Annotated in this window: 40 protein-coding genes, 1 tRNA gene, 1 other RNA gene and 1 pseudogene (1 of these 43 running past the window's edge); 14 read left to right on the forward strand and 29 right to left on the reverse strand. The window is 60.9% G+C overall.

Features of this window, described 5'->3' with window-relative positions:
- The 4 genes from OIL88_01255 to OIL88_01270 form a co-directional block, all read right to left on the reverse strand.
- Positions 1-535, reverse strand: the beginning of a protein-coding gene (locus OIL88_01255; protein HJI71014.1) for an ATP-binding protein. Its footprint begins 659 nt before the window's first position; only the first 535 of its 1,194 coding nucleotides appear in the window; its start codon is at positions 533-535; the stop codon falls past the left edge of the window.
- A 547-nt stretch (positions 536-1,082) separates the two neighbouring features.
- Positions 1,083-2,375 (reverse strand): IS30 family transposase, encoded by a 1,293-nt coding sequence (locus OIL88_01260; protein ID HJI71015.1) that lies wholly within the window; start codon positions 2,373-2,375, stop codon positions 1,083-1,085.
- A 303-nt stretch (positions 2,376-2,678) separates the two neighbouring features.
- The gene (locus OIL88_01265) at positions 2,679-4,538 is read right to left on the reverse strand and encodes an ABC transporter ATP-binding protein/permease (protein ID HJI71016.1); all 1,860 of its coding nucleotides are present in this window, start codon (positions 4,536-4,538) and stop codon (positions 2,679-2,681) included.
- The gene (locus OIL88_01270; protein HJI71017.1) at positions 4,539-6,410 is read right to left on the reverse strand and encodes an ABC transporter ATP-binding protein/permease; all 1,872 of its coding nucleotides are present in this window, start codon (positions 6,408-6,410) and stop codon (positions 4,539-4,541) included. It abuts the gene before it with no gap.
- A 176-nt stretch (positions 6,411-6,586) separates the two neighbouring features.
- Between OIL88_01270 and OIL88_01275 the strand changes: the two genes are divergently transcribed.
- On the forward strand, positions 6,587-7,576 hold the full coding sequence (locus OIL88_01275) for an LPXTG cell wall anchor domain-containing protein (GenBank protein HJI71018.1): 990 nt from the start codon (positions 6,587-6,589) through the stop codon (positions 7,574-7,576).
- 137 nt (positions 7,577-7,713) lie between these two features.
- On the opposite strand, the pseudogene OIL88_01280 reads toward OIL88_01275, so the two are convergent.
- Positions 7,714-7,998, reverse strand: a pseudogene (locus tag OIL88_01280) (ATP-binding protein).
- A gap of 59 nt (positions 7,999-8,057) precedes the next feature.
- Between OIL88_01280 and OIL88_01285 the strand changes: the two are divergent.
- From OIL88_01285 to OIL88_01295, 3 genes are all read left to right on the forward strand, one after another.
- Positions 8,058-8,312: a hypothetical protein gene (locus tag OIL88_01285; protein ID HJI71019.1), complete on the forward strand. Its 255-nt coding sequence runs from the start codon at positions 8,058-8,060 to the stop codon at positions 8,310-8,312.
- 41 nt (positions 8,313-8,353) lie between these two features.
- A complete protein-coding gene (locus tag OIL88_01290; protein ID HJI71020.1) occupies positions 8,354-8,476 on the forward strand; it encodes a helix-turn-helix transcriptional regulator in 123 nt (40 codons plus the stop codon).
- A gap of 144 nt (positions 8,477-8,620) precedes the next feature.
- Complete coding sequence (locus tag OIL88_01295; GenBank protein HJI71021.1) at positions 8,621-9,886, forward strand: DUF4143 domain-containing protein; 1,266 nt, start codon at positions 8,621-8,623, stop codon at positions 9,884-9,886.
- Positions 9,887-10,289: 403 nt separating this feature from the next.
- Here OIL88_01295 and ffs read toward each other — a convergent pair.
- Positions 10,290-10,385: signal recognition particle sRNA small type (gene ffs, locus OIL88_01300), an RNA gene on the reverse strand.
- Positions 10,386-10,479: 94 nt separating this feature from the next.
- On the reverse strand, positions 10,480-15,915 hold the full coding sequence (locus OIL88_01305) for a DUF5979 domain-containing protein (protein HJI71022.1): 5,436 nt from the start codon (positions 15,913-15,915) through the stop codon (positions 10,480-10,482).
- A 99-nt stretch (positions 15,916-16,014) separates the two neighbouring features.
- Here OIL88_01305 and OIL88_01310 point away from each other — a divergent pair, with 99 nt between their 5' ends.
- Positions 16,015-17,307 (forward strand): IS30 family transposase, encoded by a 1,293-nt coding sequence (locus OIL88_01310; GenBank protein ID HJI71023.1) that lies wholly within the window; start codon positions 16,015-16,017, stop codon positions 17,305-17,307.
- 186 nt (positions 17,308-17,493) lie between these two features.
- Here OIL88_01310 and OIL88_01315 read toward each other — a convergent pair whose 3' ends face one another.
- The gene (locus OIL88_01315) at positions 17,494-24,111 is read right to left on the reverse strand and encodes a SpaA isopeptide-forming pilin-related protein (GenBank protein ID HJI71024.1); all 6,618 of its coding nucleotides are present in this window, start codon (positions 24,109-24,111) and stop codon (positions 17,494-17,496) included.
- 777 nt (positions 24,112-24,888) lie between these two features.
- Here OIL88_01315 and OIL88_01320 point away from each other — a divergent pair.
- Positions 24,889-26,127 carry an IS110 family transposase gene (locus OIL88_01320; GenBank protein HJI71025.1) on the forward strand — a complete coding sequence of 413 codons (1,239 nt, stop codon included), beginning with the start codon at positions 24,889-24,891 and terminating at the stop codon, positions 26,125-26,127.
- 226 nt (positions 26,128-26,353) lie between these two features.
- Here OIL88_01320 and tadA read toward each other — a convergent pair whose 3' ends face one another.
- Positions 26,354-28,135, reverse strand: a complete 1,782-nt coding sequence (gene tadA / locus OIL88_01325; protein ID HJI71026.1) for a tRNA adenosine(34) deaminase TadA — start codon at positions 28,133-28,135, stop codon at positions 26,354-26,356.
- Positions 28,136-28,186: 51 nt separating this feature from the next.
- Here tadA and OIL88_01330 point away from each other — a divergent pair.
- Positions 28,187-28,276: transfer RNA gene (locus tag OIL88_01330), tRNA-Ser, on the forward strand.
- A 3-nt stretch (positions 28,277-28,279) separates the two neighbouring features.
- Here the strand turns inward: OIL88_01330 and OIL88_01335 are convergent.
- Entirely contained in the window at positions 28,280-28,864 is a 585-nt protein-coding gene (locus OIL88_01335) for a TetR/AcrR family transcriptional regulator (protein ID HJI71027.1), read from the reverse strand.
- Positions 28,865-29,071: 207 nt separating this feature from the next.
- On the opposite strand from OIL88_01335, the gene OIL88_01340 reads away from it, so the two are divergent.
- Complete coding sequence (locus tag OIL88_01340) at positions 29,072-29,623, forward strand: LemA family protein (protein ID HJI71028.1); 552 nt, start codon at positions 29,072-29,074, stop codon at positions 29,621-29,623.
- Between the two features lie 292 nt (positions 29,624-29,915).
- Here OIL88_01340 and OIL88_01345 read toward each other — a convergent pair whose 3' ends face one another.
- The gene (locus OIL88_01345) at positions 29,916-30,968 is read right to left on the reverse strand and encodes a branched-chain amino acid aminotransferase (GenBank protein HJI71029.1); all 1,053 of its coding nucleotides are present in this window, start codon (positions 30,966-30,968) and stop codon (positions 29,916-29,918) included.
- Between the two features lie 288 nt (positions 30,969-31,256).
- On the reverse strand, positions 31,257-31,904 hold the full coding sequence (locus OIL88_01350; GenBank protein ID HJI71030.1) for a VTT domain-containing protein: 648 nt from the start codon (positions 31,902-31,904) through the stop codon (positions 31,257-31,259).
- Positions 31,905-32,128: 224 nt separating this feature from the next.
- Between OIL88_01350 and cysE the strand changes: the two genes are divergently transcribed.
- Complete coding sequence (cysE, locus tag OIL88_01355) at positions 32,129-32,833, forward strand: serine O-acetyltransferase (GenBank protein ID HJI71031.1); 705 nt, start codon at positions 32,129-32,131, stop codon at positions 32,831-32,833.
- Between the two features lie 112 nt (positions 32,834-32,945).
- Here the strand turns inward: cysE and OIL88_01360 are convergent, their stop codons facing one another.
- The 4 genes from OIL88_01360 to OIL88_01375 all read right to left on the reverse strand — a co-directional run bounded on the left by OIL88_01360 (position 32,946) and on the right by OIL88_01375 (position 37,650).
- Positions 32,946-34,952, reverse strand: a complete 2,007-nt coding sequence (locus tag OIL88_01360; protein HJI71032.1) for an ABC transporter ATP-binding protein/permease — start codon at positions 34,950-34,952, stop codon at positions 32,946-32,948.
- A 1-nt stretch (position 34,953) separates the two neighbouring features.
- The gene (locus OIL88_01365; protein HJI71033.1) at positions 34,954-36,678 is read right to left on the reverse strand and encodes an ABC transporter ATP-binding protein/permease; all 1,725 of its coding nucleotides are present in this window, start codon (positions 36,676-36,678) and stop codon (positions 34,954-34,956) included.
- Positions 36,678-37,178: a MarR family winged helix-turn-helix transcriptional regulator gene (locus OIL88_01370; GenBank protein HJI71034.1), complete on the reverse strand. Its 501-nt coding sequence runs from the start codon at positions 37,176-37,178 to the stop codon at positions 36,678-36,680. The genes OIL88_01365 and OIL88_01370 overlap by 1 nt, the downstream gene beginning before the upstream one ends.
- Before the next feature lie 181 nt (positions 37,179-37,359).
- Positions 37,360-37,650, reverse strand: coding sequence for a CDP-alcohol phosphatidyltransferase (locus OIL88_01375; protein ID HJI71035.1), 291 nt, complete (start codon positions 37,648-37,650; stop codon positions 37,360-37,362).
- A gap of 294 nt (positions 37,651-37,944) precedes the next feature.
- On the opposite strand from OIL88_01375, the gene OIL88_01380 reads away from it, so the two are divergent.
- Positions 37,945-38,466: a nitroreductase family protein gene (locus tag OIL88_01380; protein ID HJI71036.1), complete on the forward strand. Its 522-nt coding sequence runs from the start codon at positions 37,945-37,947 to the stop codon at positions 38,464-38,466.
- Positions 38,467-38,605: 139 nt separating this feature from the next.
- Here OIL88_01380 and tnpA (OIL88_01385) read toward each other — a convergent pair whose 3' ends face one another.
- The 5 genes from tnpA (OIL88_01385) to OIL88_01405 form a co-directional block, all read right to left on the reverse strand.
- Complete coding sequence (tnpA, locus tag OIL88_01385; protein HJI71037.1) at positions 38,606-39,064, reverse strand: IS200/IS605 family transposase; 459 nt, start codon at positions 39,062-39,064, stop codon at positions 38,606-38,608.
- A gap of 288 nt (positions 39,065-39,352) precedes the next feature.
- Positions 39,353-39,811: an IS200/IS605 family transposase gene (tnpA, locus tag OIL88_01390; protein HJI71038.1), complete on the reverse strand. Its 459-nt coding sequence runs from the start codon at positions 39,809-39,811 to the stop codon at positions 39,353-39,355.
- 222 nt (positions 39,812-40,033) lie between these two features.
- Positions 40,034-40,609: a hypothetical protein gene (locus OIL88_01395; protein HJI71039.1), complete on the reverse strand. Its 576-nt coding sequence runs from the start codon at positions 40,607-40,609 to the stop codon at positions 40,034-40,036.
- Between the two features lie 84 nt (positions 40,610-40,693).
- Positions 40,694-41,911 carry a hypothetical protein gene (locus OIL88_01400; protein ID HJI71040.1) on the reverse strand — a complete coding sequence of 406 codons (1,218 nt, stop codon included), beginning with the start codon at positions 41,909-41,911 and terminating at the stop codon, positions 40,694-40,696.
- Positions 41,912-42,177: 266 nt separating this feature from the next.
- On the reverse strand, positions 42,178-43,212 hold the full coding sequence (locus tag OIL88_01405; protein HJI71041.1) for a YeiH family protein: 1,035 nt from the start codon (positions 43,210-43,212) through the stop codon (positions 42,178-42,180).
- Between the two features lie 193 nt (positions 43,213-43,405).
- Between OIL88_01405 and OIL88_01410 the strand changes: the two genes are divergently transcribed.
- The gene (locus OIL88_01410; protein HJI71042.1) at positions 43,406-44,107 is read left to right on the forward strand and encodes a GntR family transcriptional regulator; all 702 of its coding nucleotides are present in this window, start codon (positions 43,406-43,408) and stop codon (positions 44,105-44,107) included.
- Positions 44,108-44,220: 113 nt separating this feature from the next.
- On the opposite strand, the gene glmS is transcribed toward OIL88_01410, so the two are convergent.
- Positions 44,221-46,068 carry a glutamine--fructose-6-phosphate transaminase (isomerizing) gene (gene glmS / locus OIL88_01415; protein HJI71043.1) on the reverse strand — a complete coding sequence of 616 codons (1,848 nt, stop codon included), beginning with the start codon at positions 46,066-46,068 and terminating at the stop codon, positions 44,221-44,223.
- Between the two features lie 312 nt (positions 46,069-46,380).
- Here glmS and OIL88_01420 point away from each other — a divergent pair, with 312 nt between their 5' ends.
- Entirely contained in the window at positions 46,381-47,490 is a 1,110-nt protein-coding gene (locus tag OIL88_01420; protein ID HJI71044.1) for a LacI family transcriptional regulator, read from the forward strand.
- 113 nt (positions 47,491-47,603) lie between these two features.
- On the opposite strand, the gene OIL88_01425 is transcribed toward OIL88_01420, so the two are convergent.
- Entirely contained in the window at positions 47,604-48,254 is a 651-nt protein-coding gene (locus OIL88_01425; protein ID HJI71045.1) for an HAD family phosphatase, read from the reverse strand.
- A gap of 173 nt (positions 48,255-48,427) precedes the next feature.
- Between OIL88_01425 and OIL88_01430 the strand changes: the two genes are divergently transcribed.
- Entirely contained in the window at positions 48,428-49,306 is an 879-nt protein-coding gene (locus tag OIL88_01430) for an ATP-dependent sacrificial sulfur transferase LarE (GenBank protein ID HJI71046.1), read from the forward strand.
- Between the two features lie 782 nt (positions 49,307-50,088).
- Here OIL88_01430 and OIL88_01435 read toward each other — a convergent pair.
- The 6 genes from OIL88_01435 to OIL88_01460 form a co-directional block, all read right to left on the reverse strand.
- Entirely contained in the window at positions 50,089-50,541 is a 453-nt protein-coding gene (locus tag OIL88_01435; protein HJI71047.1) for a PTS sugar transporter subunit IIA, read from the reverse strand.
- Positions 50,542-50,552: 11 nt separating this feature from the next.
- Complete coding sequence (locus OIL88_01440) at positions 50,553-51,491, reverse strand: transketolase family protein (GenBank protein HJI71048.1); 939 nt, start codon at positions 51,489-51,491, stop codon at positions 50,553-50,555.
- Positions 51,491-52,321 (reverse strand): transketolase, encoded by an 831-nt coding sequence (locus OIL88_01445; protein HJI71049.1) that lies wholly within the window; start codon positions 52,319-52,321, stop codon positions 51,491-51,493. Before OIL88_01445 ends, OIL88_01440 begins: the two co-directional genes overlap by 1 nt.
- Before the next feature lie 63 nt (positions 52,322-52,384).
- Positions 52,385-53,068 (reverse strand): fructose-6-phosphate aldolase, encoded by a 684-nt coding sequence (gene fsa / locus OIL88_01450; GenBank protein HJI71050.1) that lies wholly within the window; start codon positions 53,066-53,068, stop codon positions 52,385-52,387.
- Between the two features lie 125 nt (positions 53,069-53,193).
- A complete protein-coding gene (locus tag OIL88_01455) occupies positions 53,194-54,468 on the reverse strand; it encodes a class II D-tagatose-bisphosphate aldolase, non-catalytic subunit (GenBank protein HJI71051.1) in 1,275 nt (424 codons plus the stop codon).
- Between the two features lie 144 nt (positions 54,469-54,612).
- Entirely contained in the window at positions 54,613-56,085 is a 1,473-nt protein-coding gene (locus tag OIL88_01460; protein HJI71052.1) for a fructose-specific PTS transporter subunit EIIC, read from the reverse strand.
- A 411-nt stretch (positions 56,086-56,496) separates the two neighbouring features.
- Between OIL88_01460 and OIL88_01465 the strand changes: the two genes are divergently transcribed.
- Entirely contained in the window at positions 56,497-57,507 is a 1,011-nt protein-coding gene (locus OIL88_01465) for a LacI family DNA-binding transcriptional regulator (protein ID HJI71053.1), read from the forward strand.
- Positions 57,508-57,671: the final 164 nt, after the last annotated feature.

Genomic DNA, 57,671 nt, shown 5'->3' on the forward strand with positions numbered 1-57,671 from the left:
GGGCGTCATCGGAAACCAGCGGCGCCGCACCCGGATATCCACCGTGATAGAGATAGTCTTCAAAAGAAAAGCCAAAGGCCTCGCTGCACTCGCGATAGGACCAATGCGGCGACCGAATGAGCTCGTAACGGCCCATAAGGGATTCTTCCAAGCCCTTATGCAGCAGCAGCGACGACGATCCGGTCAAAATGACCTTGAGCGGCGTCCCCTCCCGGCGATCCCGGTCGTACAATCCTTTGACGACCGTGGACCAACTCTGCACCTTTTGAATCTCATCAACAACGAAAACGGCCGGGACCTTACCTCCAGACGTGAGGTTTCTTGCCTGTTGCCACTCGATTTGCAGCCAGCTGGCATCGGGATTCACAACATCGTCCGCATTGGCCACGTGACAGGGCATGTCTGCATGGTGCAACGCCTGCACGAACATGGTCGACTTTCCCGTTTGGCGGGGCCCGATTATAAATTGCATCAACGGATTATTCGTTTCCCGCATCCTCTGGGCTATCACGGCAACTTGATGGCGCTCAAACATGTCAATCTACCTCCTTGTTTCTTAAATACTCAGTATACTGAGTAAAATCACTCAGTATACTGAGTATTTTTAGAACCGGGAGGTCGAACCCGCCAACTTAACTCCCTTCACCAGCGGGTTGCCGCCGCCCCCTCCGCGAGTCGAGTTTCTGGCCCTTCGTGCTCACTCGATATATAAAAACTGCCATAGCCATATCGAAAAACCGGTATAGCCGGTCCCATCATCGAACCATCGCGAATGGGCCACAGGATTTCGCGATGGTTCGCAAGCTTTCGCGGAGATTCGCGACAAATCGAGAACTGATACGCATCTTTTTGTTCAGGTTGATTTCCGATCTCAGCCGAACACATTAGGCGGACAGGCCGTTCCCGCAGCTAGCCGAACGCCCCCGAGGCCCCATCCGGGCCCCGGGGGCGCCGTTTTCCCAGTTGAAGGAACGGTGGAGATGTGTTTCGATGGGTCCGGTGGCCATGCTCCGCCCTCCGCCCGGCACCTCTTCCCAGACTCAGCCGGACGGTCGGTCAGTCTATTCCGTTTTGCCTTCAGGCTAGGCCAGCGGGGCATCGCCCCTCTCTGCGCGCGCCCTCTCGATGAGTCCCGGCGTCAGGTCGAGCTCGGCCAGAGGCACATCCTCCACGCCGTAGGCGTCAAGCAGCGCCGCCGCATCGTCCCCGAGCATCGCCCTGAAGGCGCGCGCGGGCGTCGAGAAGCCGAGCGCGCCGCGGGGCTCGGAGTTCACGTGCGACATGGCGAGCGCCATGTCGGCCGGGGATAGCCGGTCGAACCTGAGCCCGGCGCCCTTGGGCAGCAGCTTCCTGATCTCGACGTGGTTGCGCTCGCAGGCGCCCTTCTGGTCGCTGCGGCGCGGGTCGCAGTAGAACAGCCTCGTCTCGCCGGGCCCCTCGCCGAGGAGCGCGGCGATCGCGCCCTCGTCGGAGAACTCGGCGCCGTTGTCGGTGAGCACGGCGCGGAACACGCGGCGCGTCCCGCCTGCGCCGAGGACCGCCCGGACGCCCTCCAGGGCGGCCGCGACGCACCCGGAGGTCTTCTCCCCGAGCAGGAGCGCCAGCTGGAGCCTGCTGGGGCGGTGGAGCAGCGTGAGCAGGCAGGCCGAGTCCTCCCTGGCGCCCTCGACGGTGTCCATCTCCCAGGCCGCGGCGCACGCGTCCTCCCCGAGGGCGAGGAACGCGGCGTGCGACCTGCGGGCGGAGTGGCGCGTGGCCGCCCGGCCGGCGGCGCGCCTCCTCGGCCTGTAGCCGACCTTGCGCCTGAGCTCCATGTTGGTCATGCCGTCGTAGCCCGCCGCGACCCAGCGGTAGATGGTCGACGGCGACAGGTCCACCGGCCCGCCGTTGCACGCCGCCATCTGCTCGGGGGACAGCCCCCGGCGCAGGCAGCCCCTTATGGCCTCCAGCCTGGCCGCCGCGGCCGGCTCGTCGGCATCGATCCCGCGCCTGGACGAGACGAGCACCGAGTCGGCGCACAGCTGCGCGGCGCGGGCCTCGTAGAAGACGTGCGGGCGGCGCTTGCAGCCCATCGCGCGGTAGCGGCCGCACCCGTTGCAGCAGCGCGGCCACGCCGCCAGGCGCGGGCAGGCCGACGACAGGTCGGTGTCGGCGCCCACGCGCTCGCCGCGCCTGGGCTTCGGCGCCGTCACGAACCTGTGCGACGCCACCTCGGCGCTCACCGTCGAGGGCGACCTGCCCAGCTCCCTCGCGATCTCCCTGCACGAGGCCCTGCGCTCCAGCATCCTCTGGACCGTGTCCCGCTCGTGCCTCGTGAGCCTTCCGTAGGCCCTCGGGGCCGCTTTCGCGGAACCCTTCTTCCTCTTTCTGGACATGCCGTCCTCCGATCTCCCGGGGCCGGCCGGTCCGGCCCTCAGGGTATCGGGTTCCCACATTCATCCGTACATGTACGGATGAATGTGGGAGGTGTTCGGATGAAGTCGATAATCAAGGATCTTTTTGTTCATATTCAAGGCCACGACGTCTCAAAAGGTATACGCTTTGAAACAGTTAAGTTTCCCAGCTCCCCCAATCGAGATCAATCGTCACCACATTATTTCGTCAATCGTCACCACGCCGCAGATAGAATGCATAATCTTGGGACAAACACTTCTGATTAATTTGTCCCATGACCGTGCTTATTGGGCAAACTGGCTGCGGTAGAGTTCGGCGTAGAAGCCGCCTGCCGCCAGCAGTTCGTCGTGCGTGCCGCGCTCGATAATCTCGCCGTCTCGCATGACCAGGATGCAGTCGGCGTTTCGGATCGTCGACAGGCGATGCGCCACGACAAAGCTCGTGCGGCCGGCCATGAGCTCGTCGAATGCCGCCTGCACCTGCAGCTCGGTGCGGGTATCAATGCTCGAGGTGGCCTCGTCCAGCAGCAGGATCGCCGGGTCGGTGAGCATAACGCGCGCAATGCACAGCAGCTGCTTTTGACCCTGGCTGAACGTGCCGCCGTCCTCGCCGATCACCGTGTCGTAGCCCTGCGGCAGCTGCACGATAAACTTGTGCGCATGCGCGCGCTTGGCCGCCTCGATGACTTGCTCGCGTGTGGCATCTGGGCAGCCATAAGCAATGTTCTGGGCCACCGTGCCCTCGAACAGCCAGGTGTCCTGCAGCACCATGCCAAAGGCGCGGCGCAGGCTCGCACGCGTGTAGTCACGCGAGGAGCGACCATCGACCGCGATGCGCCCAGCATCGATATCGTAAAAGCGCAGCAGCAGGTTGATGAGCGTCGTCTTGCCACAGCCCGTGGGGCCGACGAGGGCATAGCGCATACCGGGCTTGGCATCGATGCAGATATCCTGCAGCAGCTTGCGTTCGGGCACATAGCTAAAGTCCACATGCTCAAACGAAACCTCGCCCTTCGGGGCGGCGAGTTCAATGGCATCCACGGCATCGGGCTCTTGCTCGCGCGCATCGAGCAGCGCGAACATGCGGCGCGCCGAGGCGTACGCGGTCTGGATCTGCGTGATGACGTTCGTGACCTCGTTGAACGGTTTAGTGTACTGGTTGGCGTAGGACAGGAAAATCTGCACGCCGCCCACCGTGAGCGCCGCAGGCACGCCCGTGATCACGCCCGCGCAGCCGATTACGGCGACCATGGCATAGATGATGTTATTGATGAAGCGCGTACCGGGGTTAGAAAGCGAACCCATAAACTGCGCGCGCTCGCCCGCCGTATAGAGATCGGCGTTGAGAACATCAAAGCGCTGTTGAGCGTGCGGGCCGTAGGCGAAGGCGTCCACGAGCTTTTGCTCACCCACATACTCCTCGATATGAGCGCCGAGTTGGCCCTGGATGCGTTGTTGAGCAGTGAAGCTCTTATTGGAAAGCTTGGCGATGGCACCGGCTGCAAAAATGGAAAGCGGCGTGACGAGCACCACCACGAGCGTCATGGTCAGGTTGATGGAGAGCATAAACGCGAGCGTGCCCACGATGGTGATGACGCCGGTAAAGAGCTGCGTAAAGCCCTGCAGCAGGCCGTCGCCCACCTGGTCGACGTCGTTGACCACGCGGCTCATGAGGTCGCCGTGGGCATGGCCGTCGATAAAGCTGAGCGGCATGCGACTGAGCTTGTCGCTCGCCTCCACGCGCATGTCGCGCACCGTCTCGTAGGACAGACGGTTAACGCAGTAGCCCTGCAGCCACTGGAAGGCCGCAGCACCTACGACGACAATCGCGAGCTTGGTGACAAGCGGCAGCAGCGCATCGAAGTCCACATGCCCGGCGGCAACGATGAGGTCGATGCCCTCGCCGATGAGAATAGGTGTGTAGAGCTGCAAGATCACCGAGATGGCGGCGCTCACAAACGATGCCGTAAATGAAATGCGATGCGGACGGACGTAGCCCAGCAGGCGGCGAGTTGCCGCGCCCACGGGGTAGCGCTCGGGGTCGCCGGGCTGACGCGGGCCGTCACCCAAGTCGCTGAGGTTATCGTTGCCGGACACGTTGGCCGTCATCGTGGCGACCGAACCGGAAGAAGTATACGGATTCATTTAGCAGCCCTCCTTTGCGCAGACGGATGCCGGGGCAGCCGGGGCAGACGCGGGACTTGGGACGGACGCGGGCGTCGCGCTCCCCTGCTGACCCTCGAGCTCCTCGCGACGAAGCTGCGACTGGCAAATCTCGCGATAGAGTTGGCAGCTTGCGTACAGCTCATCGTGCGTGCCCAGGCCCGCGACCGAGCCGTGGTCGAGCACACAGATCATGTCGGCATCGCGCACGGTCGAGACGCGCTGGCTCACGATCACCGTGGTCAGCGGCAGCCCACCCTCGGCGGCACCGCGCACGCTGCGCTCGCGGATGGCGTGGCGCAGCGCCGCGTCGGTCTTAAAGTCGAGCGCCGAGGCGGAGTCATCCATGATCAATATCTGAGGTGAACCCACCAAGGCACGCGCAATGGTCAGGCGCTGGCGCTGACCGCCGCTGAAGTTCTTGCCGCCCGCCTCGACCGGGGCGTCGAGCCCCTGCGGCTTGTTGCGCACGAACTCGCTCGCCTGCGCTATATCGAGCGCCGCCCACAGTTCCTCATCGGTTGCCGACTCGTCGCGCCAGGTCAGGTTGCTGCGGATTGTGCCGCTCACGAGCGACGCGCGTTGCGGTACGGTCGCGACCACATGGCGCAGCTGATCGAGCGGCCAGGCGCGCACGTCGGTACCCATTATGTTCACGCTGCCGACGCCCGTGTCGTACAGGCGCGGGATAAGCGAGACGAGCGTCGACTTACCGCTGCCCGTGCCGCCGATAATGCCGAGGGTTTTGCCCACCGGCAGCTCCAAGGTCACATCGCTCACGGCATTTGCCGCGCCCGCGCCAAAGGAGAAGCTCGCATGGCTCAAACCCAGCGCGGGGACCGGAACAGCGCTGCCCATCGCGCTCGGCTCGGGCAGCGCAACCGTCTGGTTGCCCTCGTCGGTAATGCTCGGCACGCAATTGAGTACCTCGTTGAGACGCGACGCACTGGCGCTCGCCTTGGTAAAGACCACGACCAGGTTGGCGACATACACGATGGAGGTCAGGGTCTGCGTCATGTAGTTGACGAACGCCATGACCTGGCCCTGCGTGAGCTCGCCCACGTTGACCTGGATGCCGCCCACCCACAGGATGGCGCACACGCCCAGGTTCATCACCAAAAACGTGACGGGGTTGAGAATCGACGAGAGCTTACCCACGGCGATGGCGACATGCGCCTGGTCATCGGCCGCCTGGGCAAAACGCTCACGCTCGTGATCTTCGCGCACAAACGCACGGACCACGCGGGCGCCCGAAAGGCCCTCGCGGCAGATAAGCGCGATGCGGTCGAGCTTTGCCTGCAGCTGTTTGTAGTACGGGATGCAGCGCGCCATGACAAACCAAAACACCAGGCCGATGGCGGGTGTGCAGATCAAAAAGATGATGCCAAGCTTAAGGTCGATAGCGAGAGCCGCGACCATGGAGCCCACCGCCAGGAAGGGCCAGCGGATAAGCATGCGCACGCCCAGCGCCACGGCGAGCTGCACCTGATTGACATCGTTGGTGATGCGCGTGATGAGCGACGGCGTGCCAAAACGGTCGAGCTCGGCATAGCTCAGTTTGTTGATGTGTTCGTAGAGTGCGCCGCGAATGTCGGTACCCATACCCTGCGAGGTGAGCGCCGCCATCTTTTGACAAACGAGCGTAAACGAAATGCCAATCACGGCCATGGCGCCAAGCAGCATACCGTAGTGGACGACGGCGTTGACGTCGTGCGCGCCGATGCCCTTGTCGATCATCTGCGCAATCACCAGTGGCGTCAGCAGGTCAAAGATCACTTCGATCAACTTGCACGCAGGGCCGATCACCATATACCGGCGAAACTTACCACCAAAACGCCTGAGCAACTCAATCATAAAAAGGCGCTCCCTATCATCATTCACACTCAATTCGAATCATGATAGTACTGCCGCCCCAAAAGACGAGTAAACAGCTCGTTATTTCTGGCGAGATTCAAGAGCAGGTCAATCGCTTGGTATACTTACATTAGTGCTACCAAGTAAGTCGCCAACCCTTGAAATGAGGTGCCGAGATGAACGACATTCTCGCAAGAAGAGCAAGACGAGCAACTGTGGGCATCGCCCTTTCCGCGGCACTTGCCGCGGGAATCGCCCCCGTAACGGCGATCGCGGCAGAAACCAGCTCCCCCATCGGTGCAGTCGCCTTGCAGACGGAAGACGCGGCCACCGAAAAAGAAAAAGCGCATGCAGCCATGCAGGAAGCGCTCAAAAACCTCGAAGCCGCAAAAGAGGCCGCGAGTCCCGAGAAAATCGCGGTAATCGATGCTGACATTGCCGCTTCTCAAGAGCTCCGCGACATGATGTTGGCGGAAGCCGCCAAACGGAGGGAACCCCTTCCCGCCATGCAGGCGGACGTCGAGGCAGCCCAAGCCAAATACGATGAGGCCCACAACCGGGTAATCGAGCTTCAGGCAAAATTAAAAGAGGCATACGACAGCGGAGATTACGCAACTGCTCAACAGTTGCGTTCGGAGATCATGATGGCAGATTCGCGAGAACGTTCTTGCGAATATGAGCTTGCCCACTACCGAAGCCGCCTCGAAAGTCAGAAAGGACACGTTCAGTATTTCGAGAGTGCGGCGGAGGAAGCCAAAGCCAGCGTCGACGAAAGCATAGCCAAGCGAAATGCGCTCACCGACGATTTGGAAAAGGCACGGGCGACCTATGACGACGCCCGCAAGGCATACGAAGAGGCAAAAGCCACGGCAGACAAGGCCACCTCGCCCGAGATAACGAAACCCACCGAGACGACGCCTCCCTCCGGCTCGGCGCAACCGGCCGAGACGGCACGGCCCGCCAGCTCACCCGCGACCGGCAAAGACACCCCGCCGAGCTCCGCCAAGCAGGCGAACTCGAGCAACGTCAAGCAAGCGAATGCGACCGCCAGCAAGCTCGCAAACACAGGCGACACAACGCCAAGCGCAATCGCGCTAGCAGGAATCGCCGCCATGGGGCTCGGAATAACCGCCACAGCCACCCGCCGCATCAAGAACTCAAAATAGCCGCCGACGAACGTCACCTTCGTCAATCCACAAACCCAAACCCAAAAGAGGCCCGTTTCCCCAACCGAAACCAGGGAAACGGGCCTCTTTAACTGCAAAATCCAAGCAGCAGCAACGTCTCTTGAACTACGTAGCCATCAATGCCCAGGCAACGCCAGCAAGCAGCACAAAACACGGGATTCAATTCTGCAGCTTGCGCCGCTGAACTCCACGAGCCTGCCCGTGTAGACGAGCCTGTCCACGACAGCCGCCGCCATCTTGTCGTCGCCGAACACGGTCACCCACTTGCTGAACTCTATGTTGGCCGTGACGATCATGCTCTGCCTGCCCTCCGGCACCGACATCACCTGGAACAGCAGCCTCGCGCCCTCGATGTCCAGCGGCACGTAGCCCAGCTCGTCCAAGATGAGGAGTTCGCGGCGGGGGCGACGCTCTCCGGGCTGCTGCCGCGTATCTCGCGGCGTAGAAAGGAGTGAGTACCATGACCAGCGCGAAGAAGATTTACCTCGCCGTGGCGGGCGGGCTTATTGCCGCGGGCATCGTTCTCGCGGGCATCGGCTTTATCGCCTCGGGCCGCGATCAGGCCGTGTTCACGACCCAAATCGACATGCGTGACAACACCATCGTGCTCGGCGGCGTCGAGGTGGACGCACCCGAGGGCATCCCGTTCATCAGCCGGCTCGCCATTCTTGGCGAGATCGACACCTCCGACGTCGCCGACCCCGCCGCGCCCTAGGCGCAACGAGCCCGGGCACTCCGTCCGCTAATTTGATTGAGATGGATCGCTCCTACTACGCGAGCATTGAGGTCGGGCAGCGCAATGTCAGCCTTTCAAATCTCAAGAAGATTGCCGACGGCTTTCACATCACCATTTCGGAGCTCATGCGCGGTGTCGAGTAGATGATTCTCATCTGACTTGGCTCGTTCATGTTTAATCTGTCTCGTTAACCGAAATATGCAAATCTGGTTAATCAAATAATTGAAATCTGGTTAAATGAAAACTGTAAATTTGGTTAAACGCGCTGGTAAGCAATGGTGAAAACTATGCCAAAAAAGTACTACGCTAGAATTATCGAAAATGAGCTCGACCAGATGCTTGGGATATTCGGTGCCGTTCTCATCGAAGGACCTAAATGGTGCGGGAAGACAACCACGGCCGGGACCCGTGCGGCGTCCAGGCTCCTCCTCATGGACCCGTCGCGCAACTTCGAGAATCGCTTCCGTGCCGAGACGGACCCGGCGCTTGCCGTTTCCGGCGAGGTGCCGCGGCTGATCGACGAATGGCAGGAGGTTCCGAAACTTTGGGACGCGGCACGGTTTGAGTGCGACAACCGCGGCGGCGAGCCTGGCCAGTTCATATTTACGGGGTCGGCGACACCGCGAGACAATGAGCGGCCGATGCACAGTGGCGCTGGAAGGTTCGCTAAATTGCGCATGGACACCATGACGCTTTTCGAACTTGGGAAATCTAGCGGTGCGGTTAAGCTGTCGGGCATCATTTCTGGCGAAAAGTTCAGGGGCGCCTTCGGATCGATGGGTTCTGCCGAGATCGCCGAGCGCATCGTTTGCGGTGGATGGCCGGCGTCGATTGGGCGTGACGCGCGAATTGCGTCCGCGACGGCAAAACGATATATCGAGATAGTCGCTGAGGAAGACATCCCCCGCGTCGATGGCTCTCGACGAGATCCTGAGAAAGTGAAAGCCGTCATCGCGTCGTTGGCGCGCAACGAATCCACTCTTGCGACGCTCAAGACGCTTGTGGCCGATTTGGGTGGCGACGTATCGAGACAAACAGCGGCATCATACATATCCCTTCTTAGCAGATTGAGTTTCGTCTGCGATATCCCCGCATGGAATCCCGCGATGAGATCTCCGGTGCATCTGAGGGAGGCGCGTAAGCATCATCTTGCCGACCCGTCGCTTGCAGCGGCTGCGCTCGGGGCGACTGTGGAGACGTTGTTGTCAGACTTCAAGACACTTGGGCTGCTTTTCGAATCGTTGGCGCTCCATGATCTATGGGTCTATGCGAGGGCAAACGGAATGGGCCTTTATCACTATCACGATTCCCGCGATCTTGAGGTCGACGCTGTCATAGCGGCTCCAGGTGGGATGTGGATTCCCGTTGAGGTCAAGCTCAGTTCCGCTCAAATCGAAGAGGCATCTGACAATCTTGTTGCCGTCGAAGAGCGGATGGTTGCTGCCGGAAACACCCCGCCGGTTTCTAAAGTAGCGATTATTGGATTTGGTTCACAAGCCTATGTTACCGACCGCGGCGTCCAAGTTGTTCCATTGGACGTTCTCGCGCCGTAACGCTGCGGGCGAAGTGAAATCGACGCATCTTTTAGATTTCTTCAATTTGTGCGTAAACCAACAATGCCGTAATTACGCTATGTCGTTAGTGCGAACATCGCATTTTCAGTAGTCGAAGCTCGTTCGCAAACGGACCTCTTTACTTGCAAAAAAGGAGACAGCACCGCCGTCTCATGAACCACGTGGCCACCGCGCTTCCGGCAACGCCAGCAAGCAGCACAAAGCACGGGATTAAATTATTCAGATAAATGCGCCTTTACGGGTGATTTTTGGACGATTTGGCCCGGCCGGCGGCACGATATTTGGTAGTCGAGCGATCCCGCAGGCGCAGCCGAGGACCAGCGAGACACCAAATGCCTCGCCGCCGGCCGGGCCATGTCGCGGTAACAAAAAAGCGCCCGTGCGTTCGATGGATTCGGATGCCCGACAGAGGCTCCTTATGGCTGCTTCCTTCCGGACCTGACCAGATTCGGAACATGTCGTCATCCGAACCCATCGAACGCGCTAGGCGCTCGGTATATCTTACCTGCTCACGCCCGCCACGGCAAGTGGGGCGAACCCATCGGATGGATTCGCCCCACTCGTGCACATCGCTAGCGGCGCTTGCGGTACAGGACCGCGCCGCCCGCTGCGGTCAGCGCGCCGATGCCGGCCATGACCGCGAGCACGTCCGCCGGCAGGCTGCGGTCGCCGGTGTCGGGCATACCGCCCTTGGAGCCGTCACCGGAGCTGCCGCTGGAACCGCTATCGGAACCGCCGCCCGAGCCGCCACCCGGCGTGCCGGGGTTCTCGGGGGTGCCGGGGGTGCCAGGCTCCTCGGCGTAGCTGTTGGTGAAGACCGGCGGCAGGTTGGCGTCGCCCTCGTAGGAGATCCTCGCCGACAGATAGCCCGTCTTGGTGCCGTCTGCCGCCTCGTCGCTCACCGTGACGACGATCTTGTGCACCGCCTTGTCGTAGGTCACGTGCACCTGGCCGTCGTCGACCTCGCTCACCGTGAAGGTGTAGGTGCCGGCCTGCTTGAAGGTCAGCGCATCGAACGTGACGCTGCCATCGGCGGCATTCTTGGCGGTCGACATGACCTTGCCGTCCCGGCTCTTGAGCTCAAAGCTAAACTGGCCCGCCTTGAGCTCGGCGCCCTTGAGCACCTTGGCGGCGCCCAGCTTGAGGGTGACGGGCGCGGCCTCGTAGCCGTTGGTAAAGGTCACCGAGGTGTCGCCCGTGGGATTGCCCTCGGCATCCGCCAGCTCGTGCTTGACGGTGAGCGTGCCGTTACCGGCATCGGTGACCGTCGTGCGCACGCGGTACGTCGCCTTGTCGTACGTCACGCCGCCCGCCGTGCCGGCGACCTCGCGCAGCTCGTAGCTGTGCATGCCGGGCGCGGTGTAGGCGACGGGGCTGAGCGCGACCGTGCCGTCTGTGGCGTTCTTGCCCGTCGCCGCGACGCTCTCGCTGCCGTCGGCGGCGATCTCGACCAGCTGGAACTCGAACTCGCCCTCGACCAGGTCACGGCCCTTGAGCTTCTTGCTCACTTTGATCTGGTCGGTGACGGAGCTCGGCGTCGGGTTCACGCCGTAGGTGTTGGTGAACTCGAACGCGCCCTTGCCCTCGGGCGTGCCCTCTGCAGGCAGGACCCCCGCGACGAGCGTGCCCGCGTTGGTGTCCTCGACCACCTTGACCGTGAAGGTCCTGGACGCCACCGCGTCATTGACCACGCCGTCGACCGAGCCGGACTCGCTCACCCGGTAGGCGAACGTCTTGGTGCGCATGCCATCGCCGTCGATCGCGACGTCGTCGAGGTCGCTCGGCTGCTTGAACGTGACGCTGCCCAGCTCGACGTTGCCGGCGGCGTCGTTGGTCGCCTCGGTCACCGTCTTGCCGGAGGCGTCGACCGGCGCGGGCGCGCCATCCAGCGGCTCAATCTTAAAGGTGTACTTGCCCGCGATGTCGGCCTGCGTCAGGCCGAGTCCGGCCTGGCTGAGCGCCAGCGTCTTGGTGCCCGCGAGGTCGACCGTCGCCTCGTTGGTGCCGTAGCCGTTCACGAACGACAGCTTACCGTCGGAGCCGTCGGGGTAGGCCACGGCCACGTCCAGCCCGCCCTTGCCGTTATCGGTCACCTTGACGGTGATGTCGAAGTTCGAGGCGGTCGCCGTCACGCCGGCGGGCAGCGCCGCCGTGTCCTCGGACACGGTATAGGGGATGGTCCAGGAGCCATCGTCGGCCCTGGTGGCGGTACCGTCCGCCACCATCTGCTCGAGCGAGCCGGTGGTGTAGGCGATGGGCGAGAATGTGAGCTCCGCGGCCTCACCGTCGCCGGAGGCCCGGTTGGACGCGGTCGCGACCACGTTGCCATGCGCATCGCGGACGGAGAACGAGAACTCGCCCGCCGCCGCGGCGCGACCCGTCAGCGTCTTGGTGGCGTTGATTGCCGCGCCGCCCTCGCCGCCGAGCGTGCCGGTGGCCTCGTAGGAGTTCTGGAACGCGACCGTCACGGGCGCGGGCAGCGCCGTGGCGTCATCGGCCGTCGAGACCTCGCTGCGGGCGACCTCGACACCGTCCTTGACGACCGTGGTCGTGACCGTGAGCTTGCCCGTCGCGGCGTCGTAGGCGGGCGCGACGGTAACCGTGCGCGGCGCGGCGTCGTTGGCGTAGCCGTCGCCGCCGAGCTTGGTCTCGGTGACGGTGAAGCTGTAGGTCTTGCCCGCGTCGGCATCGGTGAACTTCACATCGCCCGTTGCGGCGGCGCCGATGAGGTCAATGAAGTCGGCCGCACCGTCACCTGCCGCGGCAACGGCATAGGCGTCCTTGCCGGTCTTGAGGCCGAGCTTAGCGGCCGTCTCGTCGTCGGCGGTCACGGTGAAGGCGAACTGCCCCGCCTCCATGGCGCGGCCGGAGAGCGTCTTGGACAGGCGCACGCCCGCGCGGGCAGAGTAGTCGAGCCCGGTCGTGTAGGTGTTGACGAAGTCGCCGCCGCTCGCCTGCGCGATCGCGGGCGTCGAGGCCGTGAGGTTGCCGGAGCCGTCGTCGGTCACGGTCACCGTCATCGTGGCGTCATGGCCGTCGTAGGTCACGCCGGCGATGGCAGAGCCGTCATCGGGCCTGGCCTCGCTCACCGTGTAGGTGAAGGTCTTGGCGCGCACGCGCTTGCCGCCGACCTCCGCGAACCCGGCATCCTTGAGGTCGTCGAGCGTGTAGCGGATGGAGCCAAAGTCGAAGGCGACCCTATCGCCCGCCTTGGTCCCGGCGGCGGCCGTCACGCTGACGGTCTTGGAGCCGTCAGAGGAGCCCTCGGGCATGGGCGCGTCGTCCTCGCCCGTGAGCGTGAACTGGAAGCTGTCGCCCTCCGCCCAGTCGCGGCCCTTGAGCGTCTTGGTGAAGAGCCCCGCGGTGGAGACGTCCCTGCCCTCGGTGGCCGTTCCGTACGTGTTGGTGAACGCGACGGTCGCGCCGTCCTCGGTCACGGCGCCTTCGGCCTTGGAGCCGTCAGCCCCGTTAACAGCAGTCGTGTAGCCGTCGGCCGCATCCTCGGTCACGGTGTAGCTTGCGCCCACGGGCAGGCCGGTGATGGTCTTCTCCTCGCCGTGCTTGAGCGTGAAGGTCGCCCTGCCGTCCGTGAACGTCACGGCGTGCTCGCCCTCGCCGAAGGTGCCAGAGACGGGCTCGCCGTCCCCGTCGGTCAGCGTGACCGTGAAGCCGAACTCGCGCTGGCTGTCGCCGCCGACGACCGTCTTCTTGACAGTGAGGGCGCCGGTCTTAGCGGTGTTGGTAAAGACTGCCGCCTCGGCCGCGCGTTCAACAGCGCTGCCGGCATCGTCGGTCAGCTGCGCAATCTTAGTCTTGGCAGACAGTTTACCGGCACCGTCGTCAGCCACCGTGACGGTGGCACGATAGGTTGCCTTTGAGAAGGTGAGCGCCGTCTCGTCACCCGCCTGCTCGGCAATCACATAGGTATAGGTGCCGGGCTTGGTGTACTCGATAGTGCCGAAGTTGCCGACCTGAACGTCTTTGCTCAGCGCAATCGTCGACACACCGTCCTTGGCATTCTTGGGCATGGGCGCCTCGCCCTCGGCAGACAGCGTCATGGTAAAGGCATCCGACGTCGTCCAATTGCGTCCGGAGATCTTCTTTTGCACCTTAAAGGCGTTCTCCACCTTCGTGGACTCCACGCTATAGACATTGGTAAAGCCCACCTGCGTTGCCTGTCCGACGGTGCCCTTCTGGGTGTTCGCCTTATCGGCAACTGCAAAGCCGTCCTCGCTCGTCATGAGGTTACCCTTGGAGTCGAGCTCCTGCACCTCGTAGTGCGCGCCCACGGGCACGGTAACCGTCACGGAGCCACCGGCCTTAAGCGCGATGGTGTCACCGCTCTTGATCTGTCCGCTTACATAGGTGCCGTTGGTACCGCTGGGACGGCCGGCATACGCAAAGCTACCGGTCAGAGGCGTTGCACCATCGGCCTGGTAGAGCAGCACCTTAAAGGTGAATGCCTTGTTGGGCGCGGTAATGCCCTCGGCGGCCGTGACCGTCTTGCTCAGCGTCAGGCGGCCGTCAGAGACCTCATCGCTGGTGGTGTTGGTCTTAACGGCGGGGTTGTTGCCGACCGTCACCGACGCCTGGTTGGAGATGTCGCCCGAAGCGCCGCCGCTCTTAAACGCGTCCTCGGTCACGCGGACCTTAAACTGAACCGTGCCCTCCTTGCCGGCGGGAACGTCCGTCAGCGTCCAGGTGAGGTTGCCGTCGCTGTCCTTGGAGCCGACATCCTTATGGTCACCCGCGAACTCCACGAACTCGGTCCCCGCGGGAACAGTATCGGAGATCGTCACCGTGGCCGGCTTGTTCTCGGTGTTCTTGTAGCCGATGGTATAGGTGAGCTCATCGCCCAACTTGACGCCCGATCCCTTCGAATCCTGAGCGTCGCTCTCGGACTTCTTGGGCACGTAGTTGGTCGTGGTGCCGGTATAGCTCTTGTTGCCAACCGTAATAGTGGCGGCGTTTTTGACGGTGCCGACAGCGCCCTGGGCATCCTCCACGGCGTCCTCGGTAATCTTGACGCGCACGCGCACCGAACCGTGGCTGCCCGCGGGTTGCTTACCCAGGTCCCAAGTAAGCGACTGTCCGCTCGCGGCGCCCTTATCGGCACACTCGCCCTCAAAGGCCTCGAACACAACGCCGGCAGGAAGCTTGTCGGTCACGGTCACGTTGGCCGGAACCAAGTTGCCATTGGCATCGGCCTCGGTGTTGACCCAGTTAATGGTGTAGACGTAGGAGTCGCCCACGGAGAGCAACTGCCCGTCGATGTCCACATCGGGCTTCGCAACCGTGCCGATCGTCTTGACCTTATCGCGTGTGTTGTGGAAGACGATCTTGCCGTTCTCGGTACCATTGCGATAGGTCACCTTGGACGTAAGCTTGCCGTTGTTGTTATCGGTCACCTCGAGCAGCACGCGGCACGTCGCGGACGTGTCCACGGGACGCACGCCCTCGGGCAGGTTGGCCAAGCGCTCTTTTGCCACCAGGTTAAAGCTGTAGGTAGTGGTGTGGTCGGCATTGTGTTGCTTGGTGGCAACACCATCCTTCACAGCGCCAGCAAGGTCAATCGTCAGCTCATGGGATCCGCCGAGAGCGCCGCCAAGCTTAAAGTTAACCTTGCCGAAGTCGACCGTGGCGATACCGTTATCGCTCGCCTGGGTCTTACCCTCATCCATCTTTTCGAGCGAGCCATCGGTCTTCTCGGCATACAGGTCAAACGTATACTGACCCGCCTCAATCTTGTCGCCGGAGTCCATTACCTTCTCGGCAGCAAGACCGTCGAATGTTCCGGTCGCGATGTAGCTGTTGGTAAAGGACACCTGGGCCTTGGCGGTACCGCTCTCGGAGCTAAAGGTATTCGCATCGCGGGGCTCTTCAACGTCGTTGGCGTCATAGTGCTTGACCGTGGTCACGGTATAGAGCGAACCGTTATCGCGCTTCTTAACCGCAATCTCTACCTTCCAATAGGTGGAGTCGTATGTATCCTTGATTATCAACTTCATCCGAACACCTCCCATATTCATCCGTACATGTACGGATGAATATGGGAATCCGATACCCTGAGGGCCGGGCCGGCCGGCCCCGGGAGATCGGAGGACGGCATGTCCGGAAAGAGGAAGAAGGGTCCCGAGAAGGCGGCCCCGAGGGCCTACGGCAGGCTCACCAGGCACGAGCGGGACACGGTCCAGAGGATGCTGGAACGCGGGGCCTCGTGCAGGGAGATCGCGAGGGAGCTGGGCAGGTCGCCCTCGACGGTGAGCGCCGAGGTGGCGTCGCACAGGTTCGTGACGGCGCCGAAGGCCAGGCGCGGCGAGCGCGTGGACGGCTCGGCCGACCTGTCGGCGGCCTGCCCGCGCCTGGCCGCGTGGCCGCGCTGCTGCAACGGCTGCGGCCGCTACCGCGCGGTGGGCTGCAAGCGCCGCCCGCACGTCTTCTACGAGGCCCGCGCCGCGCAGCTGTGCGCCGACTCGGTGCTCGTCTCGTCCAGGCGCGGGATCGATGCCGACGAGCCGGCCGCGGCGGCCAGGCTGGAGGCCATAAGGGGCTGCCTGCGCCGGGGGCTGTCCCCCGAGCAGATGGCGGCGTGCAACGGCGGGCCGGTGGACCTGTCGCCGTCGACCATCTACCGCTGGGTCGCGGCGGGCTACGACGGCATGACCAACATGGAGCTCAGGCGCAAGGTCGGCTACAGGCCGCGCAAGCGCGCCGCCGGCCGGGCGGCCACGCGCCACTCCGCCCGCAGGTCGCACGCCGCGTTCCTCGCCCTCGGGGAGGACGCGTGCGCCGCGGCCTGGGAGATGGACACCGTCGAGGGCGCCAGGGAGGACTCGGCCTGCCTGCTCACGCTGCTCCACCGCCCCAGCAGGCTCCAGCTGGCGCTCCTGCTCGAGGCGAAGGACTCGGCGAGCGTGGAGGCGGCGCTGGAGGGCGTGCGCTCGGTGCTGGGCGCCGACGGCATGGGGAGGGTCTTCCGCGCCGTGCTCACCGACAACGGCGCGGAGTTCTCCGACGAGGGCGCGATCGCGGCGCTCCTCGGCGAGGGGCCGGGCGAGACGAGGCTGTTCTACTGCGACCCCAGGCGCAGCGACCAGAAGGGCGCCTGCGAGCGAAACCACGTCGAGATAAGGAAGCTGCTTCCCAAGGGCGCGTGCCTCAGGTTCGACCGGCTCGCCCCGGCGGACCTGGCGCTGGCCATGTCGCACGTGAACTCCGAGCCCCGCGGCGCGCTCGGCTTCTCGACGCCCGCCCGCGCCTTCAGGGCGATGCTCGGCGGCGACGCGGCGGCGCTGCTGGACGCCTACGGCGTGGAGGAGGTGCCCATCGGCGAACTCGACCTGACGCCGGGCCTCATCGAGAGGGCGCGCGCCGAGAGGGGCGATGCCCCGCTGGCCTAGTCTGAAGGCAAAACGGAATAGACGGACCGACCGTCCGGCTGAGTCTGGGAAGAGGTGCCGGGCGGAGGGCGGAGCATGGCCACCGGACCCATCGAAACACATCTCCACCGTTCCTTCAACTGGGAAAACGGCGCCCCCGGGGCCCGTGAGGGGCCTCGGGGGCGTTCGGCTAGCTGCGGGAACGGCCTATCCGCTCAATGTGTTCGGCTGAGATCGGAAATCAACCGAGTCGTATGTATAGCCGCCCCTACCGCCGCCATTCTCGACAATCTTGTAGGCAAACGTCTTGTCCGCATCGCCCGTCGCGAAGGTCAGGCCGCCCAAAATACCGGTGTGGGACGTGCCATCGGCCTGCGGTTCATCGTTCGTAACGGTGAGCTTACCCTCATCCGCGCGCAGCAGCTTGTTGAGCTTTTCGATTGAAGCATCGTCTTCGCCCGTCACCGTAAAGCCAAACATGCCGGCATGCAGATCGTGCCCGTTAAGCGTCTTGACGATCTCCAAACCGCCCTGGAGCTCGTAGCTCGTTGAAGTTTGGTAACTATTGGTAAAGATGAAGCCTTCCGAGCCGGTCGTGCCATCGGCACGCGCTACAAGTTTGCCGCCCTCATCGGTTACGGTGACCGTCACGGTATAGACGTGCTGGTCATACTTCCACTCGCCAAGACCGCTGTTCGCAGCCACCTCGTTAATAGCGAACTTATACGTGCCCGGCTTGTTGAAGGTGAGCTTCGAGAAGTCAAGCTGGTAGTGCTCCCCGTCCTTGAGGCCCTCCTTCGTTTGCTTCTTCTCAGCGTAGCCGTTCTCCGCACTCATCGAAGAGCCGGTGATGAGCTTGCCGTCGATAGCAGCCTTGGTGACATCATCGGCCGCGGTCATGGCAAAGGTAAACTTGTCCGGAGCATTGGCACCGGCAACCACCTTGGTCACGGACGGAGTATAGGTTGCTGCCTCGGCGACCGTATAGGTGTTCTTGAATTTGACCGTCGCGACACCGGTAGACGTCGCATCCGACGGGTAGATCCACTGGCCCTCGAGCTCGTCCTTGCCATCGACCTGCTTGCTTACCGATGTCGTGACCCTAAGCGTGCCGTCGCCGTTATCCGCTACGACGGCCCTAACCGTATGGACCGTCTCGTCGTACGTATAGCCCGTCGCTTTGTCGTCAATCTCGCTCACCGTATAGGTGAACGTCTTGCCGGCATCATCCTGAGTGAAGGTCAGCCCGCCCGCAGGTACCAAACTTACGGTCTTGGGAGCGTTGGCCTCGACATTTGCGGTCTCAAAGACCTTGTCATTCGTGGAAATGCCAACCTTGCTGGCAGACGTCTCGTCAGCAGGCTTGACGATATAACGGAACGTGCTCTTAGGCGAGCCAAAAATGGTCGCGTCCTTGGGATACGTCAACGTCTTCTCGATCTGCAAACCGCCATTGGCGCCATAGTCGAGACTTGCCGTGTAACGGTTCACAAACGAGACAGCAGGCGTCGTGGCGCCGGTCTCACTTGCATCGTACTGCTGCACGTAAGTATGCGAATCTTGCTTGAGCTCGACGATCTTTTCGTCCGTCAGCGCGCTCGCGTCGGCGCCGTCGCCCAGCAGCTCCGTCACACCCGCACCCTTGAGCACGGTCGTCACGGTGTAGAGCTTAGCGGGGTCGTCCTTGCGTGCTAGAACCTTAACGAGCACGATGGCATCGCCGGTGTAGCCGGTGTCATAGGTGTAGCCGGCAGCAGTAGCAGGCTGGTTCTCGTGGATGCGATAGGCAAACGTATGGCCCAGATCCTGCTCCGTGAGTTTACGGGCAAAGAGCTTCTCCGCCCCACTCGCGCCCACCACGGCGCCGGACACGCCGGCCTTCGCCGCCTTGTTGGACAGGTTGGCCTCGGCGCCATCGACCGACGTCTGGACGCCGTTGTACCAAAGGCCCGTCACGGCAAAGGTAAACTGGCCCGCGGTAGAGGCGCGGCCCTCAAGGGTCTTGCTCACCGTCACGCCGCCAAAAGTGCCCGACGCATGGTATGCGTTGGTAAAGGCGGCCTTGTCGGTTATGTCCTTATCCGTATCGGAGGCACCGGTGTTGGCGTAGCTCACGCTCGACACGTGCAGCTTGCCCGTGTGGTTGCCCGACTCGTTCAGATCGGTCACCACAACGGTCGCGCGTGCGGTGTGCTTGTCCATGGACATGCCCGCCTGGCCATCCTGCGCGGCATTCTCGGTGATATTGAAGCTAAAGGTGCCTGCGCGGTTGAACGTCACGGTCGGGGCGGCTTCGGTGCCAAAGGAGAACGATGCCACGCGTCCCGACTCGGGCGCGCCGGCGACAGCCTGGTTGACGTTAACGGCAACGGCCCCGTCCTTTACCGCTTGCGCGGTGGTCTTGCTCAAACCGGTCGCGCCGGCATCGTCCGTAGCGGCAGCGAGGTTAAAGGTATAGCTCTCGCCCTGGTTCCAGTCGCGACCGCTCACAGTCTTTTGGCCCTGCAGGGTCGCGCTCGTGGGCTCCACGCTATATATATTGGTAAAGGACGGTGTGGCGTTGTTGTCCAGTTTCTCTACCGAGCCGTCCTCTGCGGCCTTGTAGTACTCAACCGAAGTCTGGATGCCGGCACCCTTCTCGGCGTTGCGTACTACGGCGTAATAAACCGATCCGTCGTAGGTCATACCCGCGACGCTGCCGGGATTCTCAGCGAACTTGTAAACGTAAGCGCGTCCCGCATCCGGCTTGGCGGTATAGGAGATCGCCGGCCAGGTCACCGCGCCATCATCGGCGTTGTTGCCCACGGTCGCAGTGTTGCCCTCGGTACCCTGAGGCATGGGGGCCTTGATGCTCGGTACGACCGTCTTGGGGTCGAACGCTGCGTCGTCGTCCGCATAGCCGCCCATACCCTCAAGCGTAAAGCTAAAGGTATTCTGGGCAAGCAGGAAGGTCCCGGCGTTGTCGGTTAGGCTCTTTTGAGCATGGATGGTGATGTTCCTCTCATGCTCGTCGTAGCGGTTGGTGAAGATCGCGTCGGCAACCTCTGTCTTGGTGTCGTCGCCCGCGTCGTTGCGCTCCTGCGTCATCTTCACGCTCTTAACGACAAGAGCACCAGCTTGGTTGTCCTCCACCACGACCTCCGCTTTATAGCGGGCGGCGGAGTAGCTTATGCCGTCTGCCCCGGCATCGGAACCGGGGATAACCTCCGAGATGGTATAGGTGTACGTGCCGGGCTTGACATAGGTGATGTCGCCAAACGTTGCCGTCTTATAGGTGATGTCGCCAACCGTTTGCGTCTGGGCATTCTTGGTAAGCTCGACCGTCGACACCTTGCTCTTGGCGCCCTTGGGCATGGGGACGCCGTCCTCGGCCGCAAGCTGCACGATAAAGGTATCGCCATCGGCCCAATTGCGGCCCTCGAGCACCTTCTTGGCGCTTAGGCCATTCTTTACGAGGTTGACACTGTAGTTGTTGGTGAACTCTAGCTTGTTGCTCGCGGGAATCTTTCCGTCCTCGAGCGCGACGATCTTGCCCGTGATAGTGTTACCGGTTCCGGACTGCTCCTCGCCGCCGGCCTTGCGGCTCACGAGGCTAAAGCCAGCCGGAAGCACCGACTCGCCGGCAGAGCCGGTCACAGTGTTAACGATGCTCGCCAGCACATTGCCACTGGACTCCTCGCCCTTGGTGGTGAGCTCGCTCACGCTGTAGCTGTCGTCCTTCTTAAGGTCGTAAACGCGAATGGTCTCGCCGGCCTTGATGGAATGGGTGTCGCCGTTCTTAAGCGTAAAGGAGTTGCCCATGGACTTGCCATTCGCATCGAATACGCGTGCCTCATAGCCCTCCTCGGAATCCGGCAGGGTGAACTTAAACGTAAACGTCAGATCGTTGCCGTTCGCATCCTTGGTGGGCGCGGTAAGGCCATTGTCCGCCGTCACGGTCTTAGTCACTTGCAGGCGTGCCACGCGACGATCGGTATACTGCACGGCCGTTGCCGTGGTAAAGAGATGATTGAGCTGAAGCGTGCCCAGATCGGTACGCGTCTTGGAAGCATCTCCTATATATGTTGAGTCATCTTCTTGGTACAGGGCCATGCGGTTGATGCCCGTATCGGCATAGATAATTGCCAACTGTCCGTTGCGCGGGCCGCCGTCCTCGACATAGCGCAAGACCGACTTGGTTCTCTGCGTCGTCTTGTCGTAGCGCATGTGCATCATTTTATCTGCAAGTGAGGGCGTCACGCCCTCGGCGGTGTTCTCTTGACCCCACGTCAGATTTCCGCTTGCGTCAACGGTCGCGCTCTGCAATTTGCCCTTGATATGCGTAAGGGTGTTATCGATAGCGTCGGGGGAGCCGAACTGTGCCAAGGATGCAATCAGCGAGCCCGGGCCGCTCATGCTGCGCACACCGTCGTCCGTATCGCCGGCGTCCACGTACACGCCCGAATCATCCACGATCACCTTGGTAATCGTGTTGTTAATCTCATAGCCATCCGGGCCTACAGACTCTCGCAGGTAGTAGACCCCCTTGATAAGGGGCGCGTGATTTGCCGAATCGATCGGGAAGCATGCGGCGCCCTTGATCTCATACGGGTAGCTCATGCCGTTCGCCTGCACGGTGTCATACGGCGTGGCACCGGACTTGATGGCATACGTGCTGGGACTATCGCCGGCAACGTCCTTGGCCTGGTACAGCTCAAACGTCGCGCCGTTCACGGGCTTGCCCAGGTCGTCAACCTTCTGCACAAACAGACGGTTCTGAACATTGGTGAGGTGGATCACCGTAGAAAACTGACTGTTTATCGTTTGATATTGGACCATAGAGGTGTTGTCGATGGTTGCCCCCGCCAGAGACGATGCCGTGGTGTGATACACCGCCACGGTATATTCCGCCTTCGACTTGTCCGTCATCATGGCGGCGTACTTCTCGATATCTCCGGGCAGCGACCTGACCGTCACCACGTAGTCGCCCTTGGTATCAACATCAAAGACACTCGTGTCCGCCGATTTGGCAGCCTCGACCGCACCGGCAATGCCGTGCGCGGAGCACAGCTTATAGCCATTGAGCGGGTTGCCCGTGACCGCCGTCCACGCGTCTTCGCTTGTGTGGTCCTCGCTCGCACCGGTGAGCTTGAGTACGACGGCAAACGTCGTACCCGAACTAATGGCGTTGCCTTTATTGTCTTGCGTATCTTTATCTAGGGAAATAGTCTCCTTAGCGGCCAGATAGCCGCCGTTCAGCCACATGCGGCTACCCGTCCATGACTTGCCGTCGGCCGTGGTGACCGTCGTCTGCGGTGCAACCACCACACCACCCGAGCCACTCGCCGCAGCTTGCTTATACTGCAGGTGCAGCTCACCTGGCGTTGCAGTGGTCGACGAGGTCAGGCTCGAGCGGTATCCCTCGGGCAGGCCTGTCTCTTTGAGTACAAAGTAGTCGCAATGATTGGTGTTGTGCTCTTCGTCAAACGAGAGGACGGAGCCGTTCGACTTTTGAAGTATCAGCTGACCCCCGTCTTTCGTCGTGCCCTGAGCGACGAGCTCACCCTTATTCCAGTCGGCATCTGGTCCATCGGACCGGTACAGCTTGAAGGTTGCGCCATTGACTGCCTCGCCGTTTTGGTCGACCTTCGCGACCTCGGACGACGGCAGGGTGGTGAGGTTGAACTTAAGCGACATGTTCGATGCGCCCGCGCCACGCTCCAGGTAGAAGAAGCTCAGCGTGTGCTTGGTGCTGTCGCAGAAGGTGTTGTCGCGGAAGTTGGTGGTATCTGCGCCGGCGGCTTTGAACATTGCTTTGATGGTAGTATCCGGAAAATACTTTGGTGAACCATTTGCGCCATCAATATGTCCAACGCGCACCACACCAGTAGCGAAGTTAATATCAAGCGTCGCCTTCTCGTGGATGCCACCCAGATCGCCCACGAGCACGCCGTCGATATAGACCCAGACGTCATCGTCACCCGAGAACTTAAAGATCATGTCATTGTTATCGGTGGTCTTGCCACCCGCAGGCTGGACGAACTCCGTGGTCATGGACATGCCAAAGTGGTGGTTGAGCTTATCGTTCGTTCCGTCCGTTATTCCTATAGGAGAGAGCCGGCCGTTCCTCTCTTCAAAAACCTTGTCAGCCGAGTCAAAGGGGAAGAACTGACCCCGATTCGCATCCGACACGCTGTCCTTATATACGCCCGCCTTATCGTAGACGTCAAAGGAGTTAGTCGTGAAGTTATACACAGCATAGTTGCCGTCAGAGCCGTACGAATCGTAAACGTAATAGCCATCCTTGAGCTGGAAAAGGCCTTGTACGTTGTTGTGAACGGCCTTGCCGTCCTGCTTGCCATTTGCCTGGCTGTCGTTATTAAAGAGATAATCGAGCGACTCGTCTTTGTACGTACCGTGCGTGTTATACGAGGTGTAGGTGCCAGCATTGATCGACGGATAGCCCTTTATCAGTGTGTTCTTCACAAACGAAAGACGTCCAAAGCCGCCAATAACACTTTTTCCCGTCCATTTATTAATGCCCGATCCGGCACCGCCATTGAACTTGAGCTGATGGTCTTTATTGATGCCGGTGTTGTCATTCTTGTTGTCGTTGTTTATGTTCTTCGAGCTGTCGTTGTCGCCGTTCACGACCCAGTAGTCGAACAGATTGACCGTAGTGCCGGTGGGATTCACCGTCTGCACGGTATGGTTGCTAAAAGGAACCGCTTGATCGGCCGACGCACTCGTCGCACCAAACATGAGCGCACACGCCGCCAGCGGGACGGCCAAAACCCTCAGGGCACGCTTGGCGGTATTGGTTTTCTTGCCAAAAGGCTTTAGCATTTCTCGAGCTCTCGCACACACGCGATTCATGAAGGCCCTCCCCAAATCCATGAGGACGGCAAGCAGCGGCTCGCTATATATGTGTGTCGTCCCCATCGATGCAAATATACGCCCCCCCCCGCGCAGAAACGCAAGGCAGGACATCGCAATATACTTAAAATTGTAGCAATTTAAACGACCCACTATTCCGCGTCAGGTTGCCACTCGGTCGTCAAATCGAACCATTCGCGCCATCAAAGGGGCTCGGCAGGATAAAACCGTCGGCAATCTTTATCCCCACAGCCCCACAAGGCAGCTAATTTGGGACGGGGCTTTTTTGACTACTTGGGCAATCAGATCGGCATGTAGTCAAAATAGCCGTCCCAAATAGACTGGTCTGACGCTGCGCCACGAAAAGGGTCTATCTACTACGTTTAGACCGCAGGGGTCGACCATAGCCGACTTTTTCGGAAATCGGCAAGCTCTCTACCTGCACTGATAATTGTTCTCGGGGGAAGCGGGCACTGCGGGGCGCGGCAACGGCGCGCGATTTCCGCGTCGCAGCGCTACCCTGATGCTGAATGCCGGGACGATGACCCACTGACCTGCTGACGCCTCTTCGGCCGTCCTCAAATCCGACCTGTCTCGCCCCGGCTTCCGCGACCCGGAGTCCTGCCATGACCTAATAGGAGCATGAGCGCGGACAATCGGACAAGCCAACTGAATTGTAGCGCTCCCGTCAGTGCAATGTCTGGGAGACCCGGGCGCGGAGCAGGCGGCAGACCGAGGGGAGCGAAAATGGAAGGCGAAACGGTCATCGCGGGCGTCGACACGCACAAGGACGTGCATGTCCTGTGCCTGCTCGACGGCCTCGGGAGGAAGATCCGGAGCGGGAGCTTCGGGGCCGACCCCGAGGGCTACGACAGGCTGGCGGGGGCGATAGGCGACCCGGGGAGCTGCCTGGTCGTCGGCGTCGAGGGCACGGCATCGTACGGGGCCGGGCTGACGAGGAGGCTCGTGGAGCTCGGGTGCAACGTCGTCGAGGTGCTCAGGCCCAAGAGGGACAAGGCGAGGCCCGGCGAGGGGAAGAGCGACCCGCTGGACGCCGAGCGCGCGGCGCGCAAGGCGGCGTCCGGGAGGGGCTGCTCCGTGCCGAAGTCGCAGGACGGCTGGGTCGAGGCGGTGCGCCAGCTCTACGTCGCGCGCAGGCTGGCCGTCGCGACGTCCACGTCCTGCGTGGCCTGCGCGAAGTCGATGCTCACGACGGCCCCGGGCGCCCTGAGGGAGCGGTTCGGGGGCCGCGAGCGGCCGAAGGACCTCATGCCGCTGCTCGCGCGCGGGAGGAAGGCGGCCAGCGCGCTCGAGGAGAGCGTGCTGGCCTCGCTGCGGTCCGTCGCGGCGGTCTGGAAGGAGGCCCGCAGCCAGGTCGAGTCCCTCGACGCGCGCATCCGCGCGCTGCTGGAGGCGAACGCGCCCGCGCTGCTCGGCGTCGAGGGCTGCGGCACGACGACCGCCGCCGCCCTGGTCGTGGCCGCCGGCGACAACCCCGGCAGGCTGAAGGGCGAGGCGGCGTTCTCGATGCTGTGCGGCGTCTCCCCGATCCCCGCGTCGAGCGGGAAGACGGAACGGCACAGGCTCAACCGCGGCGGCAACCGGCAGGCGAACTGGGCGCTCTACGAGATCGCGATCAAGCGCATGGCGTACGACGAGAGGACGAGGAGGTACGTGGCGAGGCGAACCTCCGAGGGGAAGTCCCGGCGGGAGGCGGTCCGCTGCCTGAAGCGCTACATAGCGCGGGAGGTGTACCGCGTGCTCATGGACCCGAACCCCGACGGCGCCGCGCCGGAGGGCCCCGAGCTCGCGAAGATGCGCAAGGCGATGCGGGTGACTCAGAAGAAAGCCGCCGCGGAGCTCGGCCTGTCCGCAGCCACACTCGGGCACTTGGAACGGGGGAAACGGCGGTCGACGAAACTGGAGAGGAGGTATTACGAGCTCCTGTGCGAATTGGAGAGAGCGCTCCCGCAAACTGCCTCTTGACAACTTATAGGAGCGTCGGTTTTAATTTCACAAAATCCGGGATGGTCGAGGTAGCTCGGTCAAACGTAGTAGATGGCCGCATTTCGTGGCAAACGGTCCGACTCGAGACCCATGTCGACCAGCCTCGGATGGCAATTCACGAAGTTGCGGTAGAATACGGACTGAATTGGCACCTTAAAGGCAAAAACACTCCGTATTTCACCGCAAGTTATTGGGGGGATGGGTTTTAGAGGCGAGCGAGGTCATAGGCTTGGGCGGCGGCTTCGCCGGCGCAGATGAGGTTGGTTGTGGCTTCCTGCGGATCGAGCGCTTGGTCGAGGGACATGGGCTTGCGACAAATCGGCAGCACCAGGTCGACGCCTTGCTCGTATACCGCATCCAGGTTGCCGGCGCGACCGCCCACGACGGCGACCACCGGCTTGCCATGGCGCTTGGCGCGACGTGCCACGCCCACTGGCGCCTTACCGGCGGCGGACTGCTCGTCCATGTTGCCCTCACCCGTTATGACCAGGTCCACATCGTGCACGCGCTCATCAAACCCCACAAGGTCGAGCACCGTCTCCACGCCCGAGCGCAGCTCGGCGCCAAGTGCCAACAAGGCAGCCCCCAGCCCACCGGCAGCGCCCGCGCCGGGCACGCCGAGCACCGAACCAAACGTCCGCGCGCCCTCGGACACGCGCAGTAACCCCTGAGCTCGAGCCTCGGCGATCGCCGTATCGAGCAGGCGGCCGTAGTCGACCATCCAGCTGTCGTACTTGTACAGCGTCTCGGCATCATCCGTCGGCAGACCCTTCTGTCCGCCGAACACCGCCAGCGCGCCACGACGTCCCACAAGCGGATTCTCGACATCGGAAAGCACGACGATACGCACGCCATCCAGTGCCCGTACCGCCGGCACCAGATCAACCCCAGTCACTTGCTCAAGGCCCGCAAGCCCCGGCGCAATATCACAGCCGCGGTCGTCGACAAGACGCGCACCCAACGCCTGTAGCATGCCGGCGCCGCCGTCATTGGTGGCGCTGCCGCCCAGTCCTATATATAGAGTCTTCGCCCGCGCGCGAACCGCGCGAAGCATCAGCTCGCCCACGCCATAGGTCGAGGCTGCCAGTGCCGCCGACTCCGTGCAGGGCGAATATCCAATCCCCGCCGCCTCGGCCATCTCGATGACCGCCGATTCGCGCTCGGTATCCAGCAACATCCGGGCAGACACGCGCTCGCCCAAGGGACCTGCCACTTCGCAGGTCACAATCTCGCCGCCGCACGCGGCAACGGCGTCGAGCGTTCCCTCGCCGCCATCTGCCAGCGGCAGCGTGCTCACCTCGGCATCGGGCCACACGCGACACACGCCCTCGGCAACCGCCGACTCCGCCTGTGCGCTCGACACGCTGCCCTTAAAGGAGTCGATTGCCAGCAGCACGCGACGCGGTCGGCGCTGCACGGGGCCAAAGTCGACCGCCGCACCAGCAACCTCGTCGGCATCAGCCAGCGCCGCGGCATGAGCGGCATGCGCCTCAAGATCGGACCCGCAGCCGCAACCGCCGCCATCCACGCCGCGCAAACCGGCAAAATAGCTGCTCAGCACCGCACGGCACTCGTCCGTCAGCACGCCAGCCGTCACATTAAACCGATGATTCAGGCGCGAATCGGCATTGAGGTCGTACAGCGAACCCAGCGCGCCCGCCTTGGCATCGGCCGCACCATACACGCATCGCCCCACGCGCGCGTTGACCATAAGGCCCGCGCACATGCAGCAGGGCTCGAGCGTCACATAGACCGTGCAGTCGGAAAGGCGCCAACGGCCAAGCGCCTGAGCGGCGGCGCATAAGGCCGCAAACTCAGCATGCGCCGAAGGGTCCTGATCGAGCTCGCGACGATTGTGCGCCCGCGCGACGATCTCGCCTGCGCACACCACCACGGCACCAATGGGCACCTCGCCCACCGCCGCGGCAGCGCGCGCCTCAGCCAGCGCCTCGCGCATGAACTTCTCGTCGATTTCGGTGATCGTCATCGTTCGCCTTCCCTGTTGCAGATTCAAAACGATGCTATCATTACGACTCATGGAGAGATGGCAGAGCGGTTGAATGCGGCGGTCTTGAAAACCGTTGAGCGCGAGAGCGTTCCGGGGGTTCGAATCCCCCTCTCTCCGCCACTTTTAGTGATGCACCGGCGTCATGGTCCGTTCAAACAGTGCATCGACTACGTCGGCAATCTCGGGTCGGCTCTCAAGATCGTGACCCGATTCCCACCATTTTGTAAACAAGCGAATAATGCCGCCGGCGATAAACTCCGATGTCGTCTCGAGCGATACGGGGGCCAAGGCGCTCTCGTCAAGCGTGCTCATCACGCGCTCGCGAATGGAATGGGCAATGCGGTCGCAAATCATGCTGGTCAGCATGCCCGACATGCTGCTCTCCAGGATGTTATCCATGAGCTGCTCATGTGCCAGGATCATGTCCATGGCGTCGGCAAACACCTCATGGCGAAGCACGCGCACGTCGTCGGCCGACACCGCGCTCCCCTTACCGGTCCGCTTCTGCGGCAGCCCCGACATAAGCTCGTCGACATAAAAGGCAAAGTAATCGTTCTTGTCACGGAAATGCTTGTAGAACGTCGTGCGGCGGATCATGGCACGCTCGCACAGCATGGCGACCGTAAGGTCCTCAAAGCGATGCTCTTCGAGTAGCTCGGTAAAGGCATCGAACAAGGCACGATAGGTTTTCTTAATGCGCAGATCCATCTGCATCGCATCCTCAGGGCAAGACAGCGCTCGTTAATCTGTCGCATATCTTACACCTGTACCCCGCCCCTCGCTGAGCGGTCGACCTTACCGAAAACATAACGCTTACCGGAAAGTTCGGCACGGCAAAACGTTGCGGGTATACTAGTAGCGTTATACCAACGGCAGCTGGCGCATGCCGCCGCGGCCATTCGAAACGGAGACATCATGATTACCGTCATCATCGGCATCGTTGTTGTCATTGCGATTGTCTGCGCCATCGCCGGCATCTACAACAACATGGTCACCAAGCGCAACCGCATCGACAACGCGTGGCAGAACATCGACACGCAGCTGCAGCGTCGCAACGACCTGATCCCCAACCTGGTCGAGACCGTCAAGGGCTATGCCAAGCACGAGCAGGAGACGCTCTCCGCCGTGATCAGCGCACGCAACACCGCCGTCAAGGCGACCACGCCCGAGGCCAAGATGGAAGCCGACAACGTGCTGACCGGTGCCCTGCGTCAGCTCTTCGCCGTAGCCGAAGCCTACCCCGACCTTAAGGCAAACACCAACTTTACGCAGCTGCAGGCATCGCTCGAGGATACCGAGAACAAGATTAGCTATGCACGCCAGAGCTACAACGATTGCGTGCTCAGCTACAACAACGCCATCCAGACGTTCCCGGCCGTCATCTTTGCCGGCATCTTCCAGTTTAAGGAGCGCCAGGGCTTCGAGGCCGCCGAGGCCGCCCGCCAGGCACCGACCGTCAAGTTCTAGTAGGCACGGCCGAGCTTCCGCCAGCACATTGATCCTTTAGGGGTCCAAGGCAATCGCCTTGGACCCCTTCTTTATAAATGCGCGTCCAAAAGGCCGCGCACCATCTTTAATTCAGATTAATTATTGCCTGCGCGACAACGCCGAGCCCGCAGGGCAGAGAGCAAGTTCCCTCCCGGCGCACTCCGCAGGACGCAAGAAGCCCTCGCCGCACGAAGTGCGCAGCGAGGGCTTCTTGCATGTCCGAGGACGCGCCGAGAGGGAACTTGCTCTCTGCCCAGACAGGTAAGACAGATTACGCGACGACGTAAACCCAGTTATGCTTATCCTCAACGGCACCAGACTGAATGCCGGTCAGGGTCTCGCGGAGCTTCTTCATCACAGGGCCGATCTCGGTGTAGCCAGCCGGGAAGGTCACGGTCTCGTCGGCGCCATAGACCTTGTTGTCGATCTCGCCAACCGGGGAGATGACGGCGGCGGTGCCGCACAGGCCGCACTCAACGAAGGTGCCGGCCTTGACCTCGGCCCACTCGACGGGACGCTGGTCAACGGTCATGCCCAGGTCCTCGGCAACCTGAACGAGCGAACGGCGGGTGATGGAGGGCAGGATGGAGTCGGTGTGCGACTGCGGAACGACGAGCGTGCCGTCCTCCTTCACGAACAGGACGTTGGCGCCACCGGTCTCCTCGACATAGGTGCGGGACTCGGAGTCGAGATACAGGTTCTCGGCATAGCCCTCGCGGTGAGCCTCCATCGTGGGCTTGAGGGACATGGCATAGTTGAGGCCGGCCTTGATGTTGCCGGTGCCGTGCGGTGCAGCGCGGTCGTACTCGGAAACGCGCAGCTTGACGGGCTTGAGGCCGCCCTTAAAGTACGGACCGACCGGGGTCACGAGAATGCGGAACGTGTACTCAGGAGCGGGAGCCACGCCGATCACGTCACCGGAGCCGATCATAAACGGGCGCACATACAGGGTTGCGCCGGAGCCGAAGGGCGGAACCCATGCGGCGTTGGCAGAAACGACCTGCTTGACGGCCTCGACGAACTTGTCCTTGGGGAACGGGGGCATCTCGAGGCGCTCGGCGGAGTTGTACATACGCTCGGCGTTCATGTCGGGGCGGAAGCAGACGATGCTGCCGTCCTCGGCGGTGTAGGCCTTCAGGCCCTCAAAGACCTCCTGGCAGTAATGGAAGATGCCGCCGCACTCGGAGACGTGCATGGTGTGGTCGGTGGTCAGGCCGCCCTCGTCCCACTCGCCGTCCTTCCAATGGGCCTCGTAGCTGTAGTCGGTCTTCATGTAGCCAAAGCCGAGGCTACCCCAATCGATATCCTTCTTCTCGACAGTCATATGTCGCTCCTTACATACACAGTTGCAAACTCGCGAACCCGCACGCAAGGACCGAGGCCGACCGCGTCGCAACGTCGCACGCCCGGAGCGTAGAGCCGGACGGGACACGCGAACGGCATCAAAGCCGATGGCACGTCGATTCGCATGCACGAGATTGTACTCCGCACGCGCGTCGGATAAAACGCTTTTCTTTAACTAACTAAAGTATTTTCATTTGACCGAAGCAAAAAGGCCCGCCACCGTAAGCGGTGACGGGCCTCAACTGCACGGCTTACGCGCCGGCTCGATCTACGCGTTCTTTTTGCCCAGCTTAGCCTTAACCAAGCCGACCACGGTCGGGATGATCGACACGGCGACGATACCGATAATCAGCAGCTCAAAGTGCTCCTGCACAAAGGGAATGCCGCCAAAGAAGTAGCCCAGCAGCGTAAAGACCGTCGACCAGGTAATGCCGCCCAGCACGTTAAAAATGACAAAGTTGCGCCAGTGCATGCCGCCCATGCCGGCGATAAAGGGCACAAAGGTGCGAATAAACGGGAAGAAGCGGCCCAGGAAGATGGCCAGGTGGCCCCACTTGTCCAAGAAGTCCTCGGACTTTTTGATGCGCTCGGGCGTCATGGCCTTGACCTTGCCCGAGGCAATGATCTTTTTGCCAAAGAAATGGCCGATCATAAAGTTGCACTGATCGCCCAAGATGGCAGCGGCCCATGCAACGGCCAGCAAAGCCACGATGTTAAAGCCACCGTTGTGGGCAAAGAAGCCCGAGGCAAACAGCAGCGAATCGCCGGGAAGGAACGGGAAGAACACCACGCCCGTCTCGATAAAGATGATCAGGAACACGCAGCCGTAGGCCATGAGCGGGCCGGCGGCAATCCAGCTGGCGATCGCAGTGCGTGGATCCTTAAGCAGCTCGGCAATGAAATTGATAAAACCCATGAAGTAAAACCTCTCAGTTGTGGGCGCGGACACGTCCAAGTTGACCAGTATACGGTTGCGGCGCGACCATGCACACGACCCCACAAAAGCATGACTCCATTACCAGCAAGTTTGCATAACTGACACCTGTCACGCAAAGCCGTGAAAGATTGCTCTTCCTAATCCCTAGCGAATCGCTATACTTTATTGAATCGCATTGCCATGGCGCTAAGGGAGGGCGGCCGGTGAGCTTTATCAATACCATTCGCGAGGACATCAAGACCGTCCAAGCGCAGGACCCCGCCGCGCAAAACGGCCTGGTCATTTTCCTTTCGTACCCCGGTCTGCATGCCAAGTGGAACCACGTACCCGAGCACTGGCTCTGGGAGCATGGTCATCGCTCACTCGCCCGTGTGCTCTCGCAAATCACCCGCCACATCACCGGCGTCGAGATTCATCCCGCCGCGCAAATTGGCAAGCACTTCTTTATCGACCACGCCATGGGCGTCGTCATCGGCGAGACCACCATTGTGGGCGACAACTGCGTGCTCTACCAGGGCGTCACGCTCGGCGGTACCGGCAACGAGACCGGCAAGCGCCACCCCACCCTGGGCAACAACGTCACCGTGGGCACGGGCGCCAAGGTGCTCGGCAACATTCGCATCGGCAACAACGTCAAGATCGGCGGCAACTCGGTCGTCGTTAAAGACGTGCCCGACAACTGCACCGTCGTTGGCGTGCCGGGACGCATCATCAAGCGCAACGGCTGCCGCGTGTTCGAAGAAAGCTTCGATGCCAAGCAGCATCGCGAGTACATGCCCGATGACGCCGCCGAGCAGAGCGCCCTCAACCGCCAGGGCATCACCGAGAATGCCCGCCGCGTCAAGGAACTCGAGCGAGAGGTGGCGGAGCTCAAGGCCCTCGTCGCCAAGCTCGTGGACGAGCACTAGGAACGCGAGCGGCACAAAACAACATCGACACCGACGCAAAAGGCGCGCCAGGGAATCAATCCCCGGCGCGCCTTGTTTCCAATGTGACATGCGGGACTGTCCCTTTGTCACATTATGCGAACTGACTCAGATAGAGGTCGGCGTAAGCACCCTCGGCAGCCAGCAGTTCCTTATGCGTGCCTTGCTCGATAATGTTGCCGTGATCCATGACCAGAATCAGGTCGGCATCCACGATCGTCGACAGGCGATGTGCGATCACAAAGCTCGTGCGCCCATGCATGAGCGCGTCCATGGCACGGCCGATGGCAAGCTCGGTACGCGTGTCCACGCTCGACGTCGCCTCATCCAGAATGAGAATCGCCGGGTTGTTGAGCAGCACGCGCGCAATGGTCAGCAGCTGACGCTGGCCCTGGCTGATGCTTTCGGCATCATTGGCCACGCGCGTGTCGTAGCCCTGCGGCATGGTGCGCACAAAGAAGTCGACCTGCGCGGCGCGGGCGGCAGCCACGATCTCGTCGCGCGTTGCCTCGGGGCAGCCGTAGGCGATGTTTTCGGCAATCGTGCCGTCGAACAGCCAGGCGTCCTGCAGCACCATGCCAAACTGCTGACGTAGCTCACCGCGGTTCATGAGGCGCGTATCCACACCGTCGAGCGTAATGCGGCCGCCGTCAATCTCGTAGAAGCGCATGAGCAGGTTGATGAGCGTGGTCTTACCCGCACCCGTGGTTCCCACCACCGCAATCTTCTGACCCGGTTCGGCGGTAAACGACACGTCGCGCATGAGCGGCTTTTCGGGCGTGTAGCCAAAGCGCACATGCTCAAAAGCGACGCGGCCCTCCACGCGACCCGGCAGATTGGCAGCCTCGCCCGGCTGCGGATCGGCCTCCATCTCGGGCTCATCGAGCAGGTCGAACACGCGCTCCGCACTCGCCAGCGCGCTCTGCAGCGAGTTGAAAGTGAACGACAGCTGCGTCATGGGTTCGGACGCCTCGTAGATAAACTGGAAGAACGCCTGGAACACGCCGACGGTCATGTGACCGGCAACCAGCATGCTGCAGCCCACGAGCGCAATCACGATCTGCGCCAGGCGACCGATAAAGCGAACCGCGGGTCCGACGGCGTTGATCATAAAGTCGGCCTTGGTGCTCACGCGGGCCAGCTCGCCCGAGGCCTCGTGCACCTCGGCAGAGCTCTGGTGCTCACGGTTGAATGCGCGAATCACCAAACGGCCCGAATAGCCTTCCTCGACCGCGCTCGTGATTTTGGACACCCACTCCTGACGCTCGCCCGTCACATCATGCGTACGGCGCGAAACCACCTTGGTCACCAGCAGCGATACCGCCGTAAAACCCAAAAAGATCAACGTGAGCCTAACGCTATAGACGAACATCATGATGATGGCGCCCGTCACGGTACCGATCGATACCAGCAGCTGCAGCAATCCGCGCTGCATACTCTCGGACATCTTGTCCAAGTCGTTGGTCGCGCGGCTGACCACTTCGCCGGGGCGATGCGCGTCAAAGTAGGCGAGCGGCAGGCGGCTGAGCTTCTGCGCGATGCGGTTGCGCAGACGCAAGTTGAGTCGCTCAGCGACGCTCGACATCAAAAAGCTCTGGAGCGCATAGAACGAGGCAGCGGCCGTCCAAATCAAAAAGTAGATGAAGATAGTCCTGCCGCAGTTCTCCCAGGTGATGCTGAAGGTGGCGTTGTTGGCAAACGCCACCTGAATGTGGCCCCACAGCTCATCGATCACGCGGGCGCTATATGCCGGCGCGGCGGTGTTAAAGATGACATAGAACACAATGCTCGCGAACACGATATAGAAGCGCCAATGGTCGCCGGCAGCCTCACTCCACAGGCGGCGCACCGTCGCCCAGGTATCCCGAGGCGTCTCGTCCTCGTCTTCGTCGTCCACGTCGCGCATACGCTCTGCCTCGGCGCGGGCGCGCTCGTCCTCGGCACGTTCGTTTTCCTCGTAGAGCGCTTGGCGGCGAGCCTCGCGCTCGGCTGCAGCCTTGGCGGCGTCATCCAGCTCGGTCGACGCGGCAGCCGTTTCCTCGACCAGTCCCGCGGCAGCGGCGTCATCAACGCCGCCCTGCTTCTTGAGCTCCTCGGTCATGCTACTCACCTCCCTTCATCTGCGATTCCGCGATGGCGCGGTACACCTCGCAGGTTTCCATAAGCTCGCCATGCGTGCCCAGACCCACAACCTCGCCATCCTTGAGCACGACGATCTGGTCGGCGTGCAAGATCGTCGAGATGCGCTGCGCGATGATGAGCACCGCAGCGTCACGCGTCTCGTCTTGCAACGCATGGCGCAGGGCGGCATCGGTCTTAAAGTCCAGGGCCGAAAAACTGTCATCGAAGATATATAGATCGGCATGCTTCATGAGCGCACGGGCGATTGCCAAACGCTGGCGCTGGCCGCCCGAAAAGTTCGTACCGCCCTGCGCCACCGGGGTATCGAGCCCCTGCGGTTGGTCGAGTACAAAGGTGCTCTGGGCAACCTCAAGCGCGTGAAGCATGTCGCCCTCGGTCGCGCCTTCGTTACCAAAGCGAAGGTTGCTCGCCACCGTGCCCGAGAACAGCCACGCCTTCTGCGGCACATAGGCAATGCGCCCGCGGATTTCGTCTTGCGTAAGCTCGCGTAGGTCCACACCATTCAGGCGAATGGAGCCCTTGGTGGCATCGTGGAAGCGCAGCAGAAGCTTTGCCACCGTCGATTTGCCCGAGCCTGTCGAGCCAACGATCGCGGTGGTCTGCCCGCGACGACAGGCAAAGCTCAGGTCGCACAGGGTGTCCTCGTCAGCATCGTCAAAGCGAAACGACATGTGATCGAACACGGCAACCGCATCGACCCCGTCCTTTGAGTCGGACGCGGCCGCATCAAGCGTACGCTGGCCATCGACGATGCTCGGCTCAATCTCCAGCACTTGGTGTGCACGGCTTAGGCATGCCGCGGCACGCGGAAGCGTCAGCACCACCATCTGGGCCATCATCACAAAGAACAGGATCAGAATTGCATACTCCAGCACCGCCGAGATACTCGCAATCTGCATGGCGTGGGCGCCTACGCGGTTGCCGCCCACCCACAGCACCGCCACCTCGGCGATGTTCATCAAAAAGAAGCTTGAGCTGTCGAGGCCCACAAACAGGTGGTTGACTTTGATGGCGTTGGCGGCGTATTCGCTAAACACCTCGTCCAGACGCCGTTCCTCGTGGCGCTCCTTGTTAAACGCACGGATGACGCGCACGCCCACAATATTCTCGCGCAGCACCACGTTCATGCGGTCGATAAAGCCCTGTAGGCGCATAAAAATCGGCGCCGCGTTGGCAACCGTAAAGACCGCCGCCACCAGCACAATCGCAACGACTACGCCCAGAAGCGTGCCCATGGCAGGATCGATGAACCAAGCAAAAATGATGCCCGCGACGGCCAAGAACGGCACCGGCAGCACCAACTGAATCGTCTGCAGGATAGCCTGCTGAATCACGTTGATGTCGTTGAGCGAGCGCGTGATCATCGATCCGGTGCCAAAGCGCTCAAAATCGCTGGCCGCGAGCTCGAGCGATTTGTCGTACACGGCATTGCGGATATCGCAAGCCACGTTGGCGGCCAGGCGCGCCGAAAGATAGCAGCCCAGCACCGTGCCGCCGCTAGCCATGCTGGTCGCGATAAACATGTATAGGCCGTTGCGTAAAATGTAGTCGACATCGCCCGTGGTAATACCGGTGTTGACCATGTTCGCCAGCATCGTGGGAACCAACAGCGTACCGACGTTATCCACCAGCAGCACCAGCAGCGTCACTGCGACAAGCCCTCGATATGGCTTCATAAACCTCATTAGCAGTCGCACGACTCCCCCTCACCTTGATTCTCGGCTTGGCTCTCGGCAGCGATATGCTGCTTAAAGGCACCGCACTCATCGCCGAGCGCATGGGAAAATTTTCCGATCAAGCGCATAATCTCGCGCTGCTCACACGGCTCAAGCGCGCCAAAGGCTCGCTGCTCGGCCTTGAGTGCCGGCAGCGCATAACGCTCGGCAAATCGCCTGCCCTCTTCGGTCAGGCTCACAACCTTGTTCTTACGACTGCCTTCGGCAAACTCCAACGTTGCGAAACCCCGCGCCGTCAAGGTTTTAATTGCCGAGTTGATGGTCTGCTTGCTGTAGAACCATTCGCTTGTCAGACGGCTTACGGCAATACTGCCGCCCGCCGTGCTGGCGTCGACGAGCATCCAATAGGCGCAGTCCGAAAGGCCGCAGGCGCGCGAGAACTCCGAATAGATATGGTCGAGTCCATTGATCAACCGGTCGAAGTCGACCAGCGCAACCGCACTATTCATCTATCCCACCATTCGATTGTCCGATTTTTGACCAATTATGTGTCTCTAGATTAGTCCGAGTTTTGACTATCGTCAACAGGCTCTCCGCGAATGCGTGCATTTTTATGGCCTATCGGCAGAAAAAGACCGCCGGCGCGGGGGCGGCGCCAGCGGTCACGTGAAAATCGGGTTTTATTGCCTGTTAAGCGGCGACGGCCTCATAGACCGTAGCGCCCGAGAAGCTGTCATGCAGGCTCTTGCCGGCAATCCACGGCAGCTCGACGACCTCGCAGACCGTGTTGACCAGCTCGGAGCAGTCAGTAAAGTGGCCCTTGTCGTTGAGGGCCTCGCAATCCTGAACACGCCAATAGCCATCGGTGTGCGTGATGTAGTACTCGTGATCGTTGATCGACACGAAAGCGCGCGTCTTGGAACGCAGCAGCTTCAGAAATCCTTCGAAGTCGGTCTCGACGACATCTCCAGCCTGGAACATGATGTTACCTCCTGGCCCGGCGCCACCATGGCGCGTTGATAAACGTTGGTGCTCCTTTAGTAAAACCTTTATCAGAGGTTATGCGTTCGTCATTTAGGCAAGTGGTAAAAAACCGCAGGGTAGACGGGATAAAACGTTTAACCATCCCATTTGTTTGTCACATTCTGAAGGTACTTTTATGCAAACCCACTTTCCCAATTGGAATCCATCCTTTTGGCCGGGCAATTGACCGTCTATCGTTTGAGCCCGACGGGTATGAACGTGGCATCTGCAACGCCACCGCAAGGAGACACCATGGAGACCATCGAAGCGCTCATTCACCGCCGCAGCTGCCGCAACTACAGCGATCGTCCCGTCGAGGCCGAAAAGCTTGCGCGTATTATCGAAGCCGGCCAATATGCACCGAGCGGCATGGGCCGCCAACCGGTGACGTTTGTCGCCGTCACCGACCCCGCGACCGTCGAGCGTCTCTCACAGCTCAACGCCCAGGTCATGGGCAGCAACAGCGACCCCTTCTATGGCGCCAAGACCGTTGTGGTGGTGCTGGTTGACCGCAGCGTGCCCACACATCTGGAAGACGGCTCGCTCGCCATGGGCAACCTGCTCAACGCCGCCTATGCACTGGGTGTCGATTCGTGCTGGATTCACCGCGCGCATGAGGTCTTTGACTCGCCCGAGGGCCTGGAGCTGCTGGCCAGCTGGGGCCTGCCCGCCGACGGCAGCCTGCGCGGTGTCGGTAACTGCATTCTTGGCTACGCCGAGGACACGCTACCCGAGGCAAAGCCGCGCCGCGACAACGTGGTGTACGTAAAGTAATCAGAACCACCCTTAAAAAGGGTGGTTTGCTCTTAGGGTATAACCCACGGGCCCCGGGCTCGCGTCTAAAGGCGCGGGCCCGGACTTCGTCCAGGCCTAGTGCATCTTGACCCGTGGCGCGCCGGTCGAACCGGCAGCATCACCCCCTCTTGAAGGGGTCCTCGTACTCCTTCACGCTCAGCTTGTCCAGCGCGATGTCGTGGGACTCCTGCTCCCTGATGTACTTGGCGATCGTCGCCTCGTTCAGGCCGACGGTGGACACGCAGTGGCCCTCCGCCCAGAACTTCCTGTTGCCGAACTTGTACTTCATGTTCGCGTGCCTGTCGAATATCATCAGCGAGCTCTTCCCCTTCAGGTAGCCCATGACGCTCGCGACGCTGTACTTCGGCGGGATCGCCAGCAGCACGTGCACGTGGTCGGGCATCAGGTGCCCCTCGATTATCTCGATCCCCTTGTACTCGCACAGCTTCCTGAGGATCTCCCCTATGTCGCTCCTGATTTGGTTGTAGATCACTTTGCGCCTATACTTCGGCGTGAACACGATGTGGTACTTGCACATCCACTTCGTGTGGGAAAGGCTGTAGGCCTTCTGGGCCATGGCGACCACCCCTTCGACTCGAATTCTTGACGGCCTGAACAATCGTCAATATCGGTCGGAGGGGTGGCTTTGTAAAGCCGTTTGTCTCCACCCGCGTAGCGGGTGGTTTAAAGCTGGCCGCTGCGCGGCCAGCGGACTAAAGTCTTGAATCAGAACCACCCTTAAAAAGGGTGGTTTGCTCTTAGGGTATAACCCACGGGCCCCGGGCTCGCGTCTAAAGGCGCGGGCCCGGACTTCGTCCAGGCCTAGTGCATCTTGACCCGTGGCGCGCCGGTCGAACCGGCAGCATCACCCCCTCTTGAAGGGGTCCTCGTACTCCTTCACGCTCAGCTTGTCCAGCGCGATGTCGTGGGACTCCTGCTCCCTGATGTACTTGGCGATCGTCGCCTCGTTCAGGCCGACGGTGGACACGCAGTGGCCCTCCGCCCAGAACCTCCTGTTGCCGAACTTGTACTTCATGTTCGCGTGCCTGTCGAATATCATCAGCGAGCTCTTCCCCTTCAGGTAGCCCATGACGCTCGCGACGCTGTACTTCGGCGGGATCGCCAGCAGCACGTGCACGTGGTCGGGCATCAGGTGCCCCTCGATTATCTCGATCCCCTTGTACTCGCACAGCTTCCTGAGGATCTCCCCTATGTCGCTCCTGATTTGGTTGTAGATCACTTTGCGCCTATACTTCGGCGTGAACACGATGTGGTACTTGCACATCCACTTCGTGTGGGAAAGGCTGTAGGCCTTCTGGGCCATGGCGACCACCCCTTCGACTCGAATTCTTGACGGCCTGAACAATCGTCAATATCGGTCGGAGGGGTGGCTTTGTAAAGCCGTTTGTCTCCACCCGCGTAGCGGGTGGTTTAAAGCTGGCCGCTGCGCGGCCAGCGGACTAAAGTCTTGAATTAGTTCCGCCGTTCTACCGAACGGCGGACCCGCTGAAAGGCCCCGTCCCAAATTTGCTGCCCCACTCGCAACTTATCCCGCCGATGGAGTTGTTGCCGTTTCATTTGCCTGGGCCGTTTCGGCGTCGTCGCCTTGCTTGTCTTCGTCCTTTTGCGCATCGGCGATGGTGGAGGCCGCCGCAACGATACCACGCTGGGGCGCGACGCCCGTCTGGGTCTGAGCGCCCTCGACAACTTCTGTACCTGCATGCGCGAGCTCGGGCGATTTAAACACTGCGTCCAAGTTGGCGCCACCGCCGGCATAGCCAAGCGCAGCGAGTGCGATGACGATCACTGCAACGGCGGCCACGATCGGCACGTAGCGATGCCAGCCGGCGGGATTGAGCCCGCTGCGGCGAGCCGCCCCGCGGCTGATGTAGCCGAGCGTTCCGTCGTGCTTGAGCTTTGAGCCCACCACGCGTTTGCGGCCCCACAGCGAGGACTCTGCCTGCATTGCCAAGCGGGCGCTTGCCGAAGGATAGCCGTATTTAGTGCGCTTGAACGAGCCATCAAACCCCGAGGCGTGTTTGCCCCACGTCACCGATGTCGTGCGTCGGTTGACCGGCGCGGCACTCCGCCTTCTGCGGCTCGGTTTTGAAGTCTCAGCCATATGCCCTCGCACGCCGTAACCAAATCGAAACAATAACGCTTTGGACTGTAGCACACGCGTCGCGCGCGGTCACGGGCGCCTCGCTCAACGGTCATCGTCCTTCAGCAAGCGCCACAGAGTTGTACGGCTTATGCCCAGCACCTCCGCCGCACGGGTTCGGTTGCCGTGGAGATGGTCTACAACCAGATGCGCGATATCTCGCTCGGTATCGGCCAGCGGTCGCAGGATATACAGGTCACTTTCGAGCGTCGGGGCGCCAAAGGTTGCGGTCTTAATCACGTCCTCTTGGGCGAGCACTTCCTCCGCCACAGCGCGGTCCACCGTGCCCGCCCCCACCAATATATACAGTCGTTCCGAGACCTCGCGGAGCTGCAGATAGTTGCGCGGCCAGCGATAGCCGTTGAGCGTCTTCGTCGCCGCGGCAGACAGCGCGGGCGTTGCCGTCCCAAATGCATCAGCGAGATATTCCAAATAGCGCGCAACCTTCGTCGACGCGGCTCCCTGCTCGGCGATTGCCGGCGCCACGCTCACCGCACAGGCGAAGCGCTCGGTCACAAAGGCGGCTTGATCACTTTCGCTGCCGCCCGGCATGTCATTCGCCGTCAGCACCACATGGCAGCGCGTCGCCAACGCGGTGTCGGCCATCGTGGAGACCAGCTCGCGGAGGCGCTGGGGGCCAACCGCGTTCCAGCCCTCAATGCAAAGGGTCAGCCCTGTTTGGAACAACGGCGATTCGGCGCTTTTGAGCACATGGCGCCAACCGCGCTCGGTGAGCTCATCGAGCGCAACGGAAACAAAGGGCTGACCGGCAAAAGGACCGTCCAGATAGAGGCGCTTGGCGATCTCGACCTGACCCGCTCCCAGCTCGCCCTCGAGCATAAGGGGCACACCGCGCGCGTAACTCTCTGCAACCGGCGCAGCCACCGAGGCCGCCCCCTCAGCGATGCCGTACGCGCTCGATTCGTAGCGGGCCTCAACCTCGTCGGCGTTGAGCCACTCGATGCCCGCATGCGCCGCGGCGCCGCGCACCTCGCGGACCACGACGGCCCAAAGGCCCCCGCCCTCTTTGTCGGTGGGGCGAACGGTCAGGCTCAGGCGCGTACCCGCGCGCCCCATAACAAGACGCGCGCCGTCTCCTATACGGTCGAGGCGTTCGGCAACAAAAGTCGCCACATCCCGCTCAAGCGCCGCGTCATTCATGGTCGAGATCGCGACGTCCCCACGCGCATCGATTGCCAATGCCGAGGCCCCGGCAGCAGCCAGGGCCTCGGTCAAGATGTTCAGCTTGGCATCGCTATCCATGATTCGCCTCTGTCCGCAGCGACGTGCAACCGCCGACGGTCGCACGACCGAGTGTTTCAAAATTGAACGATATTGCTCACCAAACACTATAGGGCAGAAAGCGCCGTCCTGCGAGTATAGGTGTTGCCCCGCATCGCCATCCTGGCGGGGCGATAAGAGCTCTTCGGGACTTATAAACCTGCGGACAAGCCATACCCGCAAGAGCTCCTATCGCTCCACCGTGAGAATGCGCTCACCAGCACGCAGCACGCAAATAAGCTACTTCTCTACCAGATTCCCAGCACGTGCTGCATTCCCAAACTCATGCACGCAATGCCAATCCAGCAGCAAAAGCCCAGCGCGATGGGCTTGCCGCCCTTTTTGACCAGCTCAACGATATCGGTATTAAAACCAATAGCCGCCATGGCCATCACAATAAAGAATTTCGACAGCTCCTTGATGGGCGCCGTGATGGACACGGGAAGCTGAAACACCGTGGTGATCACACTCGCCAGCACAAAGAACAGCACAAACATGGGAAACGCGCGTTTAAGCGAGAACGTGCTCCTATCGTCGCCGCCGGCCTTGCGCGCCAGATGCATCTGCCAGCAAGCAAGCGCCAGCGTGATGGGAATGATGGCCAGCGTCCTGGTGAGCTTGACCACCGTGGCGCTCTCGAGCACATTGGCGCCGGGATGCATGCTGTCCCAGGCGCTCGCCGCAGCCGTTACGGACGAGGTATCGTTGATGGCGGTGCCGGCAAACAGGCCAAAGCCCTCGTTGGTCAGCCCGAGCATGCCGCCGAGCGTCGGAAACACGAGCGCCGCGATAACGTTAAACAGGAAGATGACCGAAATAGCCTGGGCAATCTCGCGATCGTCGGCATCGATGACGGGTGCGGTCGCGGCGATGGCAGAACCGCCGCAAATCGACGAACCCACACCCACAAGCGTCGCGATCTTACCCGGCACGTTCATGACGCGGCAGAGCACAAAGGCGATGACAAGCGAGGTCGAGATCGTCGCCACGATAATCGGCAGCGACTGGGCGCCCTTGGACAGGATCTGGGAGAGGTTCATGCCAAAGCCAAGCAGGATAACCGCGTACTGCAAGACTTTTTTGGACGTATAGGTAATGCCGGCGGCGAGCTGTTCGCGACGATTCTTGGGAAAGACGAGCGCCAGGACCATGCCAAAGAGGATGGCAAATACCGGCCCGCCGACCACCTCAATTTGTTTGCCGAGCAACGTCGCGGGGATAGCGATGATCAGGCAGAACAAGACGCCTTTCCAGCGCTCGCGTACGATGTTTGCCAGTTGCATATGGGATTCCTTCTTTCTATTTCACGTTTGCGACGGCTTATGATACGGCAACATTGAGCGCAGCCTTGCGCAAACACAGACTAAGATGCCGCAATAGTTCTCAGGCAACAGCCGAATTACCCACCGCGGAAAGCTGATTCGCGGCATAATTAACAACTGACATATGAGTTTGATAGAACAGTTGCGAGGCGCTATGGAAGAATCGATGCACGTCGGCGAGCAGGAAACGAGCCTACAGGACCAGTCCTACCACACCATTCGACGCAAAATCGTCTACCTGGACTACAAGCCGGGCGAAAAGCTGGGCGTCAAGCAACTTTGCGATGACCTGGATATGGGGCGCACGCCCGTGCGCGAGGCTTTGGTTCGCTTGGCGCAGGAAGGCCTGGTGCGCACCGTGCCCCAAAGCGGCACCTACGTCTCACCCATCAACCTCACCCTTGCCGAGAGTGCCTGCTACATTCGCGAGCACCTGGAAAAACAGGTAATTGTGGAGTGCTGCGCCCGTGCCACGTCGGCCGGCATCGAGCAGCTCGACCGCGCCATCGCGCTGCAGGAAAAGGCCATGGCCGAAGAGGATCGCATCGGCTTCTTTTTGAGCGACAACCTCATGCATCACATGATTTTTAGCATCGCATGTCGCAGCACCGTGTGGTCGTGGCTCGAAGAGACCAATGCCGACTTGGAGCGCTTCCGCTGGCTGCGCGCTGCCACGCAGGTTCTCGACAATCAGGACATCGTGAACGAACACAAGCAGATTCGCCGCGCTATCGCCGGTCGCGACCCCATCGAAGCGAGCTTTTTGGTCAGCAAGCACCTGCATATGATGTTCCGCAACCAGACCGAGGTTCTGGACCAGTTCCCCGAGTACTTCGAGACCAGCAAGCTCCGCTAACCTGCCAAAAAGGGACAGGTTTATTTTGGCAGGTTTTATCTGGGAAAACGCAAATAGGCCCGACTCCGTCTTGATGCGGAGCCGGGCCTTAGTTGTTAGAACGACGGAACCAACTACTCGACCGTGACGCTCTTGGCGAGGTTTCGGGGCTGGTCGACGTCGCAGCCGCGCAGGATGGCGACCTCGCGTGCGAGCAGCTGCAGAGGAACGCTCGCCGTGATGGGGCTGAACACGTCGCGGACTGCTGGCACGCGGATAATGCAGTCGGCGATCTTGTTGATCTCCTCGTCGCCCTCGGTGGCAACGACGATGACCTTGGCACCGCGCGCCTTGCACTCCATAAGGTTCGACACGGTCTTGTCGTAGGTGGCACTCTTGGTGGCCACAGCGATGACAGGGAAGCCCGGGTCGATCAGGGCAATGGGGCCGTGCTTCATCTCGCCGGCGGCGTAGGCCTCGGCGTGCAGGTAGCTGACCTCCTTGAGCTTGAGCGCACCCTCGTAGGAAATAGCGGCACCCATGCCGCGGCCCACGAACAGCGCCGACTGCGCATCCTTGCACAGCAGGGCAGCCTCATGCACGGCATCGGTCTGCGTGTCCAAAATCCACTGGATCTGCTCGGCAGTATCGGAAAGCTCGCGGAACAGCATGCGTGCCTGTTTGGTGGTCAGGCGGTACTTGACCTGCGCCAGCAGCAGGGCCAGCAGCGTCAGGCTCACAACCTGGCCGATGAAGCTCTTGGTCGAGGCGACCGCGATCTCCTTGTTGGCCTTGGTGTAGATGACGCCGTCGCTCTCACGCGCCACGGGGCTGCCCACCACGTTGGTGATGCCGAAGACCTTGGCACCCTTGATGCGCGCGTCGCGAATGGCGGCAAGGGTATCGGCCGTCTCGCCCGACTGGGACACGGCAACGACAAGCGTCGTCGGCGTAATGATGGGGTTGCGATAACGGAACTCGCTGGCCGCCTCCACCTCGGTGGGGATGCGAGCCCAGCCCTCAATGAGATTCTTGGCAATGAGGCCAGCGTGATAGCTGGTGCCGCAAGCGATCACGTAGACGCGGTCGATGTCGTTGAGCTCCTCGAGCGAAAGGCCCAGCTCGTCGATGTCGAGCTCGCCGGCCGGCGTCATACGACCAACCAGCGTGTCGCGCACGACGCGCGGCTGCTCGTGAATCTCCTTGAGCATAAAGTCGGGATAACCGCCTTTTTCTGCCATGTCCAGGTCCCAATCGATGTGGGTGACCTTGGGCTCGATAACGTTGCCGGCCTCGTCGGTGTACTCGACGCCTGCGGGCGTGAGCTTGGCAAACTGACCGTCCTCGAGCACCACGACATCGCGGGTGGCGTCGATGAGCGCGATGACATCGGAAGCAACATAGGAGCCGGTTTCGCCCACACCGACTACGATCGGGGAATCCTTGCGGGCCACGGCGATCACGCCGGGCTCGTCAGCGCACACGGCGGCCAGACCATAGGCACCGACCACGTGGGTGCAAGCCTCGCGCACGGAGGCCATCAGGTCGTGCGTCTCGGCATAGGCCTCTTCGATCAGATGCGCGAAGACCTCGGTATCGGTCTCGCTCTTAAAGTGGTGGCCTCGACCCTCCAACTCTTCGCGCAGCTCGGCGAAGTTCTCGATGATGCCGTTGTGGACGATGGCGATACGACCGTCGCAGCTGGTGTGGGGGTGAGCGTTAACGACGGAGGGCTTGCCGTGGGTGGCCCAACGGGTGTGGCCGATACCGCAGGTAGCGTCGCTGTCGATGTTGGAAAGCTCGCTCTCCAAGCCCGCGACCTTGCCCACGCGGCGGATGACGTCGAGGTGCACCGCGGCGTCCTCGCCCACCTCGAGCGCGACGCCCGAGGAGTCATAGCCGCGATACTCCATACGCTTGAGGCCCGTGACCAGGATGTTCTTTGCAATATCAGAGCCGGTGTAGCCGACGATTCCGCACATAAGATAAATCCCTTCGTTCGCGTGACTGCAAGACGTCCACGCACAAAGGGCGCTGAGACGTACAACGTTCGAGTATTGTACTCACGCAAACGCAAGCTGATATACCAGAAGTGGTATCTCAACTTAGATACCACTCGATGCACACACGTCCAGCCGGTCCAAACCACCACAAAGGTACCTGCCCCCTTCGTGGTGGTCGCGCTGGCAACAGCGTTTCCCCAGATAAAACCTGCCAAAATAAACCTGTCCCTTTTTGGAAGGTTTGGGATGCTACAATCTGGCTTGTACTTGAAACGCATCAAAGGGGCCGCTATGGCAAAGGTTAAAATCAGCGACGTCGCGCGCGAAGCCGGGGTTTCGTTGGGCACGGTTTCCAACGCGCTCAACCATCCCGAAAAGCTGCGCCCCGAGACCCTCAAGCTCATCAACGAGACCATCAGTCGCCTTGGCTACCTGCCCAACCAAAGCGCTCGTCAGCTCGCGGGCGGCGCCACCAAGTCCTTTGGCCTGGTGCTCCCCCGTCTCGATCACGGCTTTTCGCTCCAAATCGCCAGCGGCGCCCACAACGAGGCCCGCAAGCACGGCTACGACTTGCTCATCGCCAACGCCGATAACGACGATATTCTCGAGGACCATTACCTGCGCTACTTTATGGGCACCCAGATGTCCGGCGTCATGGTTCAGCCCATGGCATCCCCCGACTGGCACCCCGCCATGACCAAGATGCCCGTGCCGATCGTCCATCTGGACATCCATTGCTCCGAGCCCGGCTACTACGTAGCGGCCGACAATGAGGCCCAGGGTCGCATCATTGCCGAACTTGCCATCGCCCGCGGCGCGCACCATATTGTCGTCGTCGGCCGAGCAGCATTTATGCAACTCACCCTGCGCGTCCTTGGCATTCATAAGGCGCTCGCCCTGCACCCCGATATCAAGATCGAAGTCATCGACGCCGGCGAATGGAATACCGCTGCCGACGGCTACGGCATCGGTGCCCAAATCGCCGAGCGCCCCGCGGACGAACGTCCCGATTTTGTCGTCGGCCTGACCGACGTGCTGGCCTCGGGCGTTATCTCGGCATTGGTCGACAAAGGCATCTCCGTCCCCGAGCAGGTTCGCGTGGCCGGATGCGACGGCAACCCGCTCGCTTGGAGCGGATCGGTCCCACTCACTACGGTAGCGCCCCCGGGCTACGAGATTGGCCGCAAGGGTGTCCAACTGCTGATGGAGCAAATCGAGAACAAGGCCCCGGCAAAGATCAAGCATATCCGTGTCGGCTCCGCAGTGCGTACCGTCACCGCAGTCGCCGCCGAGGATATCAACCGCCAAGAACTGGTACGTCCGTTCCTGCTGGAACGCGCCAGCACCCGGGCAAGCAGCCAGACCGACGCCACGGCCATCAACCTCGGCGCGTATCTATAGCACGCCCGCAAGTATGCTAAGTCGCCGCTCAAGCAAAAGAGGCCCGACCATTGCCGGACCCCTTTTGTTTGAGCGCAAACGTAAGCAATTGCTCGTTTCAACGCCGCAATTGTCTAGCGCACGGCCTTGACCGCCGCCGCCAGATCGAACAGCGTATCGAGCACGGCCTCGCAGCCATCCACCACGTCCTGCGGCAGCGGCACGATATCGGGGACGGCAAAGACATGGCAGCCGGCCGTAATGCCCGAGACGCAGCCGTTGCGCGAATCCTCGACCACGGCACATTCCTCGGGAGCAAAGCCCGCGCGCTCGCAGGCGAGCAGATACATCTCGGGGTCGGGCTTGCCGTGCACGACGTCCTCGCCACACGTTACCGTTTCAAACTTGTCAAAGAGGCCAACCATCTTAAGGTTGCGCTCGGCCGTAACGAGGCGCGACGACGTCGCTAGACCAACGTGATAGCCCGCAGCCAGCAGCTCGTCTAGGCACTCGGCGGCGCCGGCCTTAAGTTCCAGTTCGGTCTTGACCATCTCGTCGCGAATCTCCTTGTGGCGGACATAGACCGCCTCGGTGGTTTCGTGGCTGCCGTAATGCTCATCAAGGATGTCCATGACATCGGGCAGCGTGCGGCCGATAAACTGATGGATCAGCGCTTCATCAATCGCGAGCCCCAGCTCAGCGGCGCCTGCCTTCCAGGCCTTAATCCCCAAACGCTCGGTATCGACCAGCGTTCCATCCATGTCAAAAATAACAGCCTTGATCATATCGGTCCCCCATCGACTCTCGCTGTCGCGTTGCTGCAACTCTACCGCATTTGGCAACTTGTATATAACGTATATACCATATTGCACTTTCGTTACACAGATAGAAGTCTTATGGCAAGTAACGCATTAGGATTATAGTTTTCGATCGAGTACTCAACGATAAGGAACGTTTCATGATTTTAGACACCACGGCACCCGCAGAGGAGCTTCAAGACAAGCTATCGGCGCTCGAACAGCTGCTTTTGGCATACGGGCGCGTGGCTATCGGGTTTTCCGGCGGCGTTGACAGCAGCTTTTTGGCCGCCGTATGCGCCCGCATCATGCCTACCAATACCCTCCTCGTCCATCTCACCACGCCGCTCATCGGCACGCCCGAGCAGGCTTCGTTTGAGCAGTCCGTTGATGGACAAGCCAATGAAGGGGCGCATTTTAAGCTCCCCGTGCTCAATCTTTCGGTCGATCAGTTGCAGCTCCCCCAAGTAGCCTGCAACGATGCCAATCGCTGCTACCACTGCAAGCACGCTGGCTTTACCGCCATCGTCAACCACGCCAAGTCGCTCGGCTTTCCCACCGTCATCGATGGCAGCAATGCAAGCGATCGCGGTGACTACCGCCCCGGCATGCGTGCGGCAGAAGAGCTCGGCGTACGCTCACCCCTTATGGAGGTCGGCTTTACCAAGGACGAAGAGCGCGAGCTGCTGCGCGCATGGGGTTATCCCGTTTGGAACCTGCCGGCGGGAGCATGTCTTGCCACGCGCGTCCCCACGGGCGAGGAGCTTACGCGCGAGAAGGTCTCCCTGATTCGCGCCTGCGAGGATTACCTGCACGATCTTGATCTGGCACAGGTACGCGCGCGCCTGGTCGGCGGCTGCATGCATATCGAGGCCGCACCCGCAGATGTCGCCAAGATTGCCACCCTCGGCGGTGCCGCCGTCGACGACAAGGGCAAGACCCCGCTGCCCGCCGTTATCAAGTCCGCGCTGCGCGAACTGGGCTGCGACCATATCTCCCCCGAGGTCACCCCCTACATTCACGGCAACATGAATCTTTAAGTTACGCCGTTTTACAAACGGCGTAACCGCTCGGCGCTGCGCAGGCCCCGGGCACGGCAATCTGACGCTCAACTTCACGGGCGCGACCAAAAGGTCAGCGCCCGCTTGTTTCACGTCACCTTACCGCACCCGGAGCCCGCTCGCTCGCATATGCTCAACCTGCACTGCGTTAACTGACCTGCCAAAAAGGAACAGGTTTATTTTGGCAGGTTTTATCTGGGGAAATATCGCGAGGCAGTCGCTCCCCTAGCACCCATCAAACTTCGAGAGACGATAGAGGGGCAATTCGGCTGCATCTACTTCTTCCGATAGCGGCGGTTGCGGCTCGTCGATGAACCCATTACTTCGATGAGCCCTTTATCCGTCATTTTTGGCAGATGGTAGCTGACGGACGAATTTTGGCATTCCGTCTCTCTAAAACAAGGCGCTCATCTCTCTAACTTTAGAGAGATGAGCGCCTTGTTTTAGAGAGACATTAAGAGAGATGTATCGAATTCGCTGCTAGATTGCCTAATGCTATCTCTCTAACCAACCTTCTCTTTAGAGAGACATTTAGCGAGATGAGCGCGACCTCTCTAATCATGGGCTCCACTCTTTAAGGTGCACACTTCCTAACCGTGCCCTAAGTTGCGGTGAAATAGTCCCCGATTAACCTGCCAAAAAGGGACAGGTTTATTTTGGCAGGTTTTATCTGGGGAAACGCAAATAGGGCCGTGACACCCATACGGCGTCGCGGCCCTTTTCCTTGGAGAAGGATCAATTGATTGAACGGGATGACCGTTCTAGTCTTCGAGTCCGCTATTGATGAGCTCCGCAATCTCAACGGGATCGGTGCTCGCGCGCACCTTGTCACGGAAGCCGGCGTCCATCAGCATCACGGCAGCCTTGGAGAGCAAGCGCAGGTGCGTGGTTCCTGCCTCGCCGGCAGGCACGTACAGCGCGAGCGCAACATCGACGGGCACACCATCGAAGCTCGGCCATTCAACGGGCTCGACCAGCTTAAGCACGGCAACGCCCGGCGTGTGGATAGCATCGCTTTTGGCATGTGGAACGGCAAAACCGGCGACAAGGCCAGTCTCGGCCTCGTTCTCGCGAGCCATGAAGGCAGTCTCTACGGCAGATGCGTCGTCAGCAAAGCCGAGCTCGACGGCCTGATCGGACAAATAATGCAGGGCATCCTCGCGCGAGGCGGCGGTATACCCTATCGTCACTTGGTTGGCAGATACAAATCCCATGGAAACCTTCCTTACAACACAGACCTGACCGCAGCTTCGATGCCGTCGGCGTCCAAACCGTACTTGTGCAGCAAATCGACCGCAGGGCCGGACTCGCCATACACATCGCGCACGCCGACGCGACGCATCGGCACCGGATACTGCTCCGCTAGCACCGAGGCAACGGCCTCGCCAAGACCGCCGATAATCGAATGCTCCTCGGCAGTGACCACGCGACCGGTCTTCTTGGCGCTGGCTACAACCAGGCGTTCGTCGAGCGGCTTGATCGTATGCATGTTGATGACCTCGGCATCGATGCCATCGGCAGCGAGCGCCTCGGCAGCCTCAAGCGCCTCGGCGACCATAAGGCCACAAGCGATGATGGTCACATCGGACCCCTCGCGCACGACCACGCCGCGACCAATCTTGAACTCATAGTCCTCGCAGTCGTTGATGACCGGTGTTGCCAGGCGGCCGAAGCGCATGTAAACCGGGCCCTCAAACTCATAGGCGGCGCGCACACAGGCACGAGCCTCGACGTCGTCGGCGGGAACGACCACCGTCATACCCGGAATCGTGCGCATGAGTGCGATATCCTCGCAGCACTGGTGCGTGGCGCCGTCCTCGCCCACCGAAATGCCGGCATGAGTAGCGCCAATCTTGACGTTGAGGTGCGGGTAGCCGATGGAATTGCGGACCTGCTCGTAGGCGCGACCGGCGGCAAACATCGCAAAGGTGCTCGCAAAAGCAACGCGGCCCGTGGTCGCGATGCCGGCGGCAAGACCCATCAGGTTGCTCTCGGCAATGCCGGCGTCGTAGAAGCGCTCAGGGTGCGCAGCCTTAAACTTACCGGTCTGCGTGGCGGCGGCCAGGTCGGCATCGAGAACCACAAAGTCATCGCGCTCATTGCCCAGCTCGACAAGTGCCTCGCCATAGCTAACGCGCGTGGCGACTTTCTTGACGTCTGCCATTAGAGCTCCTCCCCTGCTGCTGCGAGCTCGGCCATGGCCTGCTCAAACTGTTCATCGTTGGGTGCCTTGCCGTGCCAGCCCACCTGGTTTTCCATAAAGGAGACGCCCTTGCCCTTCACCGTCTCGGCGATAATGGCCACGGGCGAGTCGCTCACTTTGCGGGCCTCGGCAAAGGCGGCGGCAATCTGCGCCATGTCGTTACCGTCGGCGAGCTCGATCACATGCCACTTAAAGGCGCGGAACTTGTCAGCGAGCGGCATGGCCGAGTTGACCTCATCGATCGTGCCGTCAATCTGCAAGCCGTTGTGGTCGACGACGGCAACAAGATTGTCGAGCGCATGGTTGCCGGCAAACATGGCCGCCTCCCACACCTGGCCCTCCTCGCACTCACCGTCGCCCAGCAACGTGTAGACACGGTAGCCGTCGCCCCAGTGCTTAGCGGCAAGCGCCATTCCAACTGCAGCAGAGATGCCCTGACCGAGCGATCCGGTGGACATATCGATGCCCGGGGTGTCATTCATGTTGGGATGGCCCTGCAGTCGGCTGCCAATATGGCGGAGCGTCTCGAGCTCTTCGACGGGAAAATAGCCGCGATTTGCCAACACCGAATACAGGCCCGGCGCCGCGTGACCCTTGGAGAGCACAAAGCGATCGCGATCGGCCTTGTGAGGGTCGGCAGGATCGATATTCATTTCCTCAAAGTACAGATACGTCATGATGTCGGCAGCACCGAGCGATCCACCCGGATGTCCCGACTTGGCCGCGTGAACCGCAGTCACGACACCCTTCCTGACCTCATTGGCGACCTTCGCCAGCTCCTGGTTGGTCATACGAATTCCTCTCTTGAGAACAACCCCGGCACCGGATGACGCGATGCCGGGGCAATCCACTCGTTAAGCCTGAGCGACGACCTTCTGCCAGTCAGCCTCGAACGAGGCAAGGCCCTGGTCGGTCAGCGGGTGATGTAGGCATTTCTTAAGAGCAGCCATGGGGACGGTCGCAATATCAGCGCCGAGCAGCGCCGCCTGGGTCACGTGGTTAGGCGTGCGAACGGATGCGGTAATAATCTCGACGGTGTCATCGACGTTTTTGCCAGTCCAGTCATAGTTCTTGATGCAGGTCACAACGTTGTCGAGCTGCGAGATACCGTCCTCGGCGATGTCATCGAAGCGTCCCACAAACGGGCTGATGTAGCGAGCGCCGGCGTTGGCGGCCATCAAGGCCTGGGTCGGCGAGAAAACAAGCGTCATGTTGACGCGCACGCCTGCGTCGGCCAGGGCGCGGCAGGCGGCGAGGCCGGCCTCGCAGACGGGGAGCTTGACCACAATGTTGGGGGCGAGGGCGGCAAGGCGCTTCCCCTCCTCGATCATGCCCTCGGCCGTGGTGGCGGTAGACTCGGCAGACACGGGCAGACCCTCGCAGAGCTCGGCAATCTTGAGCATATGGGGCTCAAAGTCGGCGAGCTTACCGCCGGTCTTGGCATACAGGGACGGGTTGGTGGTGACGCCGGCAAGGCAGCCCCAGCTCTTAGCCTCGGCGATCTCGTCAAGGTTGGCGGTATCGATAAAGAACTTCATGGTGCAAACTCCTTCGAAGGAATCCAAAACTCAAAAAATAGGACAAAGGGGATGTCCCTTTGTCCTATGTGCCGGGCCTGCAGCTGGGACATGCCCCAGGCCCGGCGTCGTGTAGGGAAAGCTACCTAGTCCTCGAGAGCCTTCTCGATGCGGCTCGTGACGCCCTTGAGGTTAAGACCGACGACGTACTGCTTGATCGGGCGCTTGATGTGCTCGATCACAAAGCGCTTGCCGTCGATATCCTGAGCGGCGAGGTTGCGGTAGAGCTTCTCGACCTGCTCCTTGACCTCGGGATCGTTGAACGCGTAGTGGCCGGAGACATCCAGGATCTTCAGACTGAGCTCATCGTCGGCAAGGATGTCATCGACCTGCAGGTTGACGTCGTCGCCAGTCATCCACTTGCGCCAGCGCTCGGTCTTGATGGCCTTGACCAGCAGCGTGTGATACAGGTCGGAGGGATCATCGCACAGGCCATTGTCGACCAGAATCTGCTCGGTAGCGCAGAGCTTGAGGTAAGCGCGGGTCTCCTCGGTGCCGTACTGAGGGGCGACATTGGAGGCCGTCACGTGAGCCGGGATGTGCTCGAGCAGCGTCGCGTCATCCAGATAGTCGGCGTTGTGCTCCTTCAGGCCCACGCCGTAGCGCTTAGCCATGTCGGCGAGCTCGCGGGCATTCTTGAAGTTGTAATGACCGACCTGCTCGGTCCAACGGGTGAGCGTACCGGTCTGGCCGACGATAAAGGTGGGCATGGGGCAGCCGCGCTTCTCGAGCTCGGGCTGCAGCTGAGAAATGAACTCCTCGTACTTATCGGTAGAGGTCAAGCCGCCATTGGTCTCCTCGGTACCGACCTCATAGGCAACCTCGGGCAGGTTATGCTCGCGACGGTACTGCTCAAGGTAGTCGATAAGATCGATCGTGCGGCGAAGCACCACGTCGAGCGGAATAACCTTGCCGATCTGATAGGGGTCCTTGGTGGGGTCGACCATCAGCAGGTCAAAGCCTGCCTCCATGTCGGCGACGAAGGACTTGCGGGCGAGCTCCATGGCCTCGTCCTCGGGCAGGTGGGCGTTACGCTCCTCGTCGCGCTGCCACGGACCGCCGTGATCGCGGCACAGGTAGTACGGACCGGTGTAACCCACCTCGTCGGCGACCTTCTTGATGTCGGCGGCAAAGCGCGTCTGGTCCCAACCGTTGACGTAGCCGGCGCCCATCTCGTCCATATCGACCTGGTTGCGGCTAGCGATAAACATGGGCGGGAAATCCTCGTCCTTGGCAAGCTCGAACACGGCCTGAATCAGGTTGGGGCTCATGGGGCCAATGCCGACCATGGTTGCGTGATCGCCGCTATCCTGCAGCTTGAGCATGCCCTGAACGGCCTGGCGGATGGTGAGGTTGGACATTTTGTTCTCCTTCTCCAGAGGATTTTTGACAAAAGTTCCCTGGGACCCAGATGTGGGCCCTATCGGTACGGATGGATTTTGTTGTGTAGGGGCGGTTGTGCGGAGTCAAATCCATCCCTCCGCACAACCGGAGTCCTTAAAGGTTTACTTGGCCTGCTTATCGAGCGTGGGCTTCATGGCAATCAGGATTGCAGCGGCAACCACGGCACCAATCACGATGTCCAGGCAGAACAGCGCGACGTTGTTGGTGGCAAGGGCGACGATAAAGCCACCGTGCGGGACGTAGCAGTCGATACCCTGGAAGGCGGCAAGCGCCGCACCCACGGCAGAGCCGATGCAAATGCCGGGAAGGGTGTGACCGAGGTCCTTGACCGCGAAGGGGATAGCGCCCTCGGTAATACCGATGCAGCCCATGAACAGTGCGGAGATACCCATCTGGCGATCGGCGTCATCGAACTTGTTCTTGGCGATGAGCGCAGCGAGGCCACAGGCAATCGGAGGAACGGCGACGGCGACGCGGAACATACCATTAGGACCGTAGATGCCGGAGGCCATGATGGCCATAGTAAAGGTCGAAGCGGTCTTGTTGATGGGGCCACCCATATCGAAGGCGGTCATAACGCCAATGACCAGACCCAGGACAACGGCGGAACCGCCCTGCAGGCTGCCGAGCACGCCGGTGAGCCAGTCCATCACAAAGCCAAGCGGCGTGGCCAGGATGTAGATATAGGCCATGCCCAGGACAAGCGAGGTCAGAATCGGGATAATCAGGATGGGCATGATGGTCTGGATGGTGTTGTTGACCTTCCAGGTCTTCATCCAGCGGACAAAGTAGCCGCAGATGACCGCCATGATCATGGCGCCCAGGAAACCAGTCGAAACGCTGTTGCCGCTAGGGGTAACGACCGCGTTGTTGACCAGATAGCCCAAGACAAAACCGGGGGCGAGCGCGGGCTTGCCGGCCATCGAGTAGGAGATATATGCCGCAAGCACCGGGATCATCATGGAGATGCCGGCCATACCGATGGTGTTAAGGCTCACCATCAGCGGGTTCGTGACCTCCATACCATTGGCGCCGGCGGTGCCGGATGCCAGCGAGAAGGCAAGGAACACGCCGCCGATAACGACAATGGGGATAAAATAGGAAACGCCGGTATTGAATGCATTGAGCAGTGTCTTGCCAGGATCGGCAAAGATGGACTGCTTGGACGCCGGTGTCGGGGCCTGCGGGGCAGCGGAGACGGCCTTCTTCTCTGCCTTGGCCTCGGCCTTGGGCGCGTCAACGGCGCCGCCCGTCGCCTTGATGATCTCAATAGCCTGGTCGATGATCTTTGCCGGATCGGCGATTACATCCGAGGTACCGACCTTCAGGAACTTGCCCTCGGCCATCTTCTGCTCAAAACGGTCCTCATTCTCGACACCCACGTCGACGGACTCGAGTACCAGGTCGGCGGAATCAACGTCTTCCTGTGTCAGCTCGTTCTCGATACCCAGACCACCCTGAGCCTCGACTTTGCACTCGATGCCACGAGCGGCGCATTCATCCTGAATCGCCTTCTGTGCCATATACGTGTGGGCGATACCCACGGTACAGGCGGCAACGCCTACGATCTTCATTGCTTCCCTCTTTTCATAGAGTTGCGTGCGCAAGATACCGTTTGCGGAGGCCTCCGGAGCATCCCCTGCCGTTTGGACTTGCTGTCTTTTCGACAAGACCAATATAGATTTCCAACATCGATAAATCGAGTTCATTTCGGTAAACGCGCAGGTCAGAGCGCTAGTTATGCAATTTAGTTATACGCTTAACCTAAAATGAATCCTGCGTTTTTGACCCTTTTCTTAAAAGTCAAGAAGTATTTGATTTTCTCGGTAGACGGCAGTCCTGCATGCCCGCCACAAATTTCGGAGCCCACGAATACGGTATTGCTGCATACTCATGGAAGGGCGAAAGGACGGACAGAATCGCGTTCCTGCAACCCGAATGCGAACCACCGTGCCAAGAAACGCAATTTGTCGAAAGGAGCCGCTGTGGCCAAACAGCGCGTTACGATTGCAGACGTCGCCCGCGAGGCGGGGACTTCAACAGCCAGCGTCTCGTATTACCTCAACGACAAACGAGACAAGCTCAGCGACAAAACACAGGCAAAGATCGCGCACGTTATAAAAGAGCTGGGATATATCCCCAACGCCCAGGCGCAAACACTCACCGGCAAGCACACCCACGTCATAGCCATCATCATCTTGGATAACACCAACAAATGGGCGGGGCTCGTCCTCAACGGCATGGAACAGGTCATGCTCCCCGCGGGTTACCAGACGGTCGTCTGCACCAGCAATTTCAACCCCGAGACCGAGCTCATGTATGTCGACAAAATGCTCTCGCTCGGCGTTGATGGCTTTATCATCCAGCCCACGGCCAACTTCAAGGCCGTCCACGACCGCATCGAGCGTGCCGGTAAGCCTGTTGTCTTTTTTGACGCGGCCATCTACAGCCCGGGTACCAGCTGGATCAAGACTAACCTCTATGACGGCGTGTACAATGCCACGCAGGCGCTTCTCGATGCCGGCTACGAGGACTTTTTCTCCATCGCCGCCAACATGACCGAAATGCGCACCCGTATGGAGCGTTTTCAGGGATATGCCGAGGCGTTGGCTGCCAGCGGACAAATCTACAGAGCCATTCCCATCGACCACAGCAAACCGTCGGTCCATGAACTCACCGCGTACTTTAAGTACAAGCTTAATCCCGCCAAGCGCACACTTATTTTCGTACAAAATCAGTGGGCACTCCCCCGTGTCTACAAAGCACTTCAGCCCATGGCCCATCTGCTTCCACAGCAAATCGGTCTTTTGGGACTCAACTGCGAAGACTGGACCAACCTCACCACCCCGACCGTCTCCACGATCATAGAACCCGTCGACCAGGAAGGCAGAGAGGCAGCCGAAATGCTCCTCGCGCTGCTCGACGGCAGCAGCACGCCCGGCGAGCAGCGCATTCTTGAGTGCAAGCTCAACTGGCTCGACTCCACCTCGATCTAGCCCACAGAACAAACCCACCAGCATCCCAACACCCCAATAAGTTGCGGTGAAATAGTTCCTGTTTAACGGCTTTCTGCGGCCAAACAGGAACTATTCCACCGCAACTTTATTTGGGACAAAGTTATCAGAAGTGTTTGTCCCAAATCTTAAGTATTTGTTCGATC

The sequence above is a fragment of the Coriobacteriaceae bacterium genome, assembly GCA_025992855.1.
Classification (GTDB): Bacteria; Actinomycetota; Coriobacteriia; order Coriobacteriales; family Coriobacteriaceae; genus Collinsella.

What these genes read in the sequence shown, in the direction of transcription:
- OIL88_01260 (HJI71015.1), bottom strand. Translation starts at nt 2,375, where the DNA reads ATGTCCAGAAAGAGGAAGAAGGGTTCCGCGAAAGCGGCCCCGAGGGCC.
- OIL88_01265 (HJI71016.1), bottom strand. Translation starts at nt 4,538, where the DNA reads ATGAATCCGTATACTTCTTCCGGTTCGGTCGCCACGATGACGGCCAAC.
- OIL88_01270 (HJI71017.1), bottom strand. Translation starts at nt 6,410, where the DNA reads ATGATTGAGTTGCTCAGGCGTTTTGGTGGTAAGTTTCGCCGGTATATG.
- OIL88_01275 (HJI71018.1), top strand. Translation starts at nt 6,587, where the DNA reads ATGAACGACATTCTCGCAAGAAGAGCAAGACGAGCAACTGTGGGCATC.
- OIL88_01285 (HJI71019.1), top strand. Translation starts at nt 8,058, where the DNA reads ATGACCAGCGCGAAGAAGATTTACCTCGCCGTGGCGGGCGGGCTTATT.
- OIL88_01290 (HJI71020.1), top strand. Translation starts at nt 8,354, where the DNA reads ATGGATCGCTCCTACTACGCGAGCATTGAGGTCGGGCAGCGCAATGTC.
- OIL88_01295 (HJI71021.1), top strand. Translation starts at nt 8,621, where the DNA reads ATGCCAAAAAAGTACTACGCTAGAATTATCGAAAATGAGCTCGACCAG.
- OIL88_01305 (HJI71022.1), bottom strand. Translation starts at nt 15,915, where the DNA reads ATGAAGTTGATAATCAAGGATACATACGACTCCACCTATTGGAAGGTA.
- OIL88_01310 (HJI71023.1), top strand. Translation starts at nt 16,015, where the DNA reads ATGTCCGGAAAGAGGAAGAAGGGTCCCGAGAAGGCGGCCCCGAGGGCC.
- OIL88_01315 (HJI71024.1), bottom strand. Translation starts at nt 24,111, where the DNA reads ATGCTAAAGCCTTTTGGCAAGAAAACCAATACCGCCAAGCGTGCCCTG.
- OIL88_01320 (HJI71025.1), top strand. Translation starts at nt 24,889, where the DNA reads ATGGAAGGCGAAACGGTCATCGCGGGCGTCGACACGCACAAGGACGTG.
- tadA (HJI71026.1), bottom strand. Translation starts at nt 28,135, where the DNA reads ATGACGATCACCGAAATCGACGAGAAGTTCATGCGCGAGGCGCTGGCT.
- OIL88_01335 (HJI71027.1), bottom strand. Translation starts at nt 28,864, where the DNA reads ATGGATCTGCGCATTAAGAAAACCTATCGTGCCTTGTTCGATGCCTTT.
- OIL88_01340 (HJI71028.1), top strand. Translation starts at nt 29,072, where the DNA reads ATGATTACCGTCATCATCGGCATCGTTGTTGTCATTGCGATTGTCTGC.
- OIL88_01345 (HJI71029.1), bottom strand. Translation starts at nt 30,968, where the DNA reads ATGACTGTCGAGAAGAAGGATATCGATTGGGGTAGCCTCGGCTTTGGC.
- OIL88_01350 (HJI71030.1), bottom strand. Translation starts at nt 31,904, where the DNA reads ATGGGTTTTATCAATTTCATTGCCGAGCTGCTTAAGGATCCACGCACT.
- OIL88_01360 (HJI71032.1), bottom strand. Translation starts at nt 34,952, where the DNA reads ATGACCGAGGAGCTCAAGAAGCAGGGCGGCGTTGATGACGCCGCTGCC.
- OIL88_01365 (HJI71033.1), bottom strand. Translation starts at nt 36,678, where the DNA reads ATGAGGTTTATGAAGCCATATCGAGGGCTTGTCGCAGTGACGCTGCTG.
- OIL88_01370 (HJI71034.1), bottom strand. Translation starts at nt 37,178, where the DNA reads ATGAATAGTGCGGTTGCGCTGGTCGACTTCGACCGGTTGATCAATGGA.
- OIL88_01375 (HJI71035.1), bottom strand. Translation starts at nt 37,650, where the DNA reads ATGTTCCAGGCTGGAGATGTCGTCGAGACCGACTTCGAAGGATTTCTG.
- OIL88_01380 (HJI71036.1), top strand. Translation starts at nt 37,945, where the DNA reads ATGGAGACCATCGAAGCGCTCATTCACCGCCGCAGCTGCCGCAACTAC.
- tnpA (HJI71037.1), bottom strand. Translation starts at nt 39,064, where the DNA reads ATGGCCCAGAAGGCCTACAGCCTTTCCCACACGAAGTGGATGTGCAAG.
- tnpA (HJI71038.1), bottom strand. Translation starts at nt 39,811, where the DNA reads ATGGCCCAGAAGGCCTACAGCCTTTCCCACACGAAGTGGATGTGCAAG.
- OIL88_01395 (HJI71039.1), bottom strand. Translation starts at nt 40,609, where the DNA reads ATGGCTGAGACTTCAAAACCGAGCCGCAGAAGGCGGAGTGCCGCGCCG.
- OIL88_01400 (HJI71040.1), bottom strand. Translation starts at nt 41,911, where the DNA reads ATGGATAGCGATGCCAAGCTGAACATCTTGACCGAGGCCCTGGCTGCT.
- OIL88_01405 (HJI71041.1), bottom strand. Translation starts at nt 43,212, where the DNA reads ATGCAACTGGCAAACATCGTACGCGAGCGCTGGAAAGGCGTCTTGTTC.
- OIL88_01410 (HJI71042.1), top strand. Translation starts at nt 43,406, where the DNA reads ATGGAAGAATCGATGCACGTCGGCGAGCAGGAAACGAGCCTACAGGAC.
- glmS (HJI71043.1), bottom strand. Translation starts at nt 46,068, where the DNA reads ATGTGCGGAATCGTCGGCTACACCGGCTCTGATATTGCAAAGAACATC.
- OIL88_01420 (HJI71044.1), top strand. Translation starts at nt 46,381, where the DNA reads ATGGCAAAGGTTAAAATCAGCGACGTCGCGCGCGAAGCCGGGGTTTCG.
- OIL88_01425 (HJI71045.1), bottom strand. Translation starts at nt 48,254, where the DNA reads ATGATCAAGGCTGTTATTTTTGACATGGATGGAACGCTGGTCGATACC.
- OIL88_01430 (HJI71046.1), top strand. Translation starts at nt 48,428, where the DNA reads ATGATTTTAGACACCACGGCACCCGCAGAGGAGCTTCAAGACAAGCTA.
- OIL88_01435 (HJI71047.1), bottom strand. Translation starts at nt 50,541, where the DNA reads ATGGGATTTGTATCTGCCAACCAAGTGACGATAGGGTATACCGCCGCC.
- OIL88_01440 (HJI71048.1), bottom strand. Translation starts at nt 51,491, where the DNA reads ATGGCAGACGTCAAGAAAGTCGCCACGCGCGTTAGCTATGGCGAGGCA.
- OIL88_01445 (HJI71049.1), bottom strand. Translation starts at nt 52,321, where the DNA reads ATGACCAACCAGGAGCTGGCGAAGGTCGCCAATGAGGTCAGGAAGGGT.
- fsa (HJI71050.1), bottom strand. Translation starts at nt 53,068, where the DNA reads ATGAAGTTCTTTATCGATACCGCCAACCTTGACGAGATCGCCGAGGCT.
- OIL88_01455 (HJI71051.1), bottom strand. Translation starts at nt 54,468, where the DNA reads ATGTCCAACCTCACCATCCGCCAGGCCGTTCAGGGCATGCTCAAGCTG.
- OIL88_01460 (HJI71052.1), bottom strand. Translation starts at nt 56,085, where the DNA reads ATGAAGATCGTAGGCGTTGCCGCCTGTACCGTGGGTATCGCCCACACG.